Annotated in this window: 48 protein-coding genes and 1 riboswitch (1 of these 49 running past the window's edge); of the genes, 18 read left to right on the top strand and 30 right to left on the bottom strand. The window is 59.3% G+C overall.

Translation table 11 applies throughout. The features are described 5' to 3' along the window. Window positions 1-522 precede the first annotated feature (522 nt). The 5 genes from ppk1 to DXD94_RS07875 all read left to right on the top strand — a co-directional run bounded on the left by ppk1 (window position 523) and on the right by DXD94_RS07875 (window position 6,805). On the top strand, window positions 523-2,985 hold the full coding sequence (ppk1, locus tag DXD94_RS07855) for a polyphosphate kinase 1 (protein ID WP_233540348.1): 2,463 nt from the start codon (window positions 523-525) through the stop codon (window positions 2,983-2,985). An 86-nt stretch (window positions 2,986-3,071) separates the two neighbouring features. Then, window positions 3,072-4,400 carry a 23S rRNA (uracil(1939)-C(5))-methyltransferase RlmD gene (gene rlmD / locus DXD94_RS07860; protein WP_117763741.1) on the top strand — a complete coding sequence of 443 codons (1,329 nt, stop codon included), beginning with the start codon at window positions 3,072-3,074 and terminating at the stop codon, window positions 4,398-4,400. Window positions 4,401-4,581: 181 nt separating this feature from the next. After that, window positions 4,582-5,124 carry a DJ-1 family glyoxalase III gene (locus DXD94_RS07865; RefSeq protein ID WP_117763742.1) on the top strand — a complete coding sequence of 181 codons (543 nt, stop codon included), beginning with the start codon at window positions 4,582-4,584 and terminating at the stop codon, window positions 5,122-5,124. Next, window positions 5,121-5,702: a nucleoside triphosphate pyrophosphatase gene (locus tag DXD94_RS07870; RefSeq protein WP_117763743.1), complete on the top strand. Its 582-nt coding sequence runs from the start codon at window positions 5,121-5,123 to the stop codon at window positions 5,700-5,702. The genes DXD94_RS07865 and DXD94_RS07870 overlap by 4 nt, the downstream gene beginning before the upstream one ends. 101 nt (window positions 5,703-5,803) lie before the next feature. Then, window positions 5,804-6,805, top strand: a complete 1,002-nt coding sequence (locus DXD94_RS07875) for a P1 family peptidase (RefSeq protein WP_117763744.1) — start codon at window positions 5,804-5,806, stop codon at window positions 6,803-6,805. A 373-nt stretch (window positions 6,806-7,178) separates the two neighbouring features. On the opposite strand, the gene DXD94_RS07880 is transcribed toward DXD94_RS07875, so the two are convergent. Next, window positions 7,179-8,210 (bottom strand): glycosyltransferase family 2 protein, encoded by a 1,032-nt coding sequence (locus DXD94_RS07880; protein ID WP_117763745.1) that lies wholly within the window; start codon window positions 8,208-8,210, stop codon window positions 7,179-7,181. Next, window positions 8,203-9,405 carry a UDP-galactopyranose mutase gene (gene glf, locus DXD94_RS07885; RefSeq protein ID WP_117763746.1) on the bottom strand — a complete coding sequence of 401 codons (1,203 nt, stop codon included), beginning with the start codon at window positions 9,403-9,405 and terminating at the stop codon, window positions 8,203-8,205. The genes DXD94_RS07880 and glf overlap by 8 nt, the downstream gene beginning before the upstream one ends. Before the next feature lie 231 nt (window positions 9,406-9,636). Between glf and pta the strand changes: the two genes are divergently transcribed. Further along, entirely contained in the window at window positions 9,637-10,617 is a 981-nt protein-coding gene (gene pta / locus DXD94_RS07890) for a phosphate acetyltransferase (protein WP_117735246.1), read from the top strand. Window positions 10,618-10,983: 366 nt separating this feature from the next. On the opposite strand, the gene DXD94_RS07895 is transcribed toward pta, so the two are convergent. The 7 genes from DXD94_RS07895 to rnd form a co-directional block, all read right to left on the bottom strand. After that, window positions 10,984-12,162, bottom strand: coding sequence for an acetate/propionate family kinase (locus DXD94_RS07895; protein ID WP_117763747.1), 1,179 nt, complete (start codon window positions 12,160-12,162; stop codon window positions 10,984-10,986). Window positions 12,163-12,324: 162 nt separating this feature from the next. After that, on the bottom strand, window positions 12,325-13,503 hold the full coding sequence (locus tag DXD94_RS07900; protein WP_117735248.1) for an acetate/propionate family kinase: 1,179 nt from the start codon (window positions 13,501-13,503) through the stop codon (window positions 12,325-12,327). A gap of 147 nt (window positions 13,504-13,650) precedes the next feature. After that, window positions 13,651-13,986, bottom strand: coding sequence for a histidine triad nucleotide-binding protein (locus DXD94_RS07905; RefSeq protein WP_006234310.1), 336 nt, complete (start codon window positions 13,984-13,986; stop codon window positions 13,651-13,653). 155 nt (window positions 13,987-14,141) lie between these two features. Continuing rightward, window positions 14,142-14,408 (bottom strand): exodeoxyribonuclease VII small subunit, encoded by a 267-nt coding sequence (xseB, locus tag DXD94_RS07910; protein ID WP_006234311.1) that lies wholly within the window; start codon window positions 14,406-14,408, stop codon window positions 14,142-14,144. Window positions 14,409-14,450: 42 nt separating this feature from the next. Further along, window positions 14,451-15,902: an exodeoxyribonuclease VII large subunit gene (gene xseA, locus DXD94_RS07915; RefSeq protein ID WP_370448125.1), complete on the bottom strand. Its 1,452-nt coding sequence runs from the start codon at window positions 15,900-15,902 to the stop codon at window positions 14,451-14,453. Between the two features lie 115 nt (window positions 15,903-16,017). Further along, window positions 16,018-16,722, bottom strand: a complete 705-nt coding sequence (locus tag DXD94_RS07920; protein WP_117763748.1) for a zinc metallopeptidase — start codon at window positions 16,720-16,722, stop codon at window positions 16,018-16,020. Window positions 16,723-16,960: 238 nt separating this feature from the next. Next, window positions 16,961-18,094 carry a ribonuclease D gene (gene rnd / locus DXD94_RS07925; RefSeq protein WP_117763749.1) on the bottom strand — a complete coding sequence of 378 codons (1,134 nt, stop codon included), beginning with the start codon at window positions 18,092-18,094 and terminating at the stop codon, window positions 16,961-16,963. 98 nt (window positions 18,095-18,192) lie between these two features. Here rnd and DXD94_RS07930 point away from each other — a divergent pair, with 98 nt between their 5' ends. The 5 genes from DXD94_RS07930 to DXD94_RS07950 all read left to right on the top strand — a co-directional run bounded on the left by DXD94_RS07930 (window position 18,193) and on the right by DXD94_RS07950 (window position 25,009). After that, window positions 18,193-19,110, top strand: a complete 918-nt coding sequence (locus DXD94_RS07930; protein ID WP_117735253.1) for a diacylglycerol kinase family protein — start codon at window positions 18,193-18,195, stop codon at window positions 19,108-19,110. A 409-nt stretch (window positions 19,111-19,519) separates the two neighbouring features. Further along, window positions 19,520-21,325, top strand: a complete 1,806-nt coding sequence (locus DXD94_RS07935; RefSeq protein WP_158564812.1) for a C69 family dipeptidase — start codon at window positions 19,520-19,522, stop codon at window positions 21,323-21,325. A 408-nt stretch (window positions 21,326-21,733) separates the two neighbouring features. Further along, window positions 21,734-22,306 (top strand): hypothetical protein, encoded by a 573-nt coding sequence (locus DXD94_RS07940; protein WP_117743483.1) that lies wholly within the window; start codon window positions 21,734-21,736, stop codon window positions 22,304-22,306. Between the two features lie 212 nt (window positions 22,307-22,518). Further along, window positions 22,519-24,270: an ABC transporter ATP-binding protein gene (locus DXD94_RS07945; protein ID WP_117763751.1), complete on the top strand. Its 1,752-nt coding sequence runs from the start codon at window positions 22,519-22,521 to the stop codon at window positions 24,268-24,270. Continuing rightward, window positions 24,263-25,009 carry an energy-coupling factor transporter transmembrane protein EcfT gene (locus DXD94_RS07950; protein WP_117763752.1) on the top strand — a complete coding sequence of 249 codons (747 nt, stop codon included), beginning with the start codon at window positions 24,263-24,265 and terminating at the stop codon, window positions 25,007-25,009. Before DXD94_RS07945 ends, DXD94_RS07950 begins: the two co-directional genes overlap by 8 nt. A 125-nt stretch (window positions 25,010-25,134) precedes the next feature. On the opposite strand, the gene DXD94_RS07955 is transcribed toward DXD94_RS07950, so the two are convergent. Both DXD94_RS07955 and DXD94_RS07960 read right to left on the bottom strand, forming a co-directional pair. Next, a complete protein-coding gene (locus DXD94_RS07955; protein WP_233540350.1) occupies window positions 25,135-25,881 on the bottom strand; it encodes an aspartate/glutamate racemase family protein in 747 nt (248 codons plus the stop codon). Window positions 25,882-25,965: 84 nt separating this feature from the next. After that, a complete protein-coding gene (locus DXD94_RS07960; protein ID WP_099431498.1) occupies window positions 25,966-27,222 on the bottom strand; it encodes an ATP-grasp domain-containing protein in 1,257 nt (418 codons plus the stop codon). A gap of 396 nt (window positions 27,223-27,618) precedes the next feature. On the opposite strand from DXD94_RS07960, the gene DXD94_RS07965 reads away from it, so the two are divergent. Next, window positions 27,619-28,752, top strand: coding sequence for a glucosaminidase domain-containing protein (locus DXD94_RS07965; RefSeq protein ID WP_117763754.1), 1,134 nt, complete (start codon window positions 27,619-27,621; stop codon window positions 28,750-28,752). A 55-nt stretch (window positions 28,753-28,807) separates the two neighbouring features. Here DXD94_RS07965 and DXD94_RS07970 read toward each other — a convergent pair whose 3' ends face one another. The 5 genes from DXD94_RS07970 to DXD94_RS07990 all read right to left on the bottom strand — a co-directional run bounded on the left by DXD94_RS07970 (window position 28,808) and on the right by DXD94_RS07990 (window position 32,863). Continuing rightward, entirely contained in the window at window positions 28,808-30,199 is a 1,392-nt protein-coding gene (locus DXD94_RS07970; RefSeq protein ID WP_117763755.1) for a protein kinase, read from the bottom strand. 71 nt (window positions 30,200-30,270) lie between these two features. Beyond that, the gene (locus tag DXD94_RS07975) at window positions 30,271-30,693 is read right to left on the bottom strand and encodes an XRE family transcriptional regulator (protein WP_117735261.1); all 423 of its coding nucleotides are present in this window, start codon (window positions 30,691-30,693) and stop codon (window positions 30,271-30,273) included. Between the two features lie 48 nt (window positions 30,694-30,741). Further along, window positions 30,742-31,185, bottom strand: coding sequence for an FxLYD domain-containing protein (locus tag DXD94_RS07980; protein WP_117735262.1), 444 nt, complete (start codon window positions 31,183-31,185; stop codon window positions 30,742-30,744). Between the two features lie 164 nt (window positions 31,186-31,349). Then, window positions 31,350-31,673: a hypothetical protein gene (locus DXD94_RS07985; RefSeq protein WP_147347140.1), complete on the bottom strand. Its 324-nt coding sequence runs from the start codon at window positions 31,671-31,673 to the stop codon at window positions 31,350-31,352. 2 nt (window positions 31,674-31,675) lie between these two features. Next, a complete protein-coding gene (locus tag DXD94_RS07990; protein WP_233540351.1) occupies window positions 31,676-32,863 on the bottom strand; it encodes an amidohydrolase in 1,188 nt (395 codons plus the stop codon). 144 nt (window positions 32,864-33,007) lie between these two features. Continuing rightward, window positions 33,008-33,176, top strand: a riboswitch (Lysine riboswitch). Between the two features lie 65 nt (window positions 33,177-33,241). Here DXD94_RS07990 and dapA point away from each other — a divergent pair. The 3 genes from dapA to dapD are packed head-to-tail and all read left to right on the top strand — an operon-like array spanning window position 33,242 to window position 37,043. Then, window positions 33,242-35,551, top strand: a complete 2,310-nt coding sequence (gene dapA, locus DXD94_RS09885) for a 4-hydroxy-tetrahydrodipicolinate synthase (protein ID WP_147336100.1) — start codon at window positions 33,242-33,244, stop codon at window positions 35,549-35,551. Continuing rightward, window positions 35,544-36,284 (top strand): 4-hydroxy-tetrahydrodipicolinate reductase, encoded by a 741-nt coding sequence (gene dapB, locus DXD94_RS08000; RefSeq protein WP_199568423.1) that lies wholly within the window; start codon window positions 35,544-35,546, stop codon window positions 36,282-36,284. The genes dapA and dapB overlap by 8 nt, the downstream gene beginning before the upstream one ends. A gap of 39 nt (window positions 36,285-36,323) precedes the next feature. After that, a complete protein-coding gene (gene dapD / locus DXD94_RS08005; protein ID WP_117763758.1) occupies window positions 36,324-37,043 on the top strand; it encodes a 2,3,4,5-tetrahydropyridine-2,6-dicarboxylate N-acetyltransferase in 720 nt (239 codons plus the stop codon). A gap of 118 nt (window positions 37,044-37,161) precedes the next feature. Here the strand turns inward: dapD and DXD94_RS08010 are convergent, their stop codons facing one another. From DXD94_RS08010 to DXD94_RS08060, 11 genes are all read right to left on the bottom strand, one after another. Then, window positions 37,162-37,506, bottom strand: coding sequence for a type II toxin-antitoxin system RelE/ParE family toxin (locus tag DXD94_RS08010; protein WP_117735266.1), 345 nt, complete (start codon window positions 37,504-37,506; stop codon window positions 37,162-37,164). After that, complete coding sequence (locus DXD94_RS08015; protein WP_158557580.1) at window positions 37,503-37,826, bottom strand: hypothetical protein; 324 nt, start codon at window positions 37,824-37,826, stop codon at window positions 37,503-37,505. Before DXD94_RS08015 ends, DXD94_RS08010 begins: the two co-directional genes overlap by 4 nt. Window positions 37,827-37,939: 113 nt before the next feature. Continuing rightward, complete coding sequence (locus DXD94_RS08020) at window positions 37,940-38,944, bottom strand: nucleoid-associated protein (RefSeq protein WP_117763759.1); 1,005 nt, start codon at window positions 38,942-38,944, stop codon at window positions 37,940-37,942. A 111-nt stretch (window positions 38,945-39,055) separates the two neighbouring features. After that, entirely contained in the window at window positions 39,056-40,216 is a 1,161-nt protein-coding gene (locus DXD94_RS08025) for a DUF2974 domain-containing protein (protein WP_117735269.1), read from the bottom strand. A gap of 113 nt (window positions 40,217-40,329) precedes the next feature. Beyond that, window positions 40,330-41,280, bottom strand: coding sequence for an L-lactate dehydrogenase (locus tag DXD94_RS08030; RefSeq protein ID WP_022094138.1), 951 nt, complete (start codon window positions 41,278-41,280; stop codon window positions 40,330-40,332). Between the two features lie 201 nt (window positions 41,281-41,481). Beyond that, window positions 41,482-42,645 carry a pyridoxal phosphate-dependent aminotransferase gene (locus DXD94_RS08035; protein WP_117763760.1) on the bottom strand — a complete coding sequence of 388 codons (1,164 nt, stop codon included), beginning with the start codon at window positions 42,643-42,645 and terminating at the stop codon, window positions 41,482-41,484. A gap of 118 nt (window positions 42,646-42,763) precedes the next feature. After that, window positions 42,764-44,767 (bottom strand): NAD(+) synthase, encoded by a 2,004-nt coding sequence (locus tag DXD94_RS08040; RefSeq protein ID WP_117763761.1) that lies wholly within the window; start codon window positions 44,765-44,767, stop codon window positions 42,764-42,766. Window positions 44,768-45,213: 446 nt separating this feature from the next. Further along, a complete protein-coding gene (locus DXD94_RS08045; protein WP_117763762.1) occupies window positions 45,214-46,095 on the bottom strand; it encodes a Nif3-like dinuclear metal center hexameric protein in 882 nt (293 codons plus the stop codon). Between the two features lie 72 nt (window positions 46,096-46,167). Beyond that, a complete protein-coding gene (locus tag DXD94_RS08050; protein ID WP_117763763.1) occupies window positions 46,168-47,592 on the bottom strand; it encodes a PTS transporter subunit EIIC in 1,425 nt (474 codons plus the stop codon). Window positions 47,593-47,874: 282 nt separating this feature from the next. Further along, complete coding sequence (locus DXD94_RS08055; protein WP_117763764.1) at window positions 47,875-48,711, bottom strand: PRD domain-containing protein; 837 nt, start codon at window positions 48,709-48,711, stop codon at window positions 47,875-47,877. A gap of 304 nt (window positions 48,712-49,015) precedes the next feature. Beyond that, window positions 49,016-49,285 carry a hypothetical protein gene (locus tag DXD94_RS08060; protein WP_117763802.1) on the bottom strand — a complete coding sequence of 90 codons (270 nt, stop codon included), beginning with the start codon at window positions 49,283-49,285 and terminating at the stop codon, window positions 49,016-49,018. A gap of 174 nt (window positions 49,286-49,459) precedes the next feature. Between DXD94_RS08060 and DXD94_RS08065 the strand changes: the two genes are divergently transcribed. Continuing rightward, window positions 49,460-50,422 carry a hypothetical protein gene (locus tag DXD94_RS08065; RefSeq protein WP_117763765.1) on the top strand — a complete coding sequence of 321 codons (963 nt, stop codon included), beginning with the start codon at window positions 49,460-49,462 and terminating at the stop codon, window positions 50,420-50,422. A 139-nt stretch (window positions 50,423-50,561) separates the two neighbouring features. After that, the gene (locus DXD94_RS08070; RefSeq protein ID WP_117763766.1) at window positions 50,562-51,869 is read left to right on the top strand and encodes a hypothetical protein; all 1,308 of its coding nucleotides are present in this window, start codon (window positions 50,562-50,564) and stop codon (window positions 51,867-51,869) included. A 93-nt stretch (window positions 51,870-51,962) separates the two neighbouring features. Here the strand turns inward: DXD94_RS08070 and DXD94_RS08075 are convergent, their stop codons facing one another. Continuing rightward, window positions 51,963-53,681 carry an alpha,alpha-phosphotrehalase gene (locus DXD94_RS08075; protein WP_117763767.1) on the bottom strand — a complete coding sequence of 573 codons (1,719 nt, stop codon included), beginning with the start codon at window positions 53,679-53,681 and terminating at the stop codon, window positions 51,963-51,965. 93 nt (window positions 53,682-53,774) lie between these two features. Then, on the bottom strand, window positions 53,775-55,250 hold the full coding sequence (treP, locus tag DXD94_RS08080) for a PTS system trehalose-specific EIIBC component (protein WP_117743498.1): 1,476 nt from the start codon (window positions 55,248-55,250) through the stop codon (window positions 53,775-53,777). Window positions 55,251-55,483: 233 nt separating this feature from the next. Between treP and DXD94_RS08085 the strand changes: the two genes are divergently transcribed. Continuing rightward, entirely contained in the window at window positions 55,484-56,200 is a 717-nt protein-coding gene (locus DXD94_RS08085; protein WP_117763768.1) for a UTRA domain-containing protein, read from the top strand. A gap of 219 nt (window positions 56,201-56,419) precedes the next feature. Here DXD94_RS08085 and ettA read toward each other — a convergent pair whose 3' ends face one another. Next, on the bottom strand, window positions 56,420-57,671 hold the 3' portion of the coding sequence (gene ettA / locus DXD94_RS08090; protein WP_117763769.1) for an energy-dependent translational throttle protein EttA. Its footprint extends 428 nt past the window's final position; 1,252 of the gene's 1,680 nt are visible here — the last part of the coding sequence; its start codon lies off the right edge, out of view; the stop codon is at window positions 56,420-56,422.

Genomic DNA, 57,671 nt, shown 5'->3' on the forward strand with positions numbered 1-57,671 from the left:
AATCTATCAGCGCCCTTCCGTAACGGGCGCTGCTTGCTGACAGCTTTAGTTATATCCAAATTCCACCCGCAATTCCACCTCGCCCCCGAACGGTCAACAAAGTGCGATGAACGGTATATCGCATGTGATTACCCCATGATGCACTTCGGCGCTCTAAAGTACCTTTTCAAAGGTAAACGCTATTTTTCCTAAAAATAATCCCCATCGCATCTATAAATCCATGGTTCAGAATTGCATAGGTAAAACAGTTTTATGTATATAAATGAAGCTAGCTCACGTTTTGGACCGAATTCGATGATATTCAGCTCACCATCATTCTTATTCACGCATCCCTATCAGTTGAGTGAGAATATTGAACGCTAGCAATAGCGTTGCGAGCGTTAGTTCTATGGCCGGGCATCGTAAGAAATAGGTAAAGATACCGTTCACGCGATACGTCCGTGCCAGCGGTCAATTAAATTGAGACAATAGAGAATAGAGTTAGGCTATCGTCCCCTGCGGGGACTGAACGGACAGATGCATATGCCGAGCAAAATCGAAAAGAAGCAAAAGGCCGCCAATCTGCGCAAGCCGCCGCGTGATTTTTCGTATACGCAAAACCGAGAGCTTAGCTGGCTGCGCTTTGATAACCGCGTGCTTGACGAGGCATTCGACGAGACCGTTCCTTTGTTCGAGCGTCTAAAGTTCGTGTCGATCTTCGAGTCCAACCTCGACGAGTTTCTCATGGTGCGCGTGGGCGGCCTGTCCGACCTGGCAGAGCTCAAAAAACAGCCTGTCGATAACAAGAGCAATATGACCGCCTCCGAACAGGTCGATGCCGTCATGGCCGAAATGCCCGGGCTCCTTACCCGTTGGGAGTCCATCTTCAAGAGCATCGAGGGCAAACTCGACGCCCTGGGCGTTCACCGCGCTCGCGTCGATTCGCTTACGCCCGAGGAGCGCACCTTTGTCACCCGCTACTTCCAGGCCTACGTGTCGCCGGTCATCTCGCCGTTGGTCATTGACCCGCGCCACCCCTTCCCCAACCTGCGCAACGGCGCACTCTATCTAGCTTGCGGACTGGACGGTGTCACGGACGAGGAAAGTCTGCTGGGCCTCATCGAGATTCCCGCCTCGATGAACCGCGTGGTCGAGATTCCCTCGCCCGCCGGCACCTACTCCTACATCTTGCTCGAGGACGTCATTCTTGCCTGCTTGGACAGCTGCTTTGGCTCCTATAAGCCGCTCGACCGCGCTCTGATCCGCGTCACCCGCAATGCCGATATCGACCCGGACGGCGAGGGCGTCGAGGAGGAAGAGGATTACCGCCAGCACATGAAGCGCATCCTCAAAAAGCGCTTGCGCCTGCAGCCGGTGGTGCTTGCCGTCTCCGGTTCGCTCGAGAAGGCGACGCTCAAGACCATCCGCAAAGCGCTCGAGCTTTCGCGCCGCTCGGTTTTTACCTGCGATATCCCGCTCGACCTGGACTACGTCTTTGGCATCGAGGGCAAAATTCCCGAGCACCTGCGCAACGAGCTCCTCTTTACGCCGTTTAAGCCGCAGCCCAACCCCACCATCGACATGTCCCGCTCCATTCGCGAGCAGGTGCTGCAGGGCGACAAGTTGCTCTTTTACCCCTACGAGGCCATGAATCCGTTCCTGGACCTGGTACACGAGGCCGCATACGACCCCGAGTGCATCTCGCTGCGCATCACGCTCTACCGCGTGGCCAAGCAGAGTCGTCTGTGCGAGTCGTTGATTGACGCCGCCGAGAACGGCAAAGAGGTCACGGTGCTCATGGAGCTCCGCGCGCGCTTTGACGAGCAAAATAACATCGAGTGGGCAGAGCGTCTGGAAGAAGCGGGCTGCACCGTTATCTATGGCTCCGAGGGCTTTAAATGCCACTCAAAGATCTGCCAGCTCACCTATCGCGAGGGCATGGCGCTTACACGCCTAACGCTGTTGGGCACCGGTAACTTTAACGAGAAGACGGCCAAGCTCTACAGCGACTTTATGCTCATGACCGCCCATCCCGGGATCGGCGAAGACGCCAACCTGTTCTTCCGCAACCTGTCGCTGGGCAACCTGCGCGGCGACTACCGCTTTTTGGGCGTGGCGCCCGTCGGCCTTAAGCCACTCATCATGCGCGGTCTGGACCGCGAGATCCAACGCGCTCTCGCCGGCGAGCCCGCGCGCGTATTCTTTAAGCTCAACTCGTTGACTGACCGCGAGGTCATCGACAAGATCGCCGAGGCATCGTGTGCCGGTGTGCGCGTGGACATGATCATCCGCGGCATCTCGTGCCTGAAGCCCAACATTGCGGGCAAGACCGAAAACGTGCACGTACGTTCTATCGTCGGACGCTTCTTGGAGCACGCGCGCGTCTATGCCTTCGGCGTGGACTCGGACATGATCTACCTGAGCTCTGCCGACATGATGACGCGCAACACCGAGCATCGCGTAGAGATCGCCTTCCCCGTGCTCGACCCCACCTGCCGCGCGCTGGTGCACGAGTACATGGGCGTGCAGCTGCGCGACAACGTGAAGGCACGCAGCCTGACGAGCGACGGCACCTGGGTTCCCGTAGAGCGAAAAGAGGGTGAGAAGCCCTTTAACTCGCAGGAGTTCCTGTTGGAGCGCGCTTATCGCAACGCCGAGTCCGCAGCCGTGGCTTCGGAGCCCGTCGCCAAAGCAAAACCGGAATCCACACCTGTTCTGGGCCCCAAGCCCAAGCCCCAGGCGGACGTTCCCAAGGTCCAGAAGGTCCAGAAGGTCCAGGCAACCGTCATTGAACCCGACCTGGAATCCGAACCCGAGCCTGCGCCCCAGCCCCAGCCCCAGCCTCGGCCGCAGACCGTCAAGTCCGCGCCCCATGCAAGCGCCCACCGCGAGAAACCCGCCGGCCAGACCAAGGCCATCGAGCGCCATCGCCCCGGCCGCGTGCGTATGGGTCTGGGCCTGATCGGCTTAGGCCTTAAGACGCTCATTACCGGCAAGACGAAATAGACGTTTGTAGAAGCGCCCCGTATTTGAGGAATGCCTCAGGTACGGGGCGCTTTTCCCTGCTACCATGGTTGCGGACAACAACGCGAATGACAGGCAGGAATATGAAGCTCACCATAGAATCGATGACGTATGGCGCCGATGGTCTGGCGCACGCCGACAACGGCAAGGCCGTATTTGTGCAGGGCGCCGTGGCGGGCGATACCGTCGAGGTCGAAATCGTGCAGGACGGCAAGTCGTTTATGCGCGCCCGCGCCACCGAGATTCTTGAGCCGAGCCCCGATCGAATTCAGCCTCCCTGCCCCTTCGTGGGCGTCTGCGGTGGCTGCTCGTGGGGCAATCTCTCGCGCACCGCTCAGCTTGCCGCCAAGGAGCAAAACCTGCGCTCCACGCTCGAGCGCATCGGCAAGTTCACCCCTGAGCAAGTCGACGAGCTGGTGCAGCCCATCCGCCACACCAAGGACGATTGGGGCTACCGCAATAAAATTGAGCTCGAACCGACCGTCGTTAACGGCCGCGTTCGTCTTGGCATGCACGGCGTCGATCCCAGCAAGATCGTGACCGTCGATTCGTGCCCGCTGTTCGATAAGCGTTTTCCCAAGGCGCTCAAATCGGTCGTCGGCGCGCTTAACTATCTGAGCGGCAGCCACGACCTGGGCTTGGAGCGCGTGGGCATTCGCGCCTCGCGTCGCACCAAAGCGCTCGAGGTCGCGCTCTGGACGCCCACGGGCTCGTTCCCGCGCTCGCAAGTCTCGCGCGTGCTGGCAGACGCCGCACACCCCACGAGCATAGTGCGCGTTATGAGCAAGGGTGAGAAGAAGGCCCGCCGCGTCTCCAAGGTTGAGATGCTCGCCGGTGAGGGCTCCTGGACCGAGAACATCGCCGACGGCCAGATGCGCCTTTCGGCCCCGTCGTTTTTCCAGGTCAACACCAAGGGTGCCGAGATTTTGATCGAGCTTGTCATGGAGGCGCTCGACCCGCAGGAAGACGAACTTGCCGTGGACCTGTATTGCGGAGCTGGAACCTTCACCCTGCCGCTCGCCCGCCGCTGCGACTTTGTTGCCGCCGTCGAGGCCTACGGCCCGGCCGTGCGCGACCTGCGCCGTAACCTGGAGATCAACAAACTCGATAACGTCGATGTCATCGGCGGCGACGCGGTGCGCGAGTTCCCCGATCAGGACGCCGATGTCCTGGTGGTCGACCCGCCGCGTGCAGGCCTCGCCCCCGAGGCGATCGACCTTATCGCCAGCACGAGTGCTCGCGATGTCGCCTACGTGAGCTGCGACCCGGCCACCCTGGCGCGCGATCTCAAACGCTTTGTCGAAGAAGGCACCTTCTCCCCCGTAAAGATCACGCCAGTCGACCTGTTCCCGCAAACCTTCCACTGCGAAACCGTCGTCCACCTCAAGCGCAACTAACCCAACTGCTCGAACCCACCGCCCAAATGATTTTTCTGGGACGGGGATTTAATGATCATTGTGTACCGAATGATCATTAAATCCCCGTCCCAGAAAAATCATTTGGGAATGGGGCATGGCAAGCATGAGTCTTCGGGGTATAAGACGGCTAATTGTATGCCGCCCTATGAAAGGAACCCTCATGCCCAGCGTTGCCGTTCTCGCCGCCGATGGCTTTGAAACTATTGAATGCCTGACCATGGTCGATGTCATGCGTCGCGGCGGCGTGCGTGCCACGCTCGTCTCGATCATGCCCACGCGTGAGGTCGTAAGCTCGCTGCAGATCCCCGTGACCTGCGATGCGCTCTTTGATGAGATCAATTTTGACGAGTACGACTGCGTCGTGCTGCCCGGCGGCCTGCCCGGTGCCACCAACCTGCGCGCCGATCAGCGCGTCTGCGACGTGGTCTGCGAGTTCGCCGCGACCAAGCACGTCGCCGCCATCTGCGCCGCCCCGTTTATCCTGGGTGAGCTCGACCTGCTCGAGGGGCGCCACGCCACTTGCTTCCCTGGCTTTGAGAAAAGCTTCCCCGAAGGCGCCTATACCGGCGAGAAGATTACGCAAGACGGCAACATCATCACCGCCAGCGGCATGGCCCAGTCGCTCCCCTTTGCGCTTGAGCTGCTGCGTACGCTCGCTGGAGACAAGGCTGTCGAGAAGGTTGCCGAGGGCATTCAGCTATGATTTTGGCTTCGCAATCACCGCGCCGCATCGAGTTGATGCGCGAAGCGGGCTACGACATCCGCGTCATTCCCGCTGACATCGACGAGACTCCTTTTGATGACGAGGCCCCGCTTACGCTTGTCGAGCGCTTGGCTCGCGCTAAGGCTGCCGCCGTTGCCGCCGAGCACGCCAATCCCAGTGAGCTGACCATCGCGGCCGACACCATCGTCACCTTCGATGGCAAGATTTTGGGTAAGCCGGCAAACGAGGACGAAGCCCGTACCATGCTCCACGAGCTCTCCGGGCGCACGCATCAGGTCGCAACCGGCGTCTGCATCGTTAGAGCCGGAGACGCCACAGCCCCGCACGCCGCCGAGAGCCTGTCGTTTGTCGATGTGACCGACGTGACGTTCTATGAGCTCACCGACGAGCAGATTGAGCGCTACGTCGCCTCGGGCGAGCCCATGGACAAAGCCGGCGCCTACGGCATCCAGGGCGTCGGCGGGCGCATGCTCGTGCATGATATTTCGGGCGACTTCTACAACGTGGTGGGCCTGCCCATCGCTCGCGTCGCGCGTGCGATTCAAAAACTATCGTAATTGCATCTGGCGCTGGGTATCCCCCAGCGCCTACAATTTCGGCGTACCGTACGGATCCCGACCGGGCATAAGGCCCGGCGGAAAACCGATAGGAGTAAAACATGGATACACTGCTTGAGGCCATTGACGTTTGCGATGTCGATGGCTTTTGCTTTGGCAACTACACGGACGAGGAGGCCGGCACCGGTTGCACCGTAATCGTGGCACCCGAGGGCGCCACCGGCGGCGTTGACGTTCGCGGCGGTGCCCCGGCATCGCGCGAGACCGACCTACTGCGTCCCGAGAACACTGTGGACAAGGTCCACGCCGTCTGCCTTTCGGGTGGATCGGCCTTTGGCCTGGAGGCCGCAAGCGGCGTCGCCCGCGAGCTCGAGAGCCGCGGCATCGGCCTTCCCGTCGGCCCCACGCAGGTGCCTATCGTGTGCTCCAGCTGCATCTTCGACCTCGCCTTTGGCGATCCCACCGTGCGCCCCGACATAGAGGCCGGCATCGCCGCCGTGCGCGAGGCACTCGACAACACCCCCACCACACTCGAGCAGGGCAATGTGGGCGCCGGCACCGGCGCTACCGTAGGTAAGCTCATGGGCCCCGCCACCTGCATGAAGGCCGGCCTTGGCACTGCCGCCGTGGCGCTCGGTCCCGTTAAGGTAGGCGCCGTGGTTTCGGTCAACGCCTGCGGCAACGTCGTCGACCCGACCACGGGCGAGTGGGTGGCAGGCATGCGCGCAGCAGCCGATAGCGACCAGATCATCGATATGGAGCTCGCCGCTTTTGCCGCCGCCGGCTCTATGCAGATGCCGCTCGACCGCACCAACACCACTATCAGCTGCATCGTCACCAACGTGGAGCTCACCAAGGCCCAGGCCACCAAGGTCTCCCAGATGGCAGCAGACGCCTACGCGCACGCCATTCGCCCCACGCATACCACCAACGACGGCGACACCATCTACACCCTCGCCAGTGGCAAACTGGGCGCCCAGGCAAGCGCCGCCATTCCCCTAGACCTGCTGGGCATGCTCGCCGTAAGGGCACTGGAAACCGCCATCGTAAACGGAGCCAAAACCGCCAAAACCTCCCACGGCATCCCCGGCGCCGCAAAGTAACCTCACCTGACCGGTTGCCCGGTGGGGCTTGGTTATGTTTGCTGCTCTACAGTCCTGGCTCGCACGAGGAGCACATTAAGTTCTCTTCGGCTCGTGCGGAACTCGCGACAAACATAACCAAGCCCCACCGGGCAACCTACTCAACCAGATCCCTTTCAGCCCAGACCCCTGTGTACCACGCGTCCAAGATCTTCAAATTCAAATCATCTGAAAATCGATACTTATAGCAGAGGTCCCTTGGCCTTTAGTTTGATACAAGTTCCACACGAGCCGGAAAGCACTTAATGTGCTTTCCGTGCGAGCAGGACTGTCCGCAGTAGCAAACTAAAGGCCAAGGGGCCCAGTCAACCTAACAGAAGCGATTACTCGGCAGTTAGTTGAATTTGAAGATCTTTGAGGCAAGACGGTATAGGCCGAGTGTGGTTTTGTCCCCGGCCCGTCCGCGCAGGTTAGTAAAGAAGCCGACCACGCCGTAGCGCGCACGACGATACATGCGCTCGTCGTAGGACTTCAAATCGCCCCACAGCGTCTTCAGACGCTCATCGGCACAATCCTCATCGGAAAGCTTGGTAAGCACCGAGCAAATCGCCATCATCATGGTGAAATAGCCCATCATGTACGAGCGCAGACGCGACGACTCGACATCGCTGTACAGGTGGAACGATTCCATCATGATGCGCGTAACGCGGAACTGCTGGTCCAGGCGCTTGACCATCGTGGCCTCGTTGACGCTCTGACCCTCGCGACCGATAAAGTAGCGGTAGAGGTCGATGTCGGCGTAATAGATAGTCTTGCAACGCGGCAGCGGCACGTAGGCGTAGATGTTGTCCACATAGAACGTGTGCGGCGGCATGGGCAGGTTGGATGCGCGCAGCACATCCGTGCGGTAGCACAGGCTGTGCATGAGCAGGTTCTGGTCCAGACGGAAATGACCGATCTGATCCCAAGTAAAAATCTTTTTGCGCGGCAGGGCAAACTTGTAACCGATAGCGGTATGCGTGCCCTCGTAAACCTTCTCGTACACGTAGTTCGAGATAAACAGATCCACGCGCTGGTCACGCTCCTCAAAGCCGCGCAGGATCGAAAGCATGGTCGAAAGGGCAGCGCCGTCGAGCCAGTCGTCCGAGTCGACAACCTTGTAATAGGTGCCCTGCGCCTCGCGCAAGCCCGAAAGGACGGCGATACCGTGGCCGCCGTTCTCCTGATGCACCGCGCGGATAATGCCGGGGTAACGCGTCTCCCACTCGTCGGCCTTAGCGGCCGTCTCGTCCTTGGAACCGTCATCGACGATGATAATCTCGATGTCGGTGGCATAATTGCTCCCCTCCAGAATGGAGGTGATGCAATGGTCCATGTCCTTGGCGGCGTTATACGAGGGAATACCGAATGTTATGACTTTATGCATGGCAGGCGATAATCTCATCCGAAAGATCGAGGGCGGAGTTGGTCACGGCATCCATATCGTAGTAACGATACTCGGCCAAGCGACCCACCGGGTGGAAGTTCGTCAGGTTCTGGACGCGCTCAAGATAGCGCTCGTAGAGCTCACGGTTCTCGGGCTCCAGGATGGCGTAATACGGCGTCTCGCCCGAGCCGGGCGTATAGGCCTTGGAGTACTCCTTCATGATGGTGGTCTTGCCGGGCAGGACCTGACCGGTCATGTTCTTGAACTCGGTAATGCGCGTATAGTCCTCGCTCGTGGTGTAGTTGACGGTGCCCACGGGCTGGAACTGATCCAGATCGAGCGTCTCGAACTTCATGTCGAGTGTGCGGTACGGCAGCGCGCCCAGGTCGAGGTTGAACAGCTCGTCGAGCGGACCGGTGTAGACGATCTCGCCACCATAGACCTTGCCGTCGATCTTGACGGTGGTCTCGTCGATTTCAAAGAGGTCACGGGCGTCTACGTCACAGAACACGTCGATCAGATCGTGATCGAGCATATGCTCGAACAGCGCGGTATAGCCGTCCTGCGGCATGCCCTGGAAAGGAGCCTGCGGGAAGTAGCGATCGTCATCGCCCACAAAGACGGGAACGCGGCCGGTGATCGAGGGATCGATCTGGTCGGGCGTCTGGCCCCACTGCTTCATGGTGTAATGCAAAAAGACGTTCTCGTAGACGTAATCAGCGACCTCGGCCAAGTCGGGGTCGTTCTTCTTACGCAGCTCCATAATGGGCACCTTGACATCCTTGCCAAAGGTCTCCACGAGCTTCTGATACAGCTCCTCGCCGCGCTCGTCACCAAAGGCGAGTTTGAGACTCGCATGGTTGAAGGGCACGGGCATAAGGGTGCCGTTGATGTTGGCGAGCACCTTGTGCTGATAATCCGTCCACTTGGTAAAGCGCGACAGGAAATTGTGCACGCGCTCGTTAAAGGTGTGATAGATATGCGGACCGTACTCGTGGATCAGGATTCCGGCCTCGTCAGTGCAGTCATAGGCATTGCCCGCAATGTGGCTACGGCGCTCCAAAACGGCAACACGATAGCCGATGGTCTCGGCAAGACGGCGGGCGCAAACGGCACCGGCATATCCAGCACCGACGACAATCATGTCGTACGCGCCGGCGTTAAAGCCTTCAGGCAGGCCTGAGGTAATCTGCATCGATACTCCTTGTCAAAAGCCACGGGCTCGTTAGCTGGGCTTTTCTCGAACATTCTTCGAGACATATTTATCAGAGCGATTATAGCGCTAATGCGTCCTATAATGAGCTTGCCACACAAGGAAAGCTCAAGCACCGCGGCGTACAAATTTGAAAGGTAAACCCGCTAGCAGCGGGTTTATTCGTGAACAGCCGGGCGCCTGGAGCTTAGTGAAACGCTTGTAAGGAGTAACATGAGCGATTTCCTTAACCGTATGAAGTCTGCCGCCAAGGCCGACCTTAAGACGATCGTCCTGCCCGAGGGCGAGGATCCGCGCACCATCGTCGCGGCCACCAAGATTATCGAGGAGGGCCTGGCAAAGATCGTCATCCTGGGTAACCCCGACGAGATCAACGTTCCCGGCGCCACCGTCATCGATCCGCGCAATGCCGAGAAGCACGAGGAGTACGCGCAGAAGTTTGCCGAGCTCCGTGCCAAGAAGGGTGTCACCATCGAGCAGGCTCGCGCCCAGGTGATGGACGCCACCTACTTTGGCACCATGATGGTCAAGATGGGCGACGCCGACGGTCTGGTCTCCGGCGCCTGCCACTCCACCGCCGACACCCTGCGCCCCGCGCTGCAGATCCTCAAGACCGCCCCGGGCACCAAGCTGGTCTCGGCCTTCTTCGTGATGTGCACCGACACCCCGCAGTTCGGCACCGACGGTACGCTGATCTTCGCCGACTGCGGCCTCAACATCAACCCGTCCTCCGACGAGCTCTCCGAGATCGCCATCGCCTCCGCTCACTCCTGGTCCACTTTTATGAGCAGCGTCGAGCCGCACGTGGCCATGCTCTCCTACTCCACCATGGGCTCCGCCGGCGGCGAGGTCGCCAAGAAGGTCCAAGAGGCCGTGAAGTTCTGCAAGGAGAAGGCCCCCGAGCTCGCCATCGATGGCGACCTTCAGCTTGACGCCGCCATCGTTCCCACCGTCGCCCAGCTCAAGGCTCCCGGCTCCTCCGTTGCCGGCAAGGCCAACGTGCTTGTGTTCCCCGACCTCGAGGCCGGCAACATCGGCTACAAGCTGGTCCAGCGCTTCGCCGGCGCCGACGCTTACGGCCCTATCCTGCAGGGCATTGCCAAGCCGGTTAACGACCTTTCGCGCGGCTGCTCTGCCGACGACATCGTGGGTGTCGTGGCCATCACCGCCGTCCAGGCTCAGATGGCTGAGTAGCGGACGTATCCCACCGAAGGCCGCACAGGCTAACCCCTGAAAACGTCCTCGACCAATGAAACGCCCCCGTTCTGCTCCTTCGGAGCTACGAACGGGGGCGTTTCTGGTCTGCGGATTATTTTCAGGGGTTAGCCTGTGCGGCCTTCTACCGCGACGTAGCGATCAGGGAATCTGGAGTGGACGGCGGCTTGGCTACGAGCTGGGGCTGAGGATCTGAATGAATGGGCGCCGTTGCTGAGAGCATATGCGTTGCGGATATGGTCACTTTGGATCCGAAATGCGAAACGCGGCCGCCGTCCTTCTGCCAACAAAAAGGCCTCCGGAGCCGTTTGCTCTGGAGGCCTTTCATTCAATTGCAAATGAGCGCTAGTTGTTCGCGGTCAGGCGCTCGACGTCGTGGGCGATCATGTATTCCTCGTCGGTGGGGATGACCATGACCGTGACGGAAGAGCCGGCGGCGCTGATGACCTGCGGGCCGTTGCCCACGGCCTCGCGGTTCTTGTTGTTGTCGATACGCACGCCCAGCCACTCAAAGCAGTCGCAGAAGGCCTTGCGGATCGACCAGTCATTCTCACCGATGCCGGCGGTAAAGGTAATGGTGTCCACGCCCGCCATGGAGGCGATCATGGAACCGGCCTGCTGCATGGCCTTATAGGCGAACATATCGAAGGCGAGCAGGCAGCGCTCGTCACCCTCGGAGGCGCGCGTACGGATGTCGCGGGCGTCGTTGGAGATGCCCGAGATGGCAAGCAGACCGGACTGCTTGTTCATCATGTCATCGACTTCCTGGTAGGTGTAGCCGCCCTCGCGCTGGAGGTAGCACACGGTGGCCGGGTCGATAGAACCACAACGGGTGCCCATCATCAGACCGTCAAGCGGCGTGAGGCCCATCGTGGTATCGCGGCACACACCGTCCTCGATGGCGGCAATCGAGGCGCCGTTGCCCAGATGGCACGAAAGCAGACGGTGGCAGCGCGCACCCAAGATCTCCTTGGCCATCATCCACTCGTAACGGTGGCTCGTACCGTGCGCGCCATATTTGCGCACGTGGTACTTGTCGCACACGTCCTTGGGCAGGGCGTAGGTGTAGGCGACCTCGGGCATGGTCATGTGGAACGAGGTGTCGAAGACGGCCACATTGGGCAGCTCCGGATACTTCTCGCGGCAATATTCGATTGCCGCGGCCTCGCCGTAATTGTGCAGCGGGGCGAGCGGGGCCACCTCAAGGATCTTAGCCATGACCTCATCGTCGACGACCGCGGAATCATCGAAATGCCAGCCACCCTGAACGATACGGTGGCCGATGCCATCGATCGTAAAGTCGGTCTTCTCAAGCTCCTCGAGTACGCGCGCAATGGCGCAGCGATGATCGGGGAAGGGAACTTCTTCGGTCTGCTTGGCGCCACCGTTCTCGGCGTGACCAAAGATGCCCATGTCCGAGCCGATACGCTCGCAGTTGCCCTTGGCGAAAACCTCGCGGGTATCGGTATCCAAGAGCTGATATTTAAGGCTTGAGCTGCCGGCGTTAACAACAAGTACGTTCATGAGACTCCTTTGCAGTGCAATACGGTCGGCATGCCCCTTAAGGCGGCCGTATGTTAATAAGAAGTTATCACAGCTTGATAAATAGCTATCATGCATATCGCCCAACGAGCACAAAAGAGGGGCCAAACGGCATGTTGCTGTCCAGCCCCTCCCCTCTTGCAATTACTTGGCGTTGACGATGCGCTCGACGTCGGAAGCGATCATGAACTCCTCGTCCGTGGGGATGACAAAAATCTTGACCTTAGAATCCTTGGCGGACAGGCACCAAGCGCCGTCGCCGCGCAGGGCATTGCGGGCATGATCCATCTTGACGCCCATAAAAGCCAGACGATCGGCCACGCCGGCGCGAACGGCCGGAGCGTGCTCACCGATGCCAGCAGTAAAGACCAGGGTGTCCATGCCACACATGGAGGTGGCCATCTCGGCGGCCTTGGCGGCAATCTTGTAGACGAACATATCGAAGGCGAGCTGAGCCTCGGGGTCGCCAGCGGCGGCGAGCTCCTCGACGTTACGGCAGTCGTTGGTCTTGCCGCCAGTCACGGCCATGAGGCCGGACTTCTTGTTCATCATCTCGTCGACCTCGTCAAAAGTGTAGCCACCCTCGCGCTGCAGGTAGCACACGGTAGCCGGGTCGATGGAACCGCATCGGGTACCCATCATGACGCCGTCGAGCGGCGTCAAGCCCATGGTGGTGTCCATGCACTTGCCGTCCTCGATGGCGCACAGAGAAGCGCCGGAGCCAATGTGGCACACGACGACCTTGCGGGCCTCGCCGTTGGTCATCTCGGCGACCTTCTTGGAGATGTAACGGTAGCTGGTGCCGTGAGCGCCATACTTGCGGATGTGCAGCTTGTCGCAGACGTCCTTGGGCAGGGCGTAGGTGCGGGCGACCTCGGGCATGTTGAAGTGGAAAGCGGTGTCGTAAACCGTGACGTTGGGCAGGTCGGGATACTGCTCCAGGCAGTACTCGATAACGTTGGCCTCGGGGTTGTTGTGCAGCGGGGCGAGCGGGGCAACCTCGCGGATCTTGGCGAGAACGTCCTCGTCGACGAGGGAGGAATCGCCAAAGTACCAACCGCCCTGAACGATGCGGTGGCCGATTCCCTCAATCTTGACGCCGTTGGCCTCGAGGTCCTTCAGGACGACCTCGATGGCGACCTTGTGGTCGGGGAACTCGATGTTCTCGGTCACCTTCTTGGAACCGTTGGCAGCGTGGGTGAAGGTGCCGCCGGTAAAGCAGACGCGCTCGCAGGAGCCCTTCGCGGACACCTTATGGGACTTGGTATCGATGACCTGATACTTAAGGGTCGAAGATCCCGCGTTGACGACCAGAACGTTCATGTGTCTCCCTACTAACAGGCGGTGTGGCGCCGCCAGGTTACATACGCTTCAATAATAAACCCAAACGCCCTCGCGCTCGGGTTTATTGCGTTGATATATAAGTTATCGGTGCCAGAGCTTCCGATTCATTGCACGGAAGAGGCGCCCTCAGATGAGGTTCTCGCCCAGGTTTTTGCCGCCGAGGATGTGCATGTGGAAGTGCATGACGGTCTGGCCGGCGTTGACGCCCTTGTTGGAAATGACGCGGAAACCGTCCTCCAGACCCTTGGCCTTGGCGACCTCCTGGATGGCGTGAGCCATGGCGCCCATGGTCTCGGCGGGCACGTTGTCGGCGATATCGCTGTAGTGCTTCTTGGGGATCACGAGCGTATGGACCGGCGCCTGGGGGTTGAGGTCGTCAAAAGCGATGACCTGGTCGTCCTCATAGACAACGGTCGAGGGGATCTCGTGGTTGGCGATTTTGCAGAAAATGCAATCACACATGGTTGGTTCCTTTCTCACAGACCAAAGTAGTCTTTTTGGGACGGGGCTTTTTTGACTACTTTTTCGCAAACGCAAACGCTCGGCGAGCCGTCGCGCAAGGGTAGTCAAAAAAGCCCCGTCCCAAAAAGACTACCCCAAAGCAGGCTGTAAGTTGGTTAGAACGAAAGGTTGTCGTCGGTGTTGGCGGCTTCGCCGTCGGCGAGTACGTCGTTGCCGTCGACGTCCTTAAGGAGCACCGAGACCTTCTGCTCGGCATCGGACAGGCGGGTGCGCAGGCTCTTGAGGAGCTCGACGCCGCGGGTGTAGCTCTCGAGCGACTCCTCGAGCTCCATATCGCCCGACTCAAGGCTGCGGATGATGAGCTCCAGCTCTTGCGAAGCCTGCTTGTACGTAAGCTGCTCCACCGGGGTCTTCTCTGCCATATTTGTTTCCTTTCCTAAAGGTTTATCACTATGAAACGCGGCCTACTCGACCGCATCGACCGTTGCCGCCACGTTGCCGTCTGCCATGCGTACGCGGATGGCGTCGCCGGGCTTAAAGGTCTTGGCGCTCGTAGCCACGCCGTCTTCGCTGTAGGCGATGGAATAGCCGCGGGCAAGCACCTTGAGCGGCGACAGGGCATCGAGCGACGCGGCCGCTCGGCCCAAGTCGGACGCGGGCTTGCTGAGCATCGTGCGCCCCTGATGCTCTAGACGGGAGCTTGCGAGCATGAGCGCATGGCGCTTGCCATCAAGCCCTGAGGTGCTTGCGATCAAGCGCTCGGGCAGACGCTCGAAGTTGGAACGAAAGGACCCGACCGAACGCGTTATGGCGCCAGACAGACGATCGGCCGTCAGGGCAAGCTCAGACTCGCGACGCTCGACCATAAACGTTGGGTCGTTGAGGCACGGGCGGCACGCAGCCGCATCGAGTGCATCGCCTAGGCGAGCCGTATAGGTGTCCCAGACACGACGACCGCGTTGGTCGAGCATTTCCAGATCGACCTGATCCGACCCGATCATCGAAGCCATCGCGGCGCCCAGACGCTGATGGCGCGTCTCGAGCACGTCGGCCAACTCCGTCATAGCCGGCGCCACCGATTCTGCCGCTGCCGTTGGCGTGGAGGCGCGACGGTCGCTCACCATATCGCAGATCGAGGTATCGGGCTCATGCCCAATGCCCGTCACCACAGGCACGGGACAGGCTGCCACCGCACGGGCGAGCACCTCGTCGTTAAAGGTCATGAGATCCTCGAAGGAACCGCCGCCACGCACGAGCAAAATGCAATCGGGCGCCGGCGTAATGGCAGCGGCGCGGCGCAAGCCTTCAATAAGCTCTGCCGGCGCACCCTCGCCCTGGACCTTTGCGCCCACGCAGACAAGCTCGACAAGCGGGTTGCGACGGCGCAGCGTACGCTTGACGTCGTCGATTACGGCACCAGAAAGCGAGGTGACGACCGCCACGCGCGAGCAAAACACCGGGATGCGACGCTTGCGCGTCTCGTCCATCAGGCCCTCGCGGCGTAGCTTTTCGGCCAGCTGCGCCACTTGTTGACGCAGCAGACCCTCCCCCGCCAGCGAGAACGAGCGGGCGACGAAGCTCATGCGACCCGTAGGCTTGTAGAGATTGAAGCTGCCCTTAAAGCTTACCTGCATGCCGTCGCGCAAGTCGAAAGTGCGCTTAAGGTAGGCGCCCTTCCAGATGATACAGTCGACGGCCGCCGAGTCGTCCTTGATCTGAAAGTAGCAGTGGCCGCTTCGGGCGTTGGGACCACGGAAACCCGTGACCTCGCCTAAAACGCTCAGCTGCGGAATGGCATCGAGCGCGCCGGCGGCGATCTCCACCGCCTGGCTCACGCTGAGCTCCTTGCGCTCCTGATCGTCCGAACCGTCGAACTCGGCGGAAACGGCATTGCCGGTTAGATTCCAGCCTGCCACGCAGCCTCCTTCCGTTATCGTGCACAAGGGCTTCGGCCCTGCGCAAATTCAAATCCAACACATAGTACAGCGCCGCGGGGACACAAATCCCCACGGCGCCCAGCGACCCAATTTGTTATCGGTTGGAGTTTCTGTTGTAGCGAGCCATAAGGTAGAGCAGCTGAATAATCGAGGTGAGCGCCGCCGCCACGTAGGTGAGCGCGGCTGCCGTCAGCACCTTCTTGGCACCGTTGACCTGCTTGGAACTCATGCCCGACTGCTCGATATACGTCACGGCACGGCGACTGGCATCGATCTCGACCGGCAGCGTAACCAGCTGGAACAGCACGCTAAACGAGAAGAAGACCAGCGCGAGGGTCGTGAGCCCCGCGATGTTCATGAACAGGCCCATGAGCAGCACGATCGTCCAGGTGTTCTGGGTAAAGTTGACGACGGGGACCAAAGCGGTGCGTACCTTCATCATGGCATAACCACTTTGACGCTGGGCGGCATGGCCCGCCTCGTGGCAGGCGACGGCAACGCTTGCGACCGACCCGCCCGAACGGTTGGCATCCGAGAGATACAGGTTGTTATCCTGCGGGTTGTAATGATCGGTAAGCTCGCCGGCAACGCCCTTTATGCCCACGGCGCTACAACCGTTGGCATCGAGCATGCGACGAGCGACCGTGGCGCCCGTATCGCCATCCGAGCGCACCTTAGACCACGTCTTGTACGTCGAGTTGATATAGCTCTGCGCGGCAAGGCCAAGCACTGTGCAGACAAGAACAACCAGCAGGTACAGCGGGTCGATGCCAAAGCCGTATCCATAGTAATAAGGCATGCGAATTCCTCCGAATCGAGTTACACCTTGGAGGCATTCTACCCACTCGACTGACCAGCAAATCAACATCGATGTTTTGGCAATGTCAGCGAAAACGGTCGAGAGCGAGCAAGGTGACGTGAAAGAGAAGCGTCGCGTACTTTGGTACGCGAGCGACGATTGAACGTCAGATTGCCGCTCTCGGCCGTTTGCAGCGTCGAGCTGTTACGCGGTTTGGTAAAACCGCGTAACTATATACCTATAGCAATTCAATTTTGCCATCTTTGACCGTCAACCCCATATTGCCCGAGAGCAAATCGTCCAGACGCGAACCCACGAGCTCAAAACGCCAACCTTCGCGCAGGGGGCTCTGCTCGGGATGCTCGATGTAGTCGGCCAGGTCATCGCGCGAGGCAATGACCGAGGTCGCCACGCCCGAGCGCTCGGAGACCAAGCGAATAAGCGCATACATAAGGTCGGTCACGCTCTCCAACTCCGGCGAAATCTGGCGATGCCCGCGCACCATGAGCGGCAGGCGATCGTGCGGGCAGCTCGCGCCGCGCTTGATGGCCATGAGCGCGCCTTCCACATCGCGCTCCCCCAGCTGGTCGGTGCCGCGGATGCTGCGGAACTCCTCGACGCGAACGGGATTGCGCTTGACGAGCGCCAGCAGCGTGTCGTCGGACATGACCCACTTGCGCGGGATGTTGTGGCGCTCGGCGCGATCCTCGCGCCAGGCGGCGAGCTCGCGCGCGATACCCAGCTGGTGACGGCTGCACGAATTGATGCGTTTGACCTTGCGGAACGCCTCGTGACGATCGGCGCGATAATGCGACTCGTCGGCCAGCGGGCGCAACTCGTCGAGCACCCAGTCCACACGGCCCAGCTCGCGCAGGCGGCTCATCATCTCGGTATAGGCAACAATCAGGTACTTGACGTCATCGATCGCGTACTCAATCTGCTTATCGGTCAGCGGGCGGCGCGACCAGTCGGTCAGCGACTCGGTCTTAGGCAACGAAACGCCGCAGAACGTCTGCACGAGCGCACCGTAGGAAATCTGCTGGCGCTCGCCCAAAAAGGCGGCGGCGACCTGCGTGTCAAAAATCGGACGCGGCAGCACGCCTACGGTATGAAGCATGACCTCCATATCCTGCGAGCAGGCGTGGAAGACCTTGGTCACGCTCTCGTCGGCCATAAGCTCGGCCAGCGGCGATAGGTCGTCGATCACCAGCGGATCGACCGCGACACTCTCGGCGGGGGTGGCAATCTGGACCAGGCACAGGCGCGGATGAAACGTGCGCTCGCGCAAAAACTCGGTGTCGACGGCGATCGCGTCGAACTCGCGGGCGCGCTGGCAAAAGTCGAGCAGAGCCTGATGTGTGGAAATGTACATATCAACCCATCGAATAAGGTTAGGCCCGAAAAACACGGGTAGGATATCGGCATTGCCCTACAACTATACTCGGTTAGTCACAGAACGGGAACGTAAGTATGCGCTGCCTTATCATCCACAACCCGGCATCGGGCCCCAGCTCAGATGAAATCTACGCATTCACGCACGCCCTTGCACAGGGCGGCGACGAGGTCGTGATGCGCTTTATCGGCGATGGCATGGAGCCCGAGGACGCCGTGGCAGACGTTCGCGAGTTCGACCGCGTGGTCGTCTCGGGCGGCGACGGCACCGTCTCCAACGTGCTCGACCAGATGCGCGGCTGCGGCGTTCCCACGCTCGTTTTCCCCTCCGGCACGGCCTGCCTATTCTTTAACAACATCGGCAATGCCCCCGAGGCAGCGGCGCTCGCCAAGGCATGCCGCGCCGGCCGCACGGTCAAAGTCGACATGGGCGAGCTCTTTTGGCTCGACGAGAACGGCAACGAAAAGCGCCATGGCTTTATCATCATCGCCGGCTCGGGCTTTGACGCTGAGATTATGATGAAGGCCGCCCCCACTAAAAACGACATCGGCGAGATCGCCTACTTCCTGTCGGCGCTCGCCACACCCAACCCCACGGTGGCGCACTTTACCATTGAGCATGACGGCATTGTCGAGGAGCTCGACGGCATCTGTTGCATGGCAGGCAACACGTCTGTCATCCAAAACGACATCAACCTGTTCCCCAACTGCCGCATGAACGACGGCATGGTCGACATCGCGGTCATCGAGCCCGTACGCACGGTACAGCTGCTTCCCACGGTAATCACCGCCGCGCTCGACCCCGCCGGCAAGGTGCTTGGCCGTCCGCAGTTCAAGATCATCCAGACCAAAGAAGCCAAGATCACCTGCACGCCGTCGCTGGGCATGCAGTTCGATGGCGAGATCATCTCCAGCAACTCGGGCGTCTTTGGTGCCCGCGCGCTTCCGCAATGCCTCGACCTCATCGTCGACGAATTCTCCCCGCTCGGAAAATAGGAGGACCCCGTGAACGACAATCCCCTGCTCGGCTTTATCGTCATTGTTCTGGCCATGCTCGTCGGCTATGCGATTAACGTGATCCACCGTCGGAAGAAGTAAAACCACATTAGTATGATATTCATCCAGCTATCGACTCTCCCGCTGTTTATGCAAATTCTAAACAGCGGGAGAGTTTTCTTTTGAGTATTGTCTGGCGCTTTATTCCACTGCAGTAAATGCAGGGTGCCTTTATTTAACTAAAGCTACAAAATGAGTATTCTTATCCGCTCATCGCATATTTTATGACGCTCATCGAGTATTTCATCGAATCTAGTGAATACTTTTTAGACTTCCGATAGGCTAATAGATGTATTTATTAGCTGAAATCCTGCACGGTTCCGCGGGGTTTCAACGGTTGGGAGGGATCATGAGGTTTACTCATCCCGTCAACACGCTCAAGAAGCTTGGCTGCGGCCTTGCATTCGGAGCTGCGGCCATTATGGCCATGCCGACCTCGGCACTCGCTTGCACCCAGATCTACATGGGCAGCAAACTCACGGCGGACGGCAACACGTACTACGGCCGCGCAGAGGACTTTAGCACACGCTATATCAAGCACTTTGGCATTGAGCCTGCGCACAAGGACGGTAGCAAGTACACCTCGCTCGAATCCGGCTTTGAGTACAAGTCCACGGGCCCCACGTATCGCTACACCTTCGTTCGCGACAACCCCTCTCAGTGGGAAGATCGCTATGACGCTTATTCCGAGGCTGGCATCAACGAGAAGGGCGTCTCCTGCTCTGCCACGCTGAGCACCTCCTACAACGAGAAGGCCGAGGAGGCCGACCCCCTCACCGAGGAGACCGGCATCGGTGAATACAACTACGCCAGCGTCATCCTGGGCGAGAGCGCCACGGCCCGCGAGGGCGTCGAGCTCCTCGGAAGTCTGGTCGACGAGCAGGGCATCTGCACCAACGACCAGATCATCATCGCCGACAACAACGAGACCTGGCTGTTCGCCGGACTTTCTGGCCATCAGTGGATTGCCATGAAGCTCACCGACGACATCGCCTCGGTCAACCCCAACATCGGCAACCTTAACTACAAGGTTAACCTCGACGACACCGAGAACTGCCTCCACTCCAAGGACATTCAGACCATGCCCGAAGAAAAGGGCTTTGCCAAGTACTTCGATGACGGCCAGTTCGACGTTGCCCAGACCTACGGTGAGGAAATTAGCGAGCAGGCCATGCATTCTTGGTCGCGCTATATCCAGGGCCGCGATTACTTCATGGCTCCGCTTGCCGAGGGCACCGACTACGAGATCGTTAAGGACGAGCGCGAAGATGCTCGCGCCACGACCGGCGCCCTGGTCCACGAGATGCAGCCGCTGTTCTTCCAGCCCGGCAAGTCCGACTGGAACACCTTTGAGATGATCCGCAGCTTTGCTACTCGTGGCGAGAATGTCGCCGGCCTCAACGCCAACACCGACGGCGCCTATGCCATTGGTTCCAACCGCAACACCGAGATCCACACCTTCCAGATCCGTCAGGGCATGGACCCCGAGATCGCGACCATTCAGTGGGAGATGCTCTCCAACGCCGAATTCTCCGTCGCCATCCCCTTCTACTCCGCACTGCTCACCGAGGTCAGCCCCTACTTCAGCGATCAGGATGTCTCCTTTGATCACTGCGAAGAGGAAGACGTCGTGAACAACGAGGAGCCCAAGAACTCCATCAACTACGTCCTCATGGACATCAACACACTCGCCTATGAGAACCGCGACCACTGCGCCACCGGCGTCCGCGCCTATCTCGACGCCCTGCAGAAGGAACTCATCGAGCAGAACCTGACCGTCGACGATGCCATGCAGGCCACCGAGGACACCGAGGCCCGCACCGCCCTGGCCAACAAGGCCGGCAAGGCTGCCACCAAGAACACCTACCTCAAGTGCAAGGCTATGCTCGAGGAGATGCGTGACTACCTCAAGGAGGAGGATTTCTCCGAGGAGTTCGTCCCGAGTGACTACGATGCCGACAACGACTGCCTGGTCGAGTCCATCACCTACGCCGACGAGGCCCTCTCCGATGAGGATGTAGCCGAGCCCGAGGTCAAAGAGGCAGAGGCCACCGAGGAGAAGTCCGAGGGCAACAACATGGCTGCCATGGCCGTTGGCGCCGTCGTCATCATCGGCGTCTGCGCCTACGTGATCTATCGTCGCAAGAAGGCCTAAGGCCCTCATGTCCTAGCTGAGCGGGCAAGGCAGCGATGGCAGCCTCGTTCGCTCAGCCCGCTCTTTTGACCGGTGGGAAACCCGCCTGAAATCTTTTTAAAAAAGATTTCCCCGCACACACTTCGCTGTGCTATAGTGCAGCGCAACAGCAACAAGGTACGACCGCGCCACGGCATCACGAAAGGAGCCACCAACATGAAGAACACGATGAACTCTCTCAACAACTGGTGGTGGCGTGATGCGAATTCGATCGGTCGACAGTGAGTCCCTCACGCCTGTTTTTGCGCTCTAGGTGATTGGAAGGCCTCCGGTTTCGACCGGGGGCCTTTTTCTATCTCGAGCCCGATCGCATTCGCATCACGCGCCTCCGCTTTTCTCTTGCACTCCCATTCCGAAAGGATTTTCACCATGTCTCAGAACACCACCGCCGCCCAGCCCCGCACCGTCCAGACCGCCGACCGCGGCAAGCTCGATGTCCGCGCCCTCGTCCTGCTCGCCATCCTGCTCGCCGCCGGCTTCATCCTCAACTTCACCGTCGGCAAGGCAATCTCGGGCATCTCGGGCGGCATGATCAGCCCCGAGTTCATCATCTCGGCCTTCTGCCTCACCATCCTGGTCGTTCGCCCCAACATCGGCCAGGCGCTCGTCATTGGCCTCATCTCGGCTGCCGTGATCCAGATCACCACCACCTCGCCGTTCGTCGATTTTGCCGCCGAGGGCATCGCCGCCATGCTCATGGCCGTCATCGTCAACGCTGCTGCCAAGGACGGACAGGTCAAGTCTGCCGTCGCCATCGTCGCAACGTTCGTGACCACCTTTGTCTCGGGCGTCATCTTCATGGTCATCAAGATGGCCATGCTCGGCGTGGTGGGCGAGCTCGCCGCCGCTATGCTGCCCGTCGTCGCCATGACCGCCGTCTTTAACGCCATTCTGGTCGGTGCCCTCTACTTGCCCATCCAGAAGGCCCTTAGGCTCCATTAACCCGCTCGGCTTTACGAGCCACCCCATCTTGGCGTTCATTCGTCGCTCGCGTACCCAAGTACGCTGCGCTCCTCTTTCGCGCCAACCTGGGGCCCCTCGTAAAGCCGTCTCCGCACTCCACCAACAAAGACTGTCCCAAACAACTAGCTCTTGGGGACGTTCTTAAACGACTAGTCATGTAAGAACGTCCCCAATGACTATGAAAGGTATCCATGGAAACGATCATCAACGTCGACGATGTCTCGTTCTCCTATGGCACGCAGACCGAGCAGGCGCTTAGCCACATCTCGCTCAGCGTGAACAAGGGAGATTTCATCGGCATCATCGGGCCCTCGGGCGCCGGCAAGTCCACGCTTGCCGCCTGCCTGTCAGGCGCCGTGCCCCACCACTACACCGGCGCGTTCTTTGGGTCCGTCATGGTTGACGGCCATGCCACCTGCGAGGTCTCGCTGACCGACGTGTCACAGATCGTCGGCAGCGTGCTGCAGGATATCGACACGCAGATGGTCGCCTCGGTCGTCGAGGACGAGATGCTCTTTGGACTCGAGAACTTTGGCGTTCCCCACGACCTGATCGAGCAGCGCGTGAGCGAAACGCTCGAGACCGTCGGCATCAGCGACCTGCGCGACCGCGAGATCGCAACCCTCTCGGGCGGACAGAAGCAAAAGGTAGCCATCGCCGCCATCCTCGCCATGCGTCCGCGCGTCTTGGTTCTCGACGAGCCCACCGCGGCACTCGACCCCGCCAGCTCCACATTGGTCTTCGAGACGCTGCGTGAGGCAAACCGCGTACTTGGAATCACCATCGTCGTCGTTGAGCAAAAGGTCGCTCTGCTCTCGGAGTACTGCAACCGCGTGTTCGTGCTCAACCATGGCGAAATTGCGCTGCAGGGCGAGCCACACGAGGTCTTCGCGCATACCGACGAGCTCCGTGCCATCGGCGTCGACTGCCCTCGCGTCACGCGTATCTTCAATAGCCTCGAGGCCGATGGCCTGGTAAGCGGTACCCCCTGCTTGGATGTCGATGAGGCTGAGCGCCTGATTTCGGGCATCGTCGACCCCGCACACGCGGCCATCGAAGCCCAGGCGCCCACCGGTTCCCCGCACGCACCGTCGTTGCGCCCGCACGCCAAGGACGCCGAGCCCGTGCTCACCTTCGATCATGTTGAGTTTGCCTATCCCAATGGCGGCGCCGCCGTCCACGACCTCAACCTGACCCTCTATCCCGGCGAGCTCGTGGGCATCGTCGGCCAGAACGGTGCCGGCAAGACCACGCTCACCAAGCTGCTCACAGGCCTGCTTAAGCCCGCCTCGGGCAGCGTGCGCGTCACGGGACTGGATACCGCAGCCGTTCCCACGAGCCGTATCGCCCGCGAAGTTGCAACCCTCTTCCAAAACCCTGACCGTCAGATCTGCAAGGACACTGTGCTCGACGAGGTCGCCTTTGGCTTGGAGCTTGGCGGCATGGACCGCGCCGAGGCTCTGCGTCGTGCTCAACTCGTCATCGACCGCTTTGGCCTGCCTGCCGATGAGGCGCCTTTCTCGCTTTCGCGCGGTCAGCGCCAGATGGTGGCACTCGCCTCTGTCGTGGTCGTAGAGCCCAAGATCGTCGTGCTCGACGAGCCCACGAGCGGCCTTGATTACCGCGAGTGCATGACCGTCATGGAAACGGTGCGCACCATGGCCGAGCGCGGTTGCGCCGTTATCATGGTCTGCCACGATATGGAAGTCGTTTCGGATTTTGCCGAGCGCATCGTGGTGATGGCAAACGGCCGCATCCTCGACCGCGGCCGCACGCACGAGCTATTCTCGAACATCGATCTCATGCGGCGTGTCTACGTGGAGCCTCCCCAGGTTATTGAACTCTCGCGCCGTCTGGCATCTTCCGTCTCGCCCGCTTTTGCGCAGGTGAGCGAGGTCACCGATGTCGTTCGAATTACCAAGGAGATGGTCCACCGTGGTTAACGTCATCGACTACATGCCGGGCGATACGCTGCTGCATCGCCTGAACCCCGTTGTCAAGCTGGGCCTCGCCGCCGCCATCATCGTCGGCATCTTCTTATCCGACACCTATGTGGCGCTGCTGGGCTTTTTGGCACTCACCCTTGCTCTGGGTGCCTATGCCGGCGTCGTCAACCGTCTGTTCTCGCTACTCAAGTTGCTGATTCCGCTCGCGCTTATCATGCTGGTGCTCCAGCTGGCCTTTATGCGCGATGGCAACGTGGTGTGGGGCCTTATCACCGACACGGGCCTCATCACAGGATCGAAGGCCTGTCTGCGCCTGCTGGGCGTGGCGTTACCACTCATCCTCATGCTCATGGTGACCAAGCTCAACGACCTTGCCAACGCCTGCGTCGAGGTGCTGCACGTGCCGTATCGCTATGCCTTCACCTTTACCACGGCGCTGCGCTTTGTGCCGGTGTTTGGTCAGGAGATGAACGCCATCATGGAGGCGCAGACCGCACGCGGCGTCGAGTACGACACCAAGAACCCCATCAAGAAGCTTAAGCTCATGCTGCCACTGTGCGTGCCACTGCTCATCTCGAGCGTGGGCAAAACCGATGCCACGGCCTTGGCGGCAGAACAGCGCGGCTTCTATCTGCGTACGCGCGCCAGCTCGTACAAGCGCTACCCCATCAAGGGCCTGGACATCGCCGTGCTCATCGCCAGCATCGCCCTCATCGCCATCGGCTTCCTGTTCTAGTTCACCACTGACAGCAACCGCCCAACGCAAAAGGCCTCGGCTCGCACCAAACGAGCCGAGGCCTTTACTGTTTCAACAGATAAAACCTACCAAAATAAACCTGTCCCTTTTTGGCAGGTCGGAAGCTACAGGCGATAGAGTGCGCCGCTGCGGATGATGGATTCGCGCACCAACACGTCCATGGCGTCGAGGGTGATCTCGGGCATCTCGCGATACTTTTGCAGCACCGAGAGCTCCGTGCAAGCCAAAATGACACGGTCGCAGCCACTGCGGGCGAACTCCCACATCACGCGATCGAACTTATCCATATCGGGCTCACGTCCGGCCTTCACATCATCGTAGATAAGCGACATCACATCGTTCTGACGTTTCTCGCTGGGATAGACAACCTCAACACCCGCAGCCTTACATTCGCGGCCGTAGACGCCCGCGCCCACGGTGCCATCGGTTCCCATAATGCCAATCTTGTGCACCGGCTCGGCCGGCATACTCAGGTTGGGATCGAACTCGCACTCCCCCATCACCGCACCGGCCAGAGCATAGCGCACCGACTCGCGCGGCATGTGAATGATCGGCACCCTGGTAAACGACTGGATCTGGTCGTAGAAGTAGTGTGACGTGTTGCAGGGAATGGCAATGTGCGCACAGCCCAGCGACTCGAGTGCCTGGGCACACTCTTTCATGGTCGCCAACAGCTTGGCATGCTCGCCGGTCTTAATGGCCAGCGTGCGGTCGGGCATGGTCGACTTGGAGAGCACCACCATGTCGATATGTTCTTGATCGCAGGCAGCAGCCGTATGACGCACCACCTGGTCGTAGTAATACGACGTGGCCTCGGCGCCCATGCCGCCGATAACTCCCAGCTTTTCCATCGCCGCCTCCTTGGTGACGCTTGCGCAATTGCGCGTATCATACCCGCGCCCGCCCGATGTAAACCGGACGGGCGCCGCACTCATCTACTTGTAATACGTCTTGAACAGCTTAAAGTGGCGCAGCTTGGTGTGCCACATGCGCAGCCAGCGGTTAAAGACAAAGTCGCCCTTCATAAACGAAGGGTCGGCGCCCTTGCCTTCCTTGTCCAGGCGATGCACCTTCGCGCGCAACTCGGGATCCTTGACGTACTTGTCGACGACGCCCATGGGAACGACCATCCACAGGGCCTCGTCCTGCGCCGTCACAAACTCCGGCTCAAACGGGCGGTTGAACACATACTCGTCCACCACATACTTGGCAACGTTAAAGCCGCTGTTGGTGACGTAGTAGTTGCTGCGACCCTGGCGCGTGTTGAAATCGAAGAACTTAAACGAGCCGTCGCGCTCGTCGTACTTAACGTCAAAGTTGGAATAGCCCACAAAGTGAAGGTCCTCGAGCAACTTGCGCACGCCACCCATAAGCTCGTCATTGGGCTCGGTGATGATGCAGGCGTGATTACCGACGCCATGGGGCTGATGCTCCTCGAGCAGCACGTGGCCCAGGCACATCATGCGGACCTTGCCGTTGCGGTCGGAATAGCTGGTGAGCACGCGCATGTACTCGTCGTTGCCGGGCACGCGATCCTGCAAGATCAGGTCGTCGGTGTAGCCGCTGGCATACGAGTCGCGAATGACCTGTTCCAGCTCAGCACGGTCGGCAATCTCATAGGCCTTTTTCTGGCCCTCGAACTCGTGCTGCCACCACATGATGCCGTCGGAAGGCTTCAGGATCATCGGGTAAGGAAAATCGATCTGGTCGAGCACTTCGGCAGGTGCCTCGCCTTGGGCATTCAGCATCGCCATGGTGAAGGTAAAGGTATGCGGATAGGGCACGCCATGCTTCTCGCACAGCTCGTAGAAGATCTCCTTCTTCTGACACTGCTCAAGCATGCTATAGGGAGCGTAAGGCGCGACGATGTTATCCGCCAACTCATGGGCATCCTTGGCCTGAGCCACGAGGGCAACATAGTTATCTCCACAGCCCACAAGGACAATCGTCTTATCGGCATGCGCTTGGGCAATGCCGTTGACGGTCCTGAGCATCACGGGCATGGTATCGATATCCACGTTGGGCGTGTAGTCGATAATCTGACTGCGGTACGCGGGACCCGTCTGATACTTGCCAAAGACCAGACTCTTGACCTGGTACTCCTCGTAGAAGGCGCGCGCCACCGAATAGGCGTTGATGTCGCCACCGAGCAGCACGGGGATAAACTCACGCTCTGTAAACTGCAATGCCATGGATACTTCCTATCATCAACTGCCCATACGCTGAGCGGTCTTTATGCAACCTGTTTATTCTAACGTGTCGGGCCGTCTCCTCCTAAAGCTCCACCGTATCTATGGCAATCAACGCAATTATCTAGTATGAAAGCCACGCTCACCGCGATAGGGCCCTGTAGTTGCAAAACCCCACGTTAAGAGAGCTTTCACAGCCCAAAACTCGCCCACAAACAGGTCCTCGTAACGTTAAAGTTGAACTCTATGGTTTCTCAACAATTCGATATAACTGCAGGTCAAAGCCAAAGCCTCAAGTTCAACTTGACCCTTTAGAACCTTTAAGGTTCAAGTTGAGGTCGAAAGCAGTAGTAGAATACCTTTCGAACCATAACCTACGATTGATTGCAGAGGGACTGGATGCAGCATTCGAACCATCGCACCGCAGCGCTCATCGCGTCGAAGCCGGCTCGTATCATCACGAGCGCCGCGCTCGCCGTTGCACTGACGGCCTCGCCGATGCTCTCCCCCGTCGCGGCATATGCCGCCTCGCAGGCAACGCAGGATCAGCTATCCGCCGCCCAGCAGAAAATCGAAGCCGCCACGAGCGCCTACAACGAGGCCCGCACCAAGCTCGAGGATCTGCAGAAGCAAATCGACACCAACGAGGCAAGCATCGAGGAGATCGAAGCCGAGCTTCCCGATCAGCAGGCCAAGGCAAGCTCCGCCATGCGCGACCTGTACAAGTACCAGAAGGGCACCAACCCCATCGTGAGCTTCCTGGTCAACGCGCAGAGCCTGGGCGAGTTCATCACGACCTGCAAGTACACCAACCAGATCACGAGCTCGAGCGTCGATGAGATCGATGAGCTCAACAAGATGCAGACCGAGCTCGAGCAGAACAAGACTGAGCTCGAGCAGGCCAAGTCCCAGCTCGAGGCCGAGCAGAAAACCGCCGAGGATGCACTGGCGCAGGCCCAGCAGCTTCGCAGCGAAGCCCAGGCAAAGGCCGAGCAGGAGAACGCCGCCGAGCTGGCCAAGCTCGAGGCCGACAAGGCTGCTGCCGCCGAGAAGCTCGCGGGCACTGGCGTGAGCGGCAACAACTCCAACAGCCAGGCAAATAACTCCAACACCACCATCGATACCACGGTGAACAACCCCAATACCGGCAACTCCGATTACGACTCGTTTATCAACGAGTGGACCAGCCGTATCGACAACTACCTCGCCGGCTCCCCCCTGGCAGGCCAGGGCTACAACTTTGCCGTGGCCGCCTGGAACACCGGTGTTGACCCTCGCTGGTCCCCCGCCATCGCCTGCATCGAGAGCAGCAAGGGCCTCTATTGCGCTAATTCCTACAACGCCTGGGGCTGGAGCGCCGTTGGCGGCGGTTGGCGCAGCTTTGGCAGCTGGGGCGAGGGCATCTCAGCCCACGTTGCCTATCTTGGTCGCAACTACGGCTCCACGCTTACCCCGGATGCCGCCAAAAAGTACTGCCCGCCCACGTGGCAGGACTGGTACAACAAGGTTGCCGGCCAGATGAACCGCATCTAGCTATAGCTGCAAAGGGCCCCAATCGGGGCCCTTTTTCTTTGAGCAGTACGCCACATTAGGTAACAATGCCAGTCGCATTGCCGGTGACAATAACCACGATCATTATGGCGACTATAATCCCCAACGCTTTGAGCCACAGGGTGACAAACCCACGACCCCGATAGCGATCGAGCACGGGAAAGCGACGCCGAAGCCTGCGGCGGTCGAGCATGCCAAACGCAATGAGCACCACCACGCCATCGACCATAAGAAAATACTCAAGGGCCAAAAACCACGTTGGATAGCTACGGTTGGCTCCCGTGGGCTGGAACACGGCAAAATGGCTTCCGACGAGCAGCAGCAAGGTTGCTGCATAGATAAAGCCGTTCCATATACGCCCGATGAGCTCCGGGATCCGCGAAAGCAGGCCCTTGTGGCAAGGGGCCACCGTCGAGACATCTTGGGACTGTCGCGCGGTGGATGCCGCCGTTTGCGGAGCAGTCTGCGTCGCTGAAGGCTCCGTCTCGCCAATCGAGCCAGGCCCAGGCAGGCACAGCTCATATGCCGCGCGCGCAGCGTGCCCGAGCGCCTCCGCGCTTGCAAAGCGCTTGGCCGGATCGAGCGCCATCGCCATGCAGACAACATCGGCAAGCGGGACGGGGACGTCGAGGGCCTCGCATTGCTCGCGCATGCCTTGCCCGGGCTTGGGATCGACCCCCGTCAAGCAAAAGAACAGGAGTGCGCCGAGCGCATAGACATCGCTGCGCACGCTCGTCTGCCCAAAACCATACTGCTCGGGTGGCGCATAGGGTCGCGTTCCAAACTTCACCGTGTCGGCATCGGCTCCGTCACGCCATACCCGCGCAATCCCCAAATCGATAATCACCAGCGACGTAAAGGTCATACCGGCATCTGCCGAATACCTCACGCCCGACACGATAATATTCGAAGGCTTCAGATCGCGATGAATCACTGGCACCGAATGTTCTCCGGCTGCCGCAAAACCGGCGTGGAGCTCAGCGGCTGCATCGCAAAGAGCGCCAAACAGCTCGCAAGCATAACCGGGTGTCGTACCCAGACGCCTCACCAGAGCCTCGAGTGTCTCGCCTTCGATATATTCCATGACCACGCAAAGCTCGTCGCCCACGCGGCGGCAATCGACAATCCGGGGCAAGTGCTCATAGCGTCGTCCGGCGCGCTGGGCCGCAAACAGACGCTCATATACCCCGCCAATCTGGACCGACGCGTCGATACGCTTGCGAACAAAAGGCCCAAGCGACCCGCCACCGGAGCCCTCAAAGTACACGAGCTCAGTCGTCTCAACATCCGAACGCTTGAGTACACGGTCTACGCGATAGCTATCATCGCGCTCGAGTGACGCCAGGTGGCCGGCGAGCGCGGCGGTCAGCTCATCATCGGAATATGTTGGGCTCTGAGTATCCATAGCGTCCATAATAACGCAGGGCACGGGCGCCCCATGACGCCCATGCCCTGCATGTTTGAAATATCGTGAGGTGCTCTTCCGCCGGCAGACAGCCGCTAGCTCACCGTCTCCTCGCCAAAGCGGTATAGCTCCTCGTTTACCTTTTGCAAGCTGCAGCCGCGATCGATGCAGAAAATGATGATCGCATCACGGCGGTCCTTGCAGTTGAGGACGTTGGCGCCCGCCGCCGTCAAGGCGCGGTTGGCCTCTTTGAGCGTCAGCGCCATGGCAAAGGCAATCTGCAGCACCTTATTGCGACTCGGATGCCGCGTGCCGGTAAAAATCTGATAGCCAAACGTCTCGTTGAGGTCGGCCATACGGACCACGCGCGAACGCTCCAGTCCCTTTTCCTGCAGCAGCTGCTTTAGGTAATCAGAAAGCGATGGGGCGGCAAAGTCGTGTTCCCTTATGTAGCCATCGATACTTGGCGCATCGAGAAGCTCGTCGAGCAGCTCCTCGGTCAGTTTTTTATCGGGCACGCGGCTTCGCCTCCCCAGCTCGCACAGTAATCATGTTATTAATTCTAGTTAAAAGCCGCTCACATCAGAACGCTCCCAGCTGGCAACCTGGTCGGGAGATACCGTACTCAACGCTTCGAACTTCCAGGTGCCGCCCGCTTTTAGATGGTTAGTGTTCGCAAGAGCCGTTCCCACCTGATTGCCGTCCGCGTCATACAGAACATACTCAATCTGAATGTAGCTTTGCTCTTTATCCGTATTATTGGTCAACGTGCCGGTGATCTTATATGCGAACTGATTAGACGTATCCCCTGCCTCATCCGAAACCGTATAGGGCTCTTGTGCCTCTTTTTGTTCCTCGACCTGCTGGGTCTGCTCAGCAGATTTTGCCGCATCACCCGTAGAAGAACCAGACGAGTTGCCACCCATAGAACCTACGGCCCCGACAACAACGAGCACCACGATGACGCCCAAAATGATCTTGCCGATCGGTTTCTTTCCCTCTTTTGCCATTATGCATCCTTCCAACTATCCGGCCACCGTGCCGGCACACAGCACATCGTAGAAAGGATTGAACTTGGATTCATTAGCTGAGAGCTAAGGCTGCGGTAAACGGCCAATGCAGTTATCCAAACGCCGAGCAAACGCACTTTACGCGACCGTCTGCTGGCAGTGCATCAACCCACCGTGACGGATTCCCCGGTAAAGGTGCTCACAACCAACAGGATAAAGAAGGCCAAATAGCTGATGCTCAGCAGGTAGGCGATGACCAAAAAGGCAATCCATTCTACATTGGTCTTACCGTCGGCGCGGCGCTGTTCACGACTGCGATAAAGCCAAATCGTCACGCCGATGGCAGTGATAAACAGTACGAGTGCCGCCGCAGCCAGCCCAGCAAGCACAAACATCACGCCAATGCTCACAGCGATGACCGGAAGCAGCAGCAAACCGCACCCGCATCCACCCGGACTATATACGGCAGACTGTCGGCGTCGCCTCATCGTCACTCCATCACAAGCAGTCGTTTGTAGACATTGAGGCCTTTGAGCAGGATTTCCTCGTCAAAGAGCATGGTATCGGTATGCAGAGCGCTCATCGCATAGGCTGGGCAGCCATCAGCATCGATCGGGTTTTCTTGTCCCTCTGGCACGCCCGTGCCCAGCAAGAAGAACACGCCCGGCAGATGGCGCTGATAGAACGCGAAATCCTCGGCGATTAGCAGCGGCTCGTCCACGAGTTGCAGCTCGGGCAAAGCAGGTGCGACGCTGGCAAACAGCTCGGGGTCGTTGTCGACCGGCGGATACCCTTCAGCAAAGTCGAGATCGTACGTACAGCCCGTAGCGGCGCACGCCTCATCGAGCACGCGGCGCACGCCCTCTCGCGCACGGTCGAACATATTGTCCGTAAACACGCGCAGGCTGCCGGCCACGTGGGCCTCCCCCGCCACGGCGTTGCAGACGGTGCCGGCCTGCAGCAGGCCAAACTTACCGATACAGGGTCCATCGGCGCCCAGCTCGTCCATCAGCTCGCGCGCGGCGACCAAGAACTTGGCAGCTGCCAGCGCCGCATCGCGCGATTCCTCAACCGGGACCCCATAGGTCTTGGCGATATGGATGCTCGTCCCGTGAATGTGCACATGCGTCTCGCTCGAACGTGCCAGCAGCGGACCGGGGCAGCTCGCCAGCGTACCGGCGGGAAGGTCGGGCCACACGTGAAAGCCAAAGATGCGGTCGGCACCGTAGCGCTCGAAGACGCCGCTCTCGCACACATTCTTGGCACCACCGGTTGTCTCCTCGGCCGGCTGCAACACAAAGAGCACGTTACGTTTAATGGTGCCCGGCTGCTCGCGAATCGTACGGTCGACATACGTCGCGGCGGCAAGCGCCGTGGCCATGTGCCCGTCGTGCCCGCAAGCGTGCATCTTACCGGGATGAGACGAGGCGAAGGCCGCGCCCGTCGCCTCGGCAATGGGCAGCGCATCCATATCCGCGCGAATCGCCGTGGCATGCGTGGCACCAACGCCAGCGTCAAAGAAAGCGCAGACGCAGCTGGGGCACGGATGGGTCAGCTCGCAGTCGAGCGGCGCCAGCACGCCCTCGATATAAGCGATCGTCTGCGGAAGATCGAAATCGAGCTCCGGAATCCTGTGCAAGTCGCGCCGATAGCGACGGAGTTCTTGGAGCTCGGTCATAGAGAATCCCTTCGTAAGGCACATCTGTTGCAACTTATTGTGATACAGGATTGTGGCACACATGTTTCCAGCATATCCCTGCATTTTTTAAACGTTATATACGAATACTCTTGTTTGGTAAAGTGCAACGTGGTAGGGTCTTTACCACTTGATAGAGGCGCGGGCACGAAGATCCGCGGGCGAGCCGGCAGGCTTTGACCCCGTGGGGAGGCGAAACCCGCCGAACTGGGTTTTTCGGGCACGAACAGCCTGGTGGGCCTGCGGGAAACACCCGCAGGACTGTCTGCAGCAATGCGGGAGCGCTATCCGGACATTGGGTCCACGCTATGCGGATTCGATGCGCAGGTAGCGCCGTCTGGATAGCGAGGTTTACGGGACATGTCATTGACTCCCAACGAGGCATATGTGGCAAAGAAGCCGTTTGTGGACAAGGAAACGCTCGAGCATATCGTTGAGCAGTTCCCCACGCCGTTTCATCTATACGACGAGGCGGGCATCCGCCGCAACATGCAAGAAGTGCGCGACGCCTTTGCATGGAACCCGGGCTTTAAGGAATACTTTGCCGTCAAGGCCAACCCTAACCCGGCACTTATCTCCATCCTCAACGAATACGGCTGCGGCTGCGATTGCTCGAGCTATACCGAGCTCATGATCGCCCGCTCACTGGGCATCACCGGCCACGACATCATGTTCTCGTCCAACGACACGCCGGCGGCCGACTTTGAGCTCGCCGACAAGCTGGGTGCCATCGTCAACTTTGACGACATCAGCCACATCGAGTTCTTTGAGCACGTTGCGGGGCCAATCCCCAAGACGGTCAGCTGCCGCTTTAATCCGGGCGGTCTGTTCCAGCTCTCCAACGGCATCATGGACAACCCGGGCGACTCCAAATATGGCATGACCACCGAGCAGCTCTTCGAGGCCTTCCGCATGCTCAAGGCCAAGGGCGCCGAGGACTTTGGTATCCACGCATTCCTTGCCAGCAACACCGTCACCAACGACTACTACCCCAAGCTCGCGCGCATCCTCTTTGAGCTTGCCGTACGCCTGGAGCGCGAGACCGGCGCACACGTCGCCTTCATTAATCTATCTGGTGGCGTCGGCATCCCCTACCTGCCCGAGCAGCAGGCCAACGACATCCACGCCATCGGTGAAGGGGTACACACGGCCTACGACGAGATTCTGGTTCCCGCCGGCATGGGCGATGTGGCGATCTGTACCGAGATGGGCCGCTTTATGATGGGCCCCTATGGGTGCCTGGTCACCAAGGCCATCCACGAGAAGCAAATCTACAAGGACTATATCGGCGTGGACGCCAGTGCCGTCGACCTCATTCGTCCCGCCATGTATGGCGCTTACCACCACATCACGGTGATGGGCCAGCCGGGTGGCGACGACAAGACCACAACGCCCGTTACGGACACCTACGACATCACGGGCAATCTGTGCGAGAACAATGACAAGTTCGCCATCGACCGCGAGCTGCCGCATATCGACATGGGCGACCTGCTCGTGATTCACGACACCGGCGCGCATGGCTACTCCATGGGCTACAACTACAACGGCCGTCTGCGCTCCGCCGAGGTCCTGCTGCGCCCCGATGGCTCGGCAGACCTCATCCGCCGCGCCGAGCGCCCGGGCGATTACTTTGCCACGCTCGACGTGCTGCCGTGCGGCCGCGAGCTGCTGGCCAAATCGCGCGCCGATGCCGCCCGCCGTCGCGCTCAGGACGAGCGCCTAGCAGTCGCCGCCCAATGGAACAAACGCGTCCAGATCGCGGAAGCGAAGGAGAAGAACATGGATATCCGCAATCTCGAGGGCTCAATCGTCGCCCTTGTCACGCCGTTTAAAAAGGACGGCAGTGTCGACTTTGACGCGCTTGAGCGCCTTATCGATTTCCACCTGCAAAATGGCACTGACGCCATCCTCACCCTGGGCACCACCGGAGAGAGTGCCACGATGACCGACGACGAGGACAACTCCGTTGTCGCCGCAGTGGTCAAGCAGGTTGCGGGCCGCGTCCCCGTTATTGCCGGCTCGGGCTCTAACTCCACGCAAACCATGCTCACTAAGTCGCTCACTTACCAGGGCTTGGGTGCCGATGGTCTGCTGCTCATTACCCCCTACTACAACAAGTCTAACGAAGAGGGTATCTACCAGCACTTTAAGACCGTGGCCGACGCCGTGGACATCCCCTGCATTCTGTACAACATCCCAGGCCGCTGTGGCTGCGGTATCAGCGAGCGCAACGTAGAGCGCTTGGCCGCGCACCCCAACATCATGGGCATCAAGGAGGCCTCGGGCAACGTCGCCTACGCGGCCAAGATCGCCCACCTGCTGTCCGATGACTTCCGCATGTACTCGGGCGAGGATGCACTCACCGTGCCGCTCATGAGCCTAGGCGCTTCGGGTACCATCAGCGTGTGGGCCGACGTACAGCCGCAGCTCGTGCACGACATGTGCCGCGCCTATCTGGACGGCGACGTAGCGCGCGCCCGCGATATCCAGATTGCCGGCCAGCCGCTCATCAACGCCCTCTTTAGCGAGGTCAACCCCATCCCCGTTAAGGAAGCGCTCGCCCAGATGGGCATGATCGAGGCAAACTACCGTATGCCGCTATGCCCCATGGCAGACGACACGCGAGCCGCACTTACCGATACTCTGAAGGGAGCTGGTCTGCTTGATTAAGACCGTCATTATGGGAACGGGCCGCATGGGCTCGCTCATCCGCACTACCGCCGAAGGAATTGTCGACGCCGCCGGGCAGCCCGCTTTTGATATCGTGGCCCAGATTGGCTTCGATTTGAGCGAGCTCGAGAACGCACCGGCTGCCGATGTGGTTATCGACTTCTCGAACGTCGTGACCTTCGACGCCGTCGTCGCTTATGTCGAGCGCACGGGCACGGCGTTGGTCTCGGGCACCACAGGCTACACTCCCGAGCAGATGGACCGCCTGCGTGAGCTGGGCCAGAACGCCCGCGTTATGCACTCGGGCAATTACTCCATCGGCATCGCTGCCCTGCGTCATCTAGTGGCCCAGGCCACGCGTGAGCTGCCCGGCTTTGACTGCGAGATTGTCGAGACGCACCACAACCAAAAGGTTGACGCCCCCAGCGGCACCGCCAAGCTGCTGCTCGACGCCGTAGTCGAGGCCGAGCCCGAGGCAGGCTACCACCCCGTCTACGGACGCGAGGGCATGTGCGGCGCGCGCGACCCCAAGGAAATCGGTATGCACTCGTTGCGCGGCGGCACCGTCGCCGGCGTGCACGAGGTGAGCTTCTTTGGCCAGGACGAGGAGGTCACGCTCACGCACCGTGCCACGAGCCGCCAGATCTTCGTCAACGGCGCCCTGGCCGCCGCCCAGAAGCTCGTCACCCGCGAGCCCGGCTTCTACACGTTCGACCAGATCATGTTTGCCTAACCAGGTATCAACCGGATCCACCCAAAGGAGAGACAGCATATGAGCAACGCAGCCGAGATGGATGCACAGGAGATTATCAACTACATCGCCACCGCGCCCAAGAAGACGCCCGTCAAACTGTACGTGCGCGAAAAGCCCGGCATGGAGGTTGCCTGGGGCGACGCGCATGTCTACGGCGGCCGTCGCGGCAAGACCGTCTTTGGCGACTGGGACGAGCTCAAGGCAATCCTCGACGCCAACGCCGACTCCATCGACTACTACGACGTAGAGAACGACTGCCGCAACTCCGCCGTGCCCATGCTCGACCTTAAGGGCATCAACGCCCGCATCGAGCCGGGCGCGATCATCCGTGACCGCGTCGAGATCGGCGATCGCGCCGTCATCATGATGGGCGCCATCATCAACATCGGCTCCGTCATTGGCGAGGGCTCCATGATCGACATGGGCGCCGTGCTGGGCGGCCGCGCCACCGTGGGCAAGAACTGCCACATCGGCGCTGGAACCGTGTTGGCAGGCGTCGTTGAACCCGCAAGCGCCACGCCCGTCATCATCGAAGACGACGTCATGATCGGCGCCAACGCCGTGGTCCTGGAGGGCGTGCGCGTGGGCAAGGGCGCCGTCGTGGCCGCCGGTGCCGTATGCGTCGAGGACGTCCCCGCCGGTGCCGTCGTGGCCGGTGTCCCCGCCCGCGTCATCAAGATGCGCGACGAGAAGACCGACAGCAAGACCGGCCTCGAGGAAGGCCTGCGCCAGCTTTAAAAGTTACGCGGTTTTGACAAACCGCGTTTTCGCTGACGTATGCTCAACCTGCGGCGCAGTGTCAGCAACCAAGCCGAAAACAAAAAAGGCCGAAGCACCATCGGGGCTTCGGCCTTCATCATCTCAGAGTTCCGTCGTATTCAACCATGGCAGACTGCTTCAACAGACGCGCCGTGGCCGTCTTATAGACCTCGGAACGGTCACGCCGCCCAATTGCTACAATCTCGGCAATCTCAACTGTTCCGTCCTCTCGAATTCGAAAAATCATTCGGAGTCCCGCGTTTCGCCATTTGATCTTCTTGCAGCCGGCAAGCTCACCGTGAAGCGGCGTTCCGATTTCATCGGCGCGCGTCTTTAATTTTTCTATTGCAATGCGCACGAGTCTTCGCTGAGAACCATCAAGCTTTTGATATTCCTTCTCGACATCTCGATTCAAAAAGCCGATGACAAAATGCCCGCTCATTCGAAAAGGTCCTCGTCGGAAATCGCGTCGGGATCCATTGACTCAAACTCTGCGAGCTCATCAGGAGTTAAGGCGTCCTCAAACGGAATAAACTCGTGCGGACCGTTCTTGATTCGGTCCGCCGCGATGCGATCAATCTCAAGTTCGCGCAGGTACTGCAGCGCACCGTACATTTCCTCATAGGCGGCATAATCGACAATCACGGTATCGATATCGTTATGGTCTGCAATGAATTGCGGGGCACGCTTGGCGCGCTTGCGTATGGCGGATAAAGACTTGCTTGCTTCGGTAGCAGAAACAACCTGGTCTTTCGTAAACACCGGTTTTTCCAGAACAAGTGGGGACATTTTTGACCTCCAAAAAAATAGTCTGGATTATATTTCCAAGTATACATCGAAATATAATCCAGACTTTTATTCAAAAGTAAAAAGCTTTATCGATTCTCGATGCTGCCAATATTCTTGAGCTCAATGGAGATGAGGCCGTTGGGTTCGTTGACGAACTCGATGTACTCGGAGTTTGAGCCCATCTCGGCCGGGAAGCTGATCTCGATACCCGTGTCGGTACGAATCTTGTGATTGCGTACGGCCGCGCGTTCTACCTGCTTGCGCTCCACGGGCACGCGCTCGGGCACCTTCTCTTCGGTCAGTGCCGCGCGTACGCTTTCCTTGATGACCGGCTCGTCCTCAAAGACCTCGTCGACGATATCCCAAGGCGGCAGTTCCTCGTCATCCTCGACCTTCTCGGCAACGGCAGCTTTGACCTTAGCCAGTGCCACAGCTGTGTTAGCACCGTGCTCCTCGGCGACTTCCTCGACCACACGCGTCACGGTGTCGATGACCTCCTTGCCCGATACGCCCGTGTCGCACTGCAGCAGGCCATCGGGGATAAGCATACGGTCCTCACCGGCAATCTTGCGCTTCTTGTCCACATAACCGATCTCCATGGTGCTCGCGCGCACGATGGCATAGCTTGGCACCTTTTGTGAAGGATTCGGCAGGATAGCATAGTGGCGCGTGATGTCGTTGCGCACCTCGCCCTTCTCGCGGCCCACTTCGTGCATAAAAGCCTGCTTGGAGCCCAGCAACATCACGGCAAACCAGCGGGCATCCTCGTCGTCGTCAAAGTCGGCCACGAGCACATCGGTGGACTCGGCTTTTTCGGCCTTGGTGAGCTCGGAGGAAATGAACTCCGCAATCTGCTGCGACAGGTCCACGAACTCGCGCTCGCCAAAGAAATAGCCCTTGAGCTCGCCGCCGAATGCGGAGTTCTCGGCAAACGTGGCGCGCTTGTTATCGGCCGATGTACGGGCACGGCGCAAATGTGTGGTCACAAAGTTGCGCACGGTGCGGCTCTCGATATCGAGCTCTCGCTGGCTCATGACGTTGACGGCAGAGTCAAAGTCCAGGATATGCAGAATCGCGTGATTGATTTTCATATACGGCATTCCGTTCTAGATCGAATTGAGCACGAACCAGTATAGCGGTCGAGCCCGCCCCAGGCGCATCGAAGATTGGTGCATCGGGGACAGGTTGCTTTGCACCAATGGCTAGCGCAGGAGCTCGGACTGCCAAGCCTCGAGCTGTTCTGCCAAACTCTTGCCGGCAGCGGGCATGTCGATCTGGGGTCGTTTGGGCAGCAGTGCGCATTTAAGGATTGCCGCGATGGTCTGCGAGACAAAGCGTCGCGTATCCTTGTCAAAGCCTTGCGCAGTCTGGAGCATCACGGGCAGGCTCTCGCGCAGATTCCCGGCGATATCCGCAAACCGCTCAGCACCCGTAGCCTCAAGCACGGAGAACAACGCATCTACAAAACGCTCGCGCTCGCTAGGCGACACCGCAAGCAGCATCTCGCGAATGGAGCCATCAACGTATCGAGCACCGGCGGACAGGCGCTCACAGTACACGAAGTCGCGACCATCAACCACCCAGCTAAAGGGATTGTGCTGCAGCAGGCTGAACTCGGTGCTCTCAACGATGGCATAGTCCTCCTGCGTCTCGAACATCATGCCAAAAATCGACGACCGAGGTAGCGTCTTGTCGATTCGACTGGATAGATCAGCGAAGGCGCTGCCGTTCAGAAACTCCTCGACAAAGCCCGGACCATCATGGGAATACGCCCGTTCGATTCGCTCTCGGGCGACATCGGAGCACATCGCCGCACCGTACACCGCAAGGTTTCCACCCTTGGAATGACCTCCGCACAAAAGCGGCCCGTCAATCGTATCCGCTGCCTCGTCCACATAACGCGCCGCGGATTCCTGGGCCGGCACAGGACACCGGAACGCCATGTTAAAGTCCTCTTTCCAGCCCACAATCGTGCTGTCGGTCCCCCGGAAGGAAAGATAGCTAAACCCCGCCGGAAATCGGAACGTCATAGCCGCAAACTGCTCTGTCACCACCACATCGCTCACGGCACGATAGCCGCAAACGTGCACGCCACGGTAGCGAGGGCTTGCTGCCACGGCCTCCAACAAGGCCCTGCTCCCCTCCGGATCCCACAGGTCGCCAATCATGTCCCGGTAGCACTCGGCACGCAGCAGCTCGCGTACGTCAAGACCCTGCCAGCCGGTAAGCTCCGGCATATCCCCCGGCAAACGCAAATAGGACAGCCACGCAAAGACCAGGCTATCCACAGCGCAGAACGACCGTTCCTCAAACGGATCAAACGCCGTCTGGGCATAGGTCAAAAAATTAGGCGAATCCGACATGGCTCTCCCATCAACAATGGCGCAAAGCAACCTGTCCCCCTTGCACCAAAAAGGCGCCCGGGTCGTGTGGACCCAGGCGCCTTCATTGTAGCTTGCTGGCAAACGAGCCTAATTTAGCAGGAGAAGTCGACGCTGTCGATGATGTCCTTGAGGGCCTTGGCGGAGACGGTGAGCTCATGCTGCTCGTCATCGTTCAGCGGCACGGGGACGCGGCAGACAACGCCGTCGCGGCCAACGACGGTCGGCATGGAGATGGCAAGATCGGACAGGCCGTACTCGCCCACCATGAGCGAGGAGACGGGCAGAACGGTCTGTTCATCGCGCATGACGGCAGTGCAGATGCGCTTAACGGCCATGGCGACGCCGTAGTAGGTGGCGTGCTTCTTCTCGATGATGGTGTAGGCGGAGTTCTTGACGTCCTCGGCGATGCGCTTCTCGGCAGCCTCATGCTCCAGATGGCCGTGAAGCTCGCAGAAGGTGTTCAGCGGAACGCCGGCAACCTGAGCGCTGGACCAAGCGACAAACTCGGAGTCGCCGTGCTCACCCATGACGTAGGCCTGAACGTCGCGCGGATCGACCTCGACGTGAGCGCCGAGCATCTGCTGCAGACGGCCGGTGTCGAGCACGGTGCCGGATCCGATGACGTGGCCCTCGGGCAGACCGGACATCTTGATGGCGGCATAGGTCAGAACGTCGACCGGGTTGGAGACGATTAGTAGAATGCCGTCGAAGCCGGACTTCTTAATCTCGGGAATAATGGACTTAAAGATGCTGACGTTCTTGTTGACCAGGTCCAGGCGAGTCTCACCGGGCTTCTGGGCAGCGCCAGCGGTGACGACGATCATGGCGGCGTCGGCGACATCGGAATAATCGCCGGCGTAGATCTTCATCGGCTCGGCAAACGTCATGCCGTGCGCGATATCCAGGGCCTCACCCTCGGCGCGGTTCTTGTCCACGTCGATGAGGACCATCTCGGAGAACAGACCACTCTGCATCAGCGCGAACGCCGAAGACGAACCGACGAAACCGCAGCCGACAATAGCGACCTTCTTCTCGTTAACCATTAGAAACTCCCATCTCTCTCCACAAGCAAGCCGCCCGGGAACGACCCGAGCGGCTTGCCGTAATCCCAATACATCCAATCGGGACTTTGATTATGCTCCTATTCGCAGCCAAATATCGACCGTTTACCGAAATTATTTGCAGGATTCGTAAAATAACAGCACGAAATCGGTTTCGAGCTATTGACGAGTCGAAATAGGTTTCTAATACAGGCCCGCCTCGCGAATGGCCTCGACAGCCAAAGCGATCTGATCGGGCGGCAGGACCAGCGCCATGCGCACGTGTCCCTCGCCCGAAGGCCCAAAGCTCGCACCCGGCGTCACCACAACGCCGGCCTTCTCCATGAGCTCCTCGCAAAACGCCATGGAATCGGTGCGGCCACCGGGAAGCTTGGCCCACACAAACATGGAACCATGCGCATTGGGGCGCTCCCAACCCAGGCCCTCCAGACCGTCGCACAGGGCATCGCGGCGCTCCTGGTACTTCAGGCGCTGCGCCTCGACCTCATCGCGCGGACCGTTCAGGCAGGCGATGGCGGCCTTTTGGATCGGGAAGAACATGCCAAAGTCGATCTGGCTGCGCAGCTTGGCAAAGGCCGAGACCACGTCCTCGCGGCCGACCAAAAAGCCGATGCGGGCACCGGTGACGTTAAACGACTTGGAGAGCGAGAAGAACTCCACGCCCACCTCGAGCGCGCCGGGATACTGCAAGAAGCTGCCGCCCGGCTCGCCGTCAAACACGATATCGGAGTACGCGTTGTCGTGGACGATGAGTAGGTCGTGCTCACGGGCGAAAGCGATAATCTCCTCGTAGACCTCGGGCGTGCCCACCGAGCCCACTGGGTTAGCGGGCAGCGACACGATCATGTACTTGGCACGATCGGCCACCTCGGGATCGATGCCCGCCACATAGGGCAGGTAATTGTGCTCGGCGACCAGCGGATAGTACTCGAGCTTGGCATCGGCGATCTTGGCGCCCGCCTCAAAGACCGGATAGCACGGATCGGGCACCAGGATGGTGTCGCCCGGATCGAGCAGGGCCAGGCCCAAATGGCCCACGCCCTCCTGCGTGCCGTTGCACGACTGCACCATAGACGGCGTAATGCCCGAGACACCAAAGCGACGCTCGTAGTAATCGCACACGGCTTGCTTGAGCTCGGGCAGGTCGCGCAGGGCATACTTCCACATCTCGGGATCTTGGGCTGCTTGCGTGAGTGCCTCGACCACGTGGTCGTACGGCTTAAAGTCGGGCGTGCCCACGCTCATGTTGTAAATGGTCTTGCCCTGGGCCTTAAGCACAAGAAGCTTGTTATTGAGCGAGGCAAAAACCTCCGCGCCAAAGCGGTCGAGACGCTGCGATGCCTGCATGGTGCCACCTTTCGATATAAAAAACGCGGCGCTCCGACAAGAGCGCCGCGCGATACGGGCCATCAGATTGCAAAAGTGTAACGCTCGCAACCCCCGTATTGGTTCAATTTAGCCAACCTTAGTCAACTGGATTGAGCGCGTCGATCTGCGCAAGCCACAGATGCGAGCTGGCGTCACTCGGCATACGCCAATCGCCGCGCGGGCTGAGCGTCACCGAGCCCACCTTGGGACCATCGGGCAGGCAGCTGCGCTTAAACTGCTGGGCAAAGAAGCGACGATAGAACGTACGCAGCCACGTGTGGACGGTCTTGGCGTCGTAGGCGCCCTCGAAGCTCTTGAGCGCCATGCGGTAAATCTTGCCGGGCTCAAAGCCAAAACGCAGCAGGTAGTAGAGGAAGTAGTCGTGGAGCTCGTACGGACCCACCAAATCCTCAGTCTTCTGCGCAATCTCGCCGTCGCCCGTGGGCGGCAGAAGCTCGGGGGACACCGGCGTGTCGAGGATGTCGAGCAAGACCTCGGCAATACGCCCGCCAAAGACATCAGCCGCATAGCGCACCAGATGGCGCACAAGCGTCTTGGGCACGCTCGCGTTGACGGCATACATGCTCATGTGGTCACCGTTATAGGTAGCCCAGCCGAGTGCCAGCTCCGACAGGTCGCCCGTGCCGATGACAAAGCCGCCGGCCTGATTGGCCAGATCCATCAGAATCTGCGTGCGCTCGCGGGCCTGGCTGTTCTCGTAGGTCACGTCCTGCACGGCCGAATCGTGCTCAATGTCCTTGAAGTGCTGCTCCACGGCCGCGTGGATCGAAACCTCGCGGAAGCTCACGCCAAGGTCGCGAGCGAGCGACTCGGCATTCGACTTGGTGCGATGCGTCGTGCCAAAGCCGGGCATGGACACGGCCGTGATACCGGTGCGCGGCAGCCCCAGTGCGTCGAAGGCACGCACGGTCACAAGCAGTGCCAGCGTGGAGTCCAAGCCACCCGAAAGACCGATGACTGCAGCCTTGGTACCCGTATGGGCAAGGCGAGTCTTGAGGCCCGCAGTCTGCAGATTGAGAATAGTCTCGCAACGCTCGGCCAGATCACCGTGGTCGGCCGGCACAAAAGGCGCGCGAGGGAAAACACGGTCGATATCGCAGGCATCGCGCAGAACAGGCTCTTTGGCCAGCACGCCCTCAAACGAAAACTCAACGGTCGTGGCCTCCAGCGCATCGTCTGCGCGTGTCCACGTCGTCGAGCGACGGCGCTCGGCAACCAGGCGGTCAAGATCGACGTCGGCGATGGCCATATCGCAAGTGAGGAGCTTCGTCGCGGCGAGCTTGGAGCCGTTTTCGTAGACGAGGTTCTCACCCGCAAAGACCATATCGGTCGTGGACTCGCCCTCGCTCGCGTCCGCATAGGCATAGGCGCAGTACAGGCGCGCACTCTGATTGGAGATAAGGCTGCGGCGGTAATCTGCCTTACCGATGATCTCGTCCGAAGCCGACGGGTTGAGAATCACCGTCGCACCGGCAAGTGCCATCTCGGTCGAAGGGGGTGCCGGCACCCACAGGTCCTCACAGACCTCAACGCCCAGTACCAGGTCCTCGGCGCCCTCATCACAGCAACGGTAGACAAGCCCCGAACCCAGCGGGACCGGACCCTGACCGGCAAATTCAAGCCAAACGGGATCGGTAGGCGCCGGAGCAAACCAACGGCGCTCATAGAACTCGCCATAGTTGGGCAGATACTTCTTGGCCGTGAGGCCCAAAAGCTCGCCCGCACAGCACACGGCCGCGCAGTTGTAGATGTTTTCGGCCACCGCAACGGGAAGGCCGACGGTAAAGACAATCGGCAGCTCGCGGGTTTCATCGAGGATATGCACCAGAGCAGCCTCGCAGGCATGCAGCAATGTGCGGTTATGGAACAGATCGGCCGCGGTATAGCCGGTCAGGTTAAGCTCGGGCAGCGCCAGCGCGCGAACGCCGCGCTCGGTAGCCTCGCGAACAGCCGCCAGCGCAACCTCGGCATTGCCCTCGACATCGGCCACGCGAATCTGCGGCGACGCCGCCGCCACACGCAGAAAGCCGTCGTTTGCTTTCGCGCACACGGCGCCCGTCTGGTTGAGCTCTGTATCCATAGCATGCTCCTTGCGCATAAAGGCGATTCTTATGGGCACCATTGTAGCGCCTTGCCTGCGCGCCGTCGTTTTAGGCGCGCTCCGCGGGATACGATAGGCCTCGTCAAATCCTTGAGAGACGGAGCGCATATGGAACTAAATACATGGACGCACGACAAGCTTCCCGAGTTTGCTCGCACATTCCAAGGTACCGAGGCCCAAGAAACCACGGGCGAAGAGCTCGCCTGCCACAATGTTCCCGATTTGCCTCATGGAAACCGCTGCGGGGGCAAGCGTAGAGTAGCGAGCGCATTGACGCATGCAGCGTCCCCAGCCGACGCCCCAGGATTGGCCGTCCTTCCCGGCCGGCGCGCTGTGCATATCTAGGACAGCAGGATGGGGCACGAAAAGTTACCTGAAATACGTACAGCGGGAGGTGGCCACAAAAGCCGCCTCCCCACTCTCAGCTAGCGTGCCAGCACGTACTGATAGGTATCCCCCATGGGCACAAAGCTCACCGGCACCTTGGCAGAATCCAATCCCGCCCCCTCGAGCGCACGCGGCACCCAGGTTGCCATGTATTCCATGCCCGGTTCCTCACCGTTGAAATGCCCCATGTGGATAATGCACTTGCCCTGGCCGAGCATCGCGGCGTCGCGCACGTATTCGCTCGCCGTAAAATCGATAAGCTCCATGGCGAGCAGGCAATCGATACCCTCGGCATCCATCTTGTTGAGTGTCTCGGTATCGCCCATGGGATGCCCCATGATATGCATGGGGATGCGCACACGGCGCACGGGAGCATCCATGTCGCCAATCACACGCGTACCGGCAAGCCCCAAACGCTCGACAACATATGCCGCCAGCTCGCGCGCCAGCATCTCGGGAATCTCGAAATCCATGCAATCACGCTCGATGCGACAATCGAGCCAGCCGAGCTTATCGGCAAGCCCGTAAAAGATGCCATCGGCAAGGGAACCGTCCGCCTCGAGCGGCACACCGGCATGAATGTAGTCATGACAGCGCCAAACCGTGCCATCCCACTCTTCAAGCAGGGCAACCTTAGCCTTAAATGAGGCATTACCAGCCACCACATCGCGATGGTCGCCGTGGTTCCAGAAGATTGCTTCGTGCGAGATGATTAGATTGGCGCCTAGCTCCTTCGCACGGCGCACTACCTCGACCGTAGGCCAGATACAGGTCACAACGCCCGTGCAGGCGCAGTCGAGCGCCTCGGCGCCAAAGGTCACCTGATCGCGCGTCGTCGCCGGATCGATGGGCTTGCCGGTAAAGGCATCCATGCTGGAGCAATATCCCTTCACGGCCTCGATAACATCGTTGATAGTCATATGTGCTCCTATCGATAGCGGAAAACGGCCCCGCAAGGCCGCTTTCCAAGTTTAAACATCGCTGAGTTGATACTAGCGCTCGGAAACAGGTCCATTTTCGAGCTCGTCCTCGGTAAACCCAAAGAAGAACGTAAGGGCAAAGGCCGCGATAAACCCTACAGCACCGGCGATGCAGGCGTTGATGAAGTTCTGCACGTCACCGCCCACAAAGGCGAGCAGATTGAGAACATTGGAGGCAGTACCGGCAACGTAGACGCTCACACCGAGAGACATGCCCAAGGCACCCGCGACAAACGCGCCGGCGATAGCCATGGCAAAAGTGCGGCGATAGCGCAGCATCACACCGTAGATAAAGGGCTCACCCACGCCACCAACCATATTGGCGATTACGTAGCCCAGGCAGAGGGTCTTTTCGTCTTTGTTTCGGAGCTTGAGCCAAGATGCGACTTCGGCGCCGTATGCCGCCCAGAGGCTCAGCGTGGTGGCAGGCAGGATAAACGAGTCGACACCGGTGGCCATAAAGTTAGCGATGGCGATCATGATGAGAGCCACATGCATGCCCGAGATTACTATGGGAAGCCAAGCTGCCGCCAACAAGCCGGCGCCGAGAATCGCGACAACACCACCCGTGGAACCGAGCATCTCAAAGAATGCCGCCAAACCGTTACCGAGCCAGGAGCCAAGTGGCGCAAGAGCGCAAAGCGACACCGGCACCGTTACGAGCATTGTAAAGAACGGGGTGAACACCGTGGAGAGAGTATCGGGCATGACCTTCTTGAACAAGCGCTCGATATAGCTCATCGCCCAAACGGAGAGCAGGATGGGGATCACCGACTGCGCGTAGTTGCCCGCAACGCAGGGAATGCCGTAGACAGAGAACGGGGCACCGTCCGCAGCCAGTTGAATCATCGTCGGATCAATGAGAATGCCGCCCATAAACGCACCGAGCACTGGCGTCACGCCGATATTCTTGGCGGCGTTATAGCCAAGGTAAATGGGGATGAAGTAGAAAGCTGCATCATAGACCATGTTCATAAGAACATACAGGTCGCTCGTTTCAGCGATAACATTGGCCATCGTGGGACCGAGGACTACGGCGATGGTCTTAAAGAGACCGGCGCACATCATAACGGGGATCATCGGCACCATGGAGCTCGACAGGTAGTTAAGGATATTGTTGCCGATTGCCTTGGGCGTAAGCTTTTCCTTGGGCTTATCAAGATTCTCATCGACGGCGTCTTGCTTGGCAAAGCCGCCGAGCTTACAGAGCTCGTCATAAACGTTGGGCACATTCTGGCCCACGATCACCTGGAACTGCGATCCCGAAATCTGGGCACCAAGCACGCCGTTGATCTTTTTGATCTTCTTGATATCGGGCGCATCGATATCCTTGAGATTGAAGCGCAAACGCGTCATGCAGTGCGCAACAAACGTTACGTTTTCCTTGCCGCCAACGGCCTCGAGCACGTCTGCTGCAATCTTTTTGTTGTCAGCCATGGCTGAACTCCCTTGCTTTTCCGGCGCCCCGCGTTTGCGCGCATGCGGAGCGTATCGATAACGACAGGCCTGACATCAGGCGATTCAAAAAGAAGGAAGAATGACAAAAAAACAGAAGAGCCCCGAAGCATAATACGGACAGGGAACTGTCTGCGTCATGCTTCGAGACTCTTCTCGAATAACACCTTATGTGCGAGTAATATTAAGACCGGAATGCCAGAGCGTGCCCCAAAAGGATTGTCCAATCCGGCAAACGGTCAAAATACAGCGGCGAACGGCGTTCTACGTACGCGACCCCGCGCAGACGCGGTTGACATGGAGCATCAGGTAGACCTTCTCCTCATCGGTGAGCTCGGCACCAAAGCGCTCGGCGATAAGCTCGGTCATGCGGTCCACGCACGCGGCCACATCGGGATGTTGCTCGCAGAGCGGCCCATAGAGCGAGCCGTTCTCAGTATTGAGGGGCTCGCCGCTCTGCACGCGCTCAAGCAGGTAACGCACGTGCGTGGCATAACGGCAGAAATCAAAACCGTCGCGATCAACGCCAACGCCAAGCTGCGACTCGATAATCTCGGTAAACTTCTCAAGGAGTGCTTCATCCTTGCGGACCGTGTTGGACTTGGCCTTGGAAGAAGATGCCACCACGCTGTTGACGATGCAAAGTGCGATGCCGCTCGCTTCACTCGGCGGCATCTTGATGTTGAACTCGCGATTGATGCCCTCAAGCGCAAACTTTGCAATTTTGTACTCGATGGGATACATCTGCCGCACGTCATAAGAAAGCGGCATCTGAACAAACATGTGCTCGCGGCAGCGCTTGATGGCAAAGGCGATGTGGTCGGCCATGGTAAAGGGCAGGTTGGCCGAGAGCTCACGCGAGATGTTGGAGCGCGCGATATCGGCGATCTGGGCGGAAAACTCCATCACCTGCGGATCAATTTCGTCGAGGAGCGCCAGATAGCGAGAGTCGACGCCGTAGAACGTGCGCTCGATCTTGTCGAGCGTGACCTCGTCAGGGCCGTCGGGAAACCCGATGCCACGACCGAGCGCCACAAGCTCGCGCCCCTTGGCATTGACGCAGATAACCGTGTTGTTGTTTATTCGCTTAAGAATCTTCATGCTGCTCCCCACTTGGCACAGGAGTGCCACGAGGTTGATTATTCACACGGAATCGAAGTCAGTCAACAGGCACCACTAGAGAAAGGCCCTCGCGAGGCGAGCCTTGATTCTCATTTTCAGGGTATCCTGCAGCGCCAGGAGGGCGCAGGCGGCGGTCGCCTCCATTGTACTGTCATGTGCGATCAGCGCTAATGGAACGAGCTCATGATTAAGATTGGAAAAGAGAAGTCAGAATAGCATTTAGCAGTAGAACGAGATCTCGTCCACAAGAAAGAGTGCCCGATAGCCGCTAATAAGAAATAGGCTAGGCAACTTTTGCTCCTCCGCTTGCGGCGTAGCGATACAGCAGATGGGCGTTATTGCTCAGAAAAGTCTCAAAGCCTCGCTTCTCCTCGTCGGTGAAACGCCCCTCCCACATGGTCCAATTGTAAGAAGGTAGCTCACAACGAGCGGAGTCAAAGCCCTCTGCCGTCGGTCGTTCAAAATGCACGATAACCTTTTCGATATCGCCATCTGCAATCAGGTCAGAATGAATGACCTCGGTACCGTCTTCGAATGTCATATACGGGTACATCACGTAAACCACCTCGCAAACATAAATCCAGTTTAGCATCAAGCTATTGCACCAAAGACAGCAGGCCCCCTTGATGAGTTGATGGTATCTGTTAAATGTCACGTACGATTCACATCTGGTGGGTACCCTGATGGCTACACGAAACGAAGCAGATTTACACCGGGAGGACCCCGTATGACAACCAAGTACACCGACGCGCCGCGCACGCGCGTCATGACGCCGGCATCGCTCAACAACGGCGTACACGAGAACCATTCCATTGGACAGACCATGGCCATCGCGCCCAAAAAGGGCCTGTTCGACGACATTTCCATTCCCCAGATCATCGCCGGCGCCGCAGCTGCCGCCACGAGCGTGGCGCTTGCTTCAAAGATCGGCATTGCCGGCTCGGTGATTGGTGCCGCTGTGAGCTCAGTCATCACTGTTGTGTCCTCGCAGGTCTATCGCCACTTTATCTCCGCCAGCGCCGAAGCAATCAAGGGCACGCATGCCGTTGTCGACTACCCTACCGGCGCCTACGAGCCCGTTGAGCCCAATGTCGAGGAGCACCTAGGTGGCGCCGCAACCACGCAGGAGATGCGCCAGGTTGCGGGACGCGCGACCACGGCGCGCGTCGCTCCCAACAGCCTGCGCGCCAAGGCGGCGGCTGAGCGCAGCCAGACGCAAAAGAAGGTCATCATCTTCTCGATCGCTATCGCCATCGTCGCGGTCATCGCCTGCGCCGGCGCCATCCTTATCACCACTGCCGGTGAGGGTCTGGGCGAGCGTCCCGAGCCGATCCTTTCGTCGCGCACGACCGAGAGCGATGCAAATGGCAACACCCAGTCGCAGGATCAGCAGGCACAGACGGACGATACGCAAGACAGTTCTACCTCTGCCAATTCGTCCTCGAACACCCAAAACCAATCGCAGGGCACCGATTCCTCTTCGGCCAACAGCAGCACGCCGTCCGGCACGACCGACTCAAGCCAAACGACTGACGGTTCGCAGCCGAGCACGGGCGGCCAGACGAGCGACAGTACTTCGGGAACGGGCGCAGCAGACAGCAGCAACACCAACAGCTCGAACAGCTCGAGCGGAACCGCGTCCGGCACGGCATCCGACAACTCGAGCCAAGGCACGGCATCGGGCAACTAAGCACATTTGCCTCTCATAGATAACCGACCTGTATAACGGGCGCGAATCGACAGCGGTTCGCGCCCGTTTGCCTTGGGCGCCGAGGTAGCAAGTCCCGCGCGATGGTAAGATGCTTTGGTGTGTAAAGAGGAGATTTGCCATGAGCAAGACAATAGTTAAGCCCACGCTATCGCTGGGCAACCACATCTATCTGTATCGCCTGCTGCGCGATGCAATCGGATGCGGCAAGCAAACGTTTATGACGCAGGTCGAGGAGGTACTCGCCGCCGGCGACATGGCCGCTTATGACCTGGGGTTTGAGACCACGCGCGAGCTGCTCGAGGAGCTCGACGACTGCATTAAGCTGACCGTCTTTAAGGGCGGTCGCCTGTATGCCACCGTCATCGCCAACGAGGCCTGGGATACCGCCCTTGCCAAGGGCGAGGACAAGCCCAAGGCAGCCAAGGGTGCCAAGCAGTCCTACAAAAAGAAAAAACGCGGTGAGAAGGACCTCAAGGCCGTGCGCCCCAAGCACGTTAAGCGTCCCGAGCCCGAGCCTGTGGCCGAAGTCGCTCCAGAGCCCGACCCCGAGACAGAGATCGAAGTCGCTATTGAGGTAACAGCAGAAGCCGAAACCGAAATCGCCGCCACGACCGATCCCGAAGTCATATCCGAGCAGGAAGCCACTGTGGAGCTCAACGAAGCGCCCAAGTCGACAACCGAAGAAGCCGCTAACCAACCCGAGACGCCTGCGTTCCAGAACAGCGATGTCTTTGGCAACGAGGCCGAGGACGATCAGTCCGATGAGCCCGCCGATCAAGGCGCTACCGAGTCGGCGCCGGAGCCCGAGACGCCGCAGCCCGCCATCTCGCTCACGGTCGTCTATGACCCCGAGAACGCCAACGCCGGCATCACCACCATGGCATCCACGCCCATCGAGGCAAAGTCGAGCGTCGAGAACGAGAACGCGACGCAGGTTGAGGTTGAAACTGCAGCTGCAGACGCACCCGTCACCGTGAAGCCCGCAGATTCCACGATCAAGCCGGAAGCGATGCCGGAGTCCGCACCCGTCATCGAGTCCGTGCCCACCTCCGCATGCGACCAAATTCCCGCACCGGCACCGGCTTCGGCACCCGCAGCGGCCCCAACCCCCGCACCTGCAGCGCCCGCCATCCCCAAGGACTTCCCCGTCGATTTCACAACCGAGGTCTTCTGCCCCGGCCCGCTTCTGCACCAGCTGTCAACCTATCTCCCCTACGGCGCCGACACCCTCGGCATCGTCGGCGAGTACTACTGGATCGCCCGCGAGCGCGGTACCATCGAGGTCGCGCGAAACCGCGCAAGCTTCCCCCTGCGCTACACGCAGGCCGGCGAGCGCCGCGAGGTTACCGTGCGCATCCGCCGCAACACCACCGGTGGTCTCGGATCCACCTGGGCCATCGATAAAGTCGAAGAACCCGGGCAGTAACGACAAACGGCTCAAATCCAAATCAGGATTTGAACCGTTTAATTGTGCCAATCAGGCCGCACTCAGCTGCAAATGGACACAATACCCATGCGCTTATTTACGAATGAGCGCATATCCCTCAAAGGGGCGAAGCGCCTGCAGGTCCTCAACATCCCCATACGAGTGCAGCAGCACGTCCCACTCCCCTTGAGCCAGCAGTTCCCGGACTTCCGGGCCCACTTCGCTCATACCATCGAAGAAATTGGCAACCACAAGCATCGATCCAGGCGCGGACATGTCTTCGATCGTCGCCACCGACGCATCATAGGGCTCTCCGACAGTAAGATTGCCAAATCGCCCATACGCGAGCACGGGCGCACTGTCCGCGTCAACAAAACGGACCTTGCCCGTCGCCACCACAGGCAACTCGTGCCGCAGCTCATTCACCTGACGATAGAACTCAAAAATTGAATTCGAAACGCCCACTTCGAGCTCCGCCGTTATCTCATCTTGGCTACAATCCTTCGCATCGCGAGCCATCGGAACCCAAGGCTCAGCGATCGAAAAACCATGGTGCACCTCGCCATTCCACTGCATAGGCAGGCGGCCGTTATCGCGCGAATGCATGTTGATGATCGCGAGCGCCTCTTCGGGTGCCTTTCCCTGCTCGAGCAAGATGCGGTAATAGTTGCGGCTCTCGACATCGTTGAACTCTTCGATGCTCGTAAAGTGTGCGTTGGTCGAGCCCAGCTCGTCACCTTGATAGATATAGGGCGTGCCGCGCAACAGGTCCATAAAGAGCGCGAGCATCTTTGCCGCGGGAATGCGCAGGGAACCGTCGGTCCCAAAACGCGAAAGGGCACGTGGCTGGTCGTGATTGTCCCAGAACACGGCATTCCAACCACCGCCCGCCTGCATACCCTCCTGCCAGGCGGCAAGAGTCTTTTGCAACAGCGCAAAGTCAGGAGCCTTGTTTACCCACTTCCTCCCGTTCTCAAAATCGACCTTAAGATGATGGAAGTTGAAGGTCATAGCGAGCTCGTGGTTTTGAGGCTGCGTATATCGAATGCAAGCCTCAAGGCCCGTCGAATTCATCTCTCCGACCGTCATCATGCCCTCGATGCCGCCCTCACGCACCAGCTCCTGGATGTAGCTGTCCACACGCGCACCGTCCGTGTAAAAGCGGCGACCATCGCCCTCGTAGTCGTCTTCCCATGAATCTGGCTTATCGATTAGATTGATTACGTCGAAGCGAAAGCCGTCAACGCCCTTCTCGCGCCAAAAACGCAAGACATCGGCAACCTCATGCCTCACTTCAGGATTTTTCCAGTTGAGGTCGGGTTGGCCCGGATCGAATAGGTGCAGGTACCATTTGCCAACATGAGGTTCCCAGGTCCAGGCGGGACCGCCAAACTTCGATTCCCAGTTGCAGGGAAGCTCACGCGGTGTCCCCTCTTCAAAAATAAAGTAGTCCTGATAGCGCTTGTCGCCCGCGATGGCTCGCTGAAACCACTCATGCTCGCTCGAAACATGGTTAAATACCATGTCGAGCATAAGGCCGATGCCGCGCGCATGCGCCTCGCGCGAAAGCTCTTCGAACTCCTCCATGGTTCCAAATCGCGGATCGATGCTTCGGTAATCGGCCACGTCGTAGCCGTTATCCTTTTGCGGCGAGACAAAAAATGGGGTTATCCAGAGGTAATCGATACCAAGCTGCTTGAGGTAGTCGAGCTTTTGCGTGATGCCGGGCAGATCGCCCCAGCCGTCACCATTAGAATCGTTAAAGCTCTTGGGATAGATTTGGTACACGACCTTATTGCTGATATCAAGCATCGCTCGTCCTCCCTCCAACAGGAAATGTGAAATTCGCGAGCACCGCTGACGAACAAAGCCGCCGCGGCGCTCGTAGGGTTACTGCTCGTAGGGTTACTTATCCTGAGCGGCCAACTCCGCGCGAATCTCGGCGGCACTGGCCTCGGCCTCCTCGCGAATGCCTTTCTTGGAGCCCACGATAACCGTCAGGACAAAAGGAACGACCAGCACGATGAGCATACAAACCGCAAACATCGCCCAGCTGTCAGGCTGCATCGAAAGGATTCCCGGCAGGCCACCGACGCCAACGGCGTTTGCGGTGCAGTTTGTCACCACGCTCAAAAGACCAGCAAGGGAGGAGCCGATCATGGCACACACAAACGGGAACGTGTACTTAAGGTTGACGCCGAACATGGCAGGCTCGGTAACACCCAGGTAGCAAGAGATGATGGCGGGGATATTTACCTGCTGGTCACGATCGTTGGAACGCTGCAGGTACGCCATGCCCAATACAGCCGAGCCTTGTGCGATATTGGAAAGCGCGATCATGGGCCAAAGCATAGTGCCACCAAAATCGGCAATCAGCTGCAGGTCGATGGCGTTAGACATGTGGTGCAGGCCGGTAATAACCAGCGGCGCATAAAACGCACCAAAGAGAGCGCCGAACAGGGCGCGGAACGGGCCGGTGATGCCGGCGTAAATGATGGCGGAGACACCGCTACCGAGCCACCAGCCAATGGGTCCAAGGACAAAGTGGGCGGCCATGACGGCAAGCAGCAGGCTGCAGAATGGAACGACGATCATCGAGACGACCTCGGGCGTGATCTTGCGGAAGAAACGCTCCAAGAAGCCAAGTGTAACTGCGGCGAGAATCGCGGGAATGACCTGCGCCTGATAGCCGATCATATTGACCTGGGCAAAGCCAAAGTCCCACTGCGGAATCTGATCAGCCGGCGTGCCGGCAACGGAATAGGCGTTAAGAAGCTGCCCGGAGATAAGCGTCAAACCCAAAACGATACCGAGCATAGGCGTGCCACCCATCTTTTTGGTGACCGACCAACAGATGCCTACTGGAATGCCAGTATGGAAGACCGCCTCGCCAATCAACCATAAAAAGCTGTCGACGCCAGCCCAAAATTGACTCAGCTGCACGAGCGTCTGCGTACCGTCGCCAAACACATACAGCGAATCGATGCAATTGCGGAAACCGAGAATGAGGCCGCCGACGATAACAGCGGGAATGATGGGTGCAAATACCTCGGCGATAACCGTCATGGCGCGCTGAATGGGATTCTGGTTTTGGACGGCGGCGGCCTTGGCTGCGTCCTTGCTCACGCCCTCGATTCCGGCGATCTCAGTAAACTCCGAATAGTAGGCTTTGACGTCGTTACCAATGATGACCTGGAACTGCCCAGCCTGCGTAAAGCTGCCCTTGGTATAGGGAAGCGCCTCGATACCCGGCACGTCGGCCTTCGATTCATCGTTGAGGACAAACCTCATACGCGTCATACAGTGGCTCACAGCGGCAATATTGTCCTTGCCTCCCACCAGCTCGAGCAGCTTGGTCGCGTCGTCCGCATACTTACCCATGCGTTCCTCCTTCTGCGCTTTTCGACAGAACACTGTAGGTGGCCCACCCGCCTTTAAATGACAACTTATTTGAATAAGTTGTTTGACAGCAACTAGTTTAGCCAGATTGATTCTACGTTTCTTGACTTATTTGAATAAGTTGCTGAACGGTCGATTTTTCACTGCGAACGGAGAGCATCGGATTCGAACGGTATACTGAAATACAACTTATTTAAATGATTCAAAGGACAGCTATGAAGGCCATCTGGCAAGGCATCTACACCGATATCAAAGGCGACATTCTTGAGGGAACGTATCCTTTTCAGTCGTTTCTCCCCTCCGAGGCCCAACTCGTCCAAAAATACGAGTGCTCGCACAACACACTTCGACGCGCCCTCACGGCTCTCGCCGACGAGGGGTTGGTGCAGCCGATCCATGGCAAGGGTGTCCGCGTCATCTGGCGCCCGCGAAGCCGCGCCCTCTTTGAAGTTGGCGGCATCGAGACATACGACGAATCCATCAGGCGCCTGGAGCTTGATTCCGAAACAAAGGTGACGCTCTTTGAGCAAGTCAAAGCCACCGAAAAGGCAGCCCACAGAACGGGGTTTGAAGTCGGGTCAGTTCTCATTCATCTCGAGCGTGTTCGTTCCATAGCCGGTTGCCCAGTCATTCGCGATGAAAGCTATTTTTTGGCAAGCGACGTACAGGGGCTCGATGCCGATAAGGCCTCAAGCTCCATTTATCGATATCTCGAGCAGGACCTTGGCCTTAAGATTGCCCAAAGCCGTCGCGAAATAACCATCGAACCCGCCACCAAGCGCGACTATGAGCTGTTGGACCTTCCCGAAGGCTGCTACATGGCCGTTATGTCCAACCAAGTCTTTACCGCCGCCGGAGAAATGTTCGAATACACCTGTTCGCGACACCGCCCCGACTACTTTGTCTTTCACGACATCGCTCGACGCAAGTAGCAGCGAAAAACGGCTCAAATCCAAACCCGGATTTGAGCCGTTTTTATTTGTTGATGTCGCGTAATCAACAGCGAGCGGGTCGCAAGTGCCCCAGGTTGCCGTGAAAGAGGAGCGACGCGTACTTCGGTACGCGAGCGACGGCTTGAACGGCAAGATGGGGTGCTTGCGGCCCGCGCAGCGTCGAGCAGTTACGCGGTTTGGTAAAACCGCGTAACAAAACTAGTCACGCGTCAGCTTGCGGTGGATGCGATGCGGCTGGGCTGCGTCCTCACCCAGGCGCTCGATACGGTTGGCCTGATAGGCCTCAAAGTTGCCCTCGAACCAATACCAGTTGCCCGGATTCTCGTCGGTGCCCTCCCACGCCAGAATGTGCGTGGCGACGCGGTCCAGGAACATACGGTCGTGGCTAATGACCACCGAGCAGCCCGGGAACTCGAGCAGCGCCGCCTCGAGCGAGGACAGTGTCTCGACGTCGAGGTCGTTCGTGGGCTCGTCGAGGAGCAGCAGGTTGCCGCCCTGCTTGAGCGTGAGCGCCAGGTTCAGACGGTTGCGCTCGCCACCGGAGAGTACGCCAGCGCGCTTCTGCTGGTCCTGGCCCTTAAAGCCAAAGCTCGCCACGTACGCGCGGCTGGGGACCTCGGTCTCGCCGACCATCATGTGGTCCAGGCCATCCGAGACGACCTCCCACAGGTTCTTGTCGGGGTCGATGCCAGAACGGTTCTGATCGACATAGGAGATCTTGACGGTCTCACCCACCTCGAGCTCGCCCGAAGTCAGCGGCTCCAGGCCCACGATGGTCTTGAAGAGCGTAGTCTTGCCCACACCGTTGGGGCCGATGACGCCCACGATGCCGTTACGCGGCAGGGTGAAAGAAAGGTCGTCGATGAGCACGCGACCGTCGAATTCCTTGTGCAGGTGATGGGCCTCGAGCACCTTGTTACCCAAACGCGGTCCAACGGGAATGCGGATATCGGTCCAGTCGAGCTTCTGGCTTGCGCGGGCCTCGGCCTCCATCTCCTCGTAGCGAGCCAGACGGGCCTTGTTCTTTGCCTGGCGAGCCTTGGGCGAGCTGCGTACCCACTCGAGCTCGGCCTCCATGCGCTTGGCGAGCTTGGCGTCGCGGTTGCCCTGCGCCTCGATACGGGCGGCCTTGGTCTCCAGATACGTGGAGTAGTTGCCCTTGTAGGGATAAAGGTGACCGCGGTCGACCTCGCAGATCCACTCGGCAACGTTATCCAGGAAGTAGCGATCGTGCGTGACGGCAAGCACCGCGCCCTGGTAGTTGTGCAGGAAGTGCTCGAGCCACAGGATCGACTCGGCGTCCAGGTGGTTCGTGGGCTCGTCGAGCAGCAGCAGGTCGGGAGCTTCGAGCAGCAGCTTGCACAGGGCCACGCGACGGCGCTCGCCGCCGGAAAGTACGTTGACCGGCATGTCGGAATCGGGCAGCTGCAGGGCGTCCATGGCCTGGCCG

Source organism: Collinsella sp. TM10-22 (assembly GCF_003466125.1).
In the GTDB taxonomy this organism is placed as follows: domain Bacteria; phylum Actinomycetota; class Coriobacteriia; order Coriobacteriales; family Coriobacteriaceae; genus Collinsella.

What these genes read in the sequence shown, in the direction of transcription:
- DXD94_RS07895 (WP_117763747.1), bottom strand. Translation starts at nt 12,162, where the DNA reads ATGAACGTACTTGTTGTTAACGCCGGCAGCTCAAGCCTTAAATATCAG.
- ppk1 (WP_233540348.1), top strand. Translation starts at nt 523, where the DNA reads ATGCCGAGCAAAATCGAAAAGAAGCAAAAGGCCGCCAATCTGCGCAAG.
- pta (WP_117735246.1), top strand. Translation starts at nt 9,637, where the DNA reads ATGAGCGATTTCCTTAACCGTATGAAGTCTGCCGCCAAGGCCGACCTT.
- DXD94_RS08085 (WP_117763768.1), top strand. Translation starts at nt 55,484, where the DNA reads ATGAAGGCCATCTGGCAAGGCATCTACACCGATATCAAAGGCGACATT.
- DXD94_RS07930 (WP_117735253.1), top strand. Translation starts at nt 18,193, where the DNA reads ATGCGCTGCCTTATCATCCACAACCCGGCATCGGGCCCCAGCTCAGAT.
- DXD94_RS07905 (WP_006234310.1), bottom strand. Translation starts at nt 13,986, where the DNA reads ATGTGTGATTGCATTTTCTGCAAAATCGCCAACCACGAGATCCCCTCG.
- DXD94_RS07960 (WP_099431498.1), bottom strand. Translation starts at nt 27,222, where the DNA reads ATGGCATTGCAGTTTACAGAGCGTGAGTTTATCCCCGTGCTGCTCGGT.
- DXD94_RS07870 (WP_117763743.1), top strand. Translation starts at nt 5,121, where the DNA reads ATGATTTTGGCTTCGCAATCACCGCGCCGCATCGAGTTGATGCGCGAA.
- DXD94_RS08045 (WP_117763762.1), bottom strand. Translation starts at nt 46,095, where the DNA reads ATGACTATCAACGATGTTATCGAGGCCGTGAAGGGATATTGCTCCAGC.
- DXD94_RS07920 (WP_117763748.1), bottom strand. Translation starts at nt 16,722, where the DNA reads ATGCCTTATTACTATGGATACGGCTTTGGCATCGACCCGCTGTACCTG.
- DXD94_RS08010 (WP_117735266.1), bottom strand. Translation starts at nt 37,506, where the DNA reads ATGAGCGGGCATTTTGTCATCGGCTTTTTGAATCGAGATGTCGAGAAG.
- DXD94_RS08040 (WP_117763761.1), bottom strand. Translation starts at nt 44,767, where the DNA reads ATGGATACAGAGCTCAACCAGACGGGCGCCGTGTGCGCGAAAGCAAAC.
- xseB (WP_006234311.1), bottom strand. Translation starts at nt 14,408, where the DNA reads ATGGCAGAGAAGACCCCGGTGGAGCAGCTTACGTACAAGCAGGCTTCG.
- dapD (WP_117763758.1), top strand. Translation starts at nt 36,324, where the DNA reads ATGAGCAACGCAGCCGAGATGGATGCACAGGAGATTATCAACTACATC.
- DXD94_RS08050 (WP_117763763.1), bottom strand. Translation starts at nt 47,592, where the DNA reads ATGGCTGACAACAAAAAGATTGCAGCAGACGTGCTCGAGGCCGTTGGC.
- dapA (WP_147336100.1), top strand. Translation starts at nt 33,242, where the DNA reads ATGTCATTGACTCCCAACGAGGCATATGTGGCAAAGAAGCCGTTTGTG.
- DXD94_RS07865 (WP_117763742.1), top strand. Translation starts at nt 4,582, where the DNA reads ATGCCCAGCGTTGCCGTTCTCGCCGCCGATGGCTTTGAAACTATTGAA.
- DXD94_RS08025 (WP_117735269.1), bottom strand. Translation starts at nt 40,216, where the DNA reads ATGTCGGATTCGCCTAATTTTTTGACCTATGCCCAGACGGCGTTTGAT.
- DXD94_RS08075 (WP_117763767.1), bottom strand. Translation starts at nt 53,681, where the DNA reads ATGCTTGATATCAGCAATAAGGTCGTGTACCAAATCTATCCCAAGAGC.
- DXD94_RS07880 (WP_117763745.1), bottom strand. Translation starts at nt 8,210, where the DNA reads ATGCATAAAGTCATAACATTCGGTATTCCCTCGTATAACGCCGCCAAG.
- DXD94_RS07990 (WP_233540351.1), bottom strand. Translation starts at nt 32,863, where the DNA reads ATGACCGAGCTCCAAGAACTCCGTCGCTATCGGCGCGACTTGCACAGG.
- DXD94_RS07965 (WP_117763754.1), top strand. Translation starts at nt 27,619, where the DNA reads ATGCAGCATTCGAACCATCGCACCGCAGCGCTCATCGCGTCGAAGCCG.
- DXD94_RS07955 (WP_233540350.1), bottom strand. Translation starts at nt 25,881, where the DNA reads ATGGAAAAGCTGGGAGTTATCGGCGGCATGGGCGCCGAGGCCACGTCG.
- DXD94_RS08060 (WP_117763802.1), bottom strand. Translation starts at nt 49,285, where the DNA reads ATGTACCCGTATATGACATTCGAAGACGGTACCGAGGTCATTCATTCT.
- DXD94_RS07980 (WP_117735262.1), bottom strand. Translation starts at nt 31,185, where the DNA reads ATGGCAAAAGAGGGAAAGAAACCGATCGGCAAGATCATTTTGGGCGTC.
- rlmD (WP_117763741.1), top strand. Translation starts at nt 3,072, where the DNA reads ATGACAGGCAGGAATATGAAGCTCACCATAGAATCGATGACGTATGGC.
- DXD94_RS08065 (WP_117763765.1), top strand. Translation starts at nt 49,460, where the DNA reads ATGACAACCAAGTACACCGACGCGCCGCGCACGCGCGTCATGACGCCG.
- DXD94_RS07900 (WP_117735248.1), bottom strand. Translation starts at nt 13,503, where the DNA reads ATGAACGTTCTGGTCGTCAACGCGGGATCTTCGACCCTTAAGTATCAG.
- DXD94_RS07875 (WP_117763744.1), top strand. Translation starts at nt 5,804, where the DNA reads ATGGATACACTGCTTGAGGCCATTGACGTTTGCGATGTCGATGGCTTT.
- DXD94_RS08030 (WP_022094138.1), bottom strand. Translation starts at nt 41,280, where the DNA reads ATGGTTAACGAGAAGAAGGTCGCTATTGTCGGCTGCGGTTTCGTCGGT.
- treP (WP_117743498.1), bottom strand. Translation starts at nt 55,250, where the DNA reads ATGGGTAAGTATGCGGACGACGCGACCAAGCTGCTCGAGCTGGTGGGA.
- DXD94_RS07945 (WP_117763751.1), top strand. Translation starts at nt 22,519, where the DNA reads ATGGAAACGATCATCAACGTCGACGATGTCTCGTTCTCCTATGGCACG.
- rnd (WP_117763749.1), bottom strand. Translation starts at nt 18,094, where the DNA reads ATGTACATTTCCACACATCAGGCTCTGCTCGACTTTTGCCAGCGCGCC.
- DXD94_RS08035 (WP_117763760.1), bottom strand. Translation starts at nt 42,645, where the DNA reads ATGCAGGCATCGCAGCGTCTCGACCGCTTTGGCGCGGAGGTTTTTGCC.
- DXD94_RS07985 (WP_147347140.1), bottom strand. Translation starts at nt 31,673, where the DNA reads ATGAGGCGACGCCGACAGTCTGCCGTATATAGTCCGGGTGGATGCGGG.
- DXD94_RS07940 (WP_117743483.1), top strand. Translation starts at nt 21,734, where the DNA reads ATGTCTCAGAACACCACCGCCGCCCAGCCCCGCACCGTCCAGACCGCC.
- DXD94_RS08020 (WP_117763759.1), bottom strand. Translation starts at nt 38,944, where the DNA reads ATGAAAATCAATCACGCGATTCTGCATATCCTGGACTTTGACTCTGCC.
- glf (WP_117763746.1), bottom strand. Translation starts at nt 9,405, where the DNA reads ATGCAGATTACCTCAGGCCTGCCTGAAGGCTTTAACGCCGGCGCGTAC.
- DXD94_RS08070 (WP_117763766.1), top strand. Translation starts at nt 50,562, where the DNA reads ATGAGCAAGACAATAGTTAAGCCCACGCTATCGCTGGGCAACCACATC.
- DXD94_RS08055 (WP_117763764.1), bottom strand. Translation starts at nt 48,711, where the DNA reads ATGAAGATTCTTAAGCGAATAAACAACAACACGGTTATCTGCGTCAAT.
- DXD94_RS07935 (WP_158564812.1), top strand. Translation starts at nt 19,520, where the DNA reads ATGAGGTTTACTCATCCCGTCAACACGCTCAAGAAGCTTGGCTGCGGC.